At 72.2% G+C, this 49,244-nt stretch carries 44 protein-coding genes, 1 rRNA gene and 4 pseudogenes (1 of these 49 cut by a window edge); 32 read left to right on the forward strand and 17 right to left on the reverse strand.

The genetic code is table 11. The features are described from left to right. Nucleotides 1-374: the 5' portion of an SAM-dependent methyltransferase gene (locus tag AB0A94_RS10570; protein ID WP_361741860.1), read on the reverse strand. 670 nt of this gene lie to the left of the window's left edge; the window shows 374 of its 1,044 coding nt (coding positions 1-374); the start codon lies at nt 372-374; its stop codon lies beyond the left edge, outside the window. 168 nt (nt 375-542) lie between these two features. On the opposite strand from AB0A94_RS10570, the gene AB0A94_RS10575 reads away from it, so the two are divergent. The 3 genes and pseudogenes from AB0A94_RS10575 (at nt 543) to AB0A94_RS10585 (ending at nt 3,160) form a co-directional block, all read left to right on the forward strand. After that, nucleotides 543-1,745 carry a sensor histidine kinase gene (locus tag AB0A94_RS10575; RefSeq protein ID WP_361741863.1) on the forward strand — a complete coding sequence of 401 codons (1,203 nt, stop codon included), beginning with the start codon at nt 543-545 and terminating at the stop codon, nt 1,743-1,745. Nucleotides 1,746-1,819: 74 nt separating this feature from the next. Further along, nucleotides 1,820-2,491, forward strand: coding sequence for a response regulator transcription factor (locus tag AB0A94_RS10580; protein ID WP_361741866.1), 672 nt, complete (start codon nt 1,820-1,822; stop codon nt 2,489-2,491). Nucleotides 2,492-2,522: 31 nt separating this feature from the next. Next, nucleotides 2,523-3,160: pseudogene (locus AB0A94_RS10585) on the forward strand (ATP-binding protein). An 18-nt stretch (nt 3,161-3,178) separates the two neighbouring features. On the opposite strand, the gene AB0A94_RS10590 reads toward AB0A94_RS10585, so the two are convergent. Together AB0A94_RS10590 and AB0A94_RS10595 are read right to left on the reverse strand one after the other, a co-directional pair. Continuing rightward, nucleotides 3,179-4,285, reverse strand: coding sequence for a DUF5937 family protein (locus AB0A94_RS10590; protein WP_361741868.1), 1,107 nt, complete (start codon nt 4,283-4,285; stop codon nt 3,179-3,181). 225 nt (nt 4,286-4,510) lie between these two features. After that, a complete protein-coding gene (locus tag AB0A94_RS10595; protein ID WP_361741871.1) occupies nt 4,511-5,731 on the reverse strand; it encodes a beta-eliminating lyase-related protein in 1,221 nt (406 codons plus the stop codon). A 232-nt stretch (nt 5,732-5,963) separates the two neighbouring features. On the opposite strand from AB0A94_RS10595, the gene AB0A94_RS10600 reads away from it, so the two are divergent. From AB0A94_RS10600 to AB0A94_RS10645, 10 genes are all read left to right on the forward strand, one after another. Next, on the forward strand, nt 5,964-6,896 hold the full coding sequence (locus tag AB0A94_RS10600; protein ID WP_361741873.1) for a DUF2520 domain-containing protein: 933 nt from the start codon (nt 5,964-5,966) through the stop codon (nt 6,894-6,896). Next, nucleotides 6,893-7,909: a pantoate--beta-alanine ligase gene (gene panC, locus AB0A94_RS10605; RefSeq protein WP_361741876.1), complete on the forward strand. Its 1,017-nt coding sequence runs from the start codon at nt 6,893-6,895 to the stop codon at nt 7,907-7,909. The genes AB0A94_RS10600 and panC overlap by 4 nt, the downstream gene beginning before the upstream one ends. Next, complete coding sequence (locus tag AB0A94_RS10610) at nt 7,906-9,612, forward strand: L-aspartate oxidase (RefSeq protein WP_361741879.1); 1,707 nt, start codon at nt 7,906-7,908, stop codon at nt 9,610-9,612. Before panC ends, AB0A94_RS10610 begins: the two co-directional genes overlap by 4 nt. Nucleotides 9,613-9,617: 5 nt before the next feature. After that, nucleotides 9,618-10,592: a carboxylating nicotinate-nucleotide diphosphorylase gene (nadC, locus tag AB0A94_RS10615; protein WP_361742003.1), complete on the forward strand. Its 975-nt coding sequence runs from the start codon at nt 9,618-9,620 to the stop codon at nt 10,590-10,592. An 8-nt stretch (nt 10,593-10,600) separates the two neighbouring features. Further along, nucleotides 10,601-11,398, forward strand: a complete 798-nt coding sequence (locus AB0A94_RS10620; protein WP_361741882.1) for a type III pantothenate kinase — start codon at nt 10,601-10,603, stop codon at nt 11,396-11,398. 568 nt (nt 11,399-11,966) lie between these two features. Beyond that, on the forward strand, nt 11,967-12,569 hold the full coding sequence (locus AB0A94_RS10625) for a hypothetical protein (protein ID WP_361741885.1): 603 nt from the start codon (nt 11,967-11,969) through the stop codon (nt 12,567-12,569). A gap of 27 nt (nt 12,570-12,596) precedes the next feature. Next, nucleotides 12,597-12,773, forward strand: a complete 177-nt coding sequence (locus tag AB0A94_RS10630; RefSeq protein ID WP_361741888.1) for a hypothetical protein — start codon at nt 12,597-12,599, stop codon at nt 12,771-12,773. A 119-nt stretch (nt 12,774-12,892) separates the two neighbouring features. Beyond that, nucleotides 12,893-13,306: a BlaI/MecI/CopY family transcriptional regulator gene (locus tag AB0A94_RS10635; RefSeq protein ID WP_217130704.1), complete on the forward strand. Its 414-nt coding sequence runs from the start codon at nt 12,893-12,895 to the stop codon at nt 13,304-13,306. A 9-nt stretch (nt 13,307-13,315) separates the two neighbouring features. Beyond that, a complete protein-coding gene (locus tag AB0A94_RS10640; RefSeq protein ID WP_217130703.1) occupies nt 13,316-13,849 on the forward strand; it encodes an amino-acid N-acetyltransferase in 534 nt (177 codons plus the stop codon). A gap of 199 nt (nt 13,850-14,048) precedes the next feature. Beyond that, on the forward strand, nt 14,049-14,384 hold the full coding sequence (locus tag AB0A94_RS10645) for an Lsr2 family protein (RefSeq protein ID WP_004928054.1): 336 nt from the start codon (nt 14,049-14,051) through the stop codon (nt 14,382-14,384). On the opposite strand, the gene AB0A94_RS10650 is transcribed toward AB0A94_RS10645, so the two are convergent. Further along, nucleotides 14,363-15,034, reverse strand: coding sequence for an SCO3374 family protein (locus AB0A94_RS10650; protein ID WP_361741893.1), 672 nt, complete (start codon nt 15,032-15,034; stop codon nt 14,363-14,365). The genes AB0A94_RS10645 and AB0A94_RS10650 overlap by 22 nt on opposite strands. A gap of 479 nt (nt 15,035-15,513) precedes the next feature. Here AB0A94_RS10650 and AB0A94_RS10655 point away from each other — a divergent pair, with 479 nt between their 5' ends. Continuing rightward, nucleotides 15,514-18,039 (forward strand): ATP-dependent Clp protease ATP-binding subunit, encoded by a 2,526-nt coding sequence (locus AB0A94_RS10655; protein WP_361741896.1) that lies wholly within the window; start codon nt 15,514-15,516, stop codon nt 18,037-18,039. A gap of 87 nt (nt 18,040-18,126) precedes the next feature. Here AB0A94_RS10655 and AB0A94_RS10660 read toward each other — a convergent pair whose 3' ends face one another. Beyond that, nucleotides 18,127-18,765: an HAD family acid phosphatase gene (locus AB0A94_RS10660; protein ID WP_217130700.1), complete on the reverse strand. Its 639-nt coding sequence runs from the start codon at nt 18,763-18,765 to the stop codon at nt 18,127-18,129. Between the two features lie 441 nt (nt 18,766-19,206). Here AB0A94_RS10660 and AB0A94_RS10665 point away from each other — a divergent pair, with 441 nt between their 5' ends. Beyond that, nucleotides 19,207-19,905 carry a M23 family metallopeptidase gene (locus AB0A94_RS10665; RefSeq protein ID WP_361741899.1) on the forward strand — a complete coding sequence of 233 codons (699 nt, stop codon included), beginning with the start codon at nt 19,207-19,209 and terminating at the stop codon, nt 19,903-19,905. Between the two features lie 19 nt (nt 19,906-19,924). Here the strand turns inward: AB0A94_RS10665 and AB0A94_RS10670 are convergent, their stop codons facing one another. Then, nucleotides 19,925-20,509 carry a helix-turn-helix domain-containing protein gene (locus AB0A94_RS10670; RefSeq protein WP_361741902.1) on the reverse strand — a complete coding sequence of 195 codons (585 nt, stop codon included), beginning with the start codon at nt 20,507-20,509 and terminating at the stop codon, nt 19,925-19,927. A 149-nt stretch (nt 20,510-20,658) separates the two neighbouring features. Here AB0A94_RS10670 and AB0A94_RS10675 point away from each other — a divergent pair, with 149 nt between their 5' ends. From AB0A94_RS10675 to AB0A94_RS10685, 3 genes and pseudogenes are all read left to right on the forward strand, one after another. Further along, nucleotides 20,659-22,245: an MDR family MFS transporter gene (locus AB0A94_RS10675; RefSeq protein ID WP_361741905.1), complete on the forward strand. Its 1,587-nt coding sequence runs from the start codon at nt 20,659-20,661 to the stop codon at nt 22,243-22,245. A 161-nt stretch (nt 22,246-22,406) separates the two neighbouring features. Next, entirely contained in the window at nt 22,407-22,844 is a 438-nt protein-coding gene (locus AB0A94_RS10680; protein WP_361741908.1) for a helix-turn-helix transcriptional regulator, read from the forward strand. A 60-nt stretch (nt 22,845-22,904) separates the two neighbouring features. Next, nucleotides 22,905-23,343: pseudogene (locus AB0A94_RS10685) on the forward strand (VOC family protein). Nucleotides 23,344-23,377: 34 nt separating this feature from the next. Here AB0A94_RS10685 and cseC read toward each other — a convergent pair. From cseC to AB0A94_RS10710, 5 genes are all read right to left on the reverse strand, one after another. Further along, nucleotides 23,378-24,724: a two-component system sensor histidine kinase CseC gene (gene cseC, locus AB0A94_RS10690; RefSeq protein ID WP_361741911.1), complete on the reverse strand. Its 1,347-nt coding sequence runs from the start codon at nt 24,722-24,724 to the stop codon at nt 23,378-23,380. 9 nt (nt 24,725-24,733) lie between these two features. Further along, nucleotides 24,734-25,432, reverse strand: coding sequence for a two-component system response regulator CseB (cseB, locus tag AB0A94_RS10695; protein ID WP_361741914.1), 699 nt, complete (start codon nt 25,430-25,432; stop codon nt 24,734-24,736). A gap of 141 nt (nt 25,433-25,573) precedes the next feature. After that, nucleotides 25,574-26,227, reverse strand: coding sequence for a hypothetical protein (locus AB0A94_RS10700; RefSeq protein WP_361741917.1), 654 nt, complete (start codon nt 26,225-26,227; stop codon nt 25,574-25,576). After that, nucleotides 26,215-26,766 carry a SigE family RNA polymerase sigma factor gene (locus AB0A94_RS10705; RefSeq protein WP_361741920.1) on the reverse strand — a complete coding sequence of 184 codons (552 nt, stop codon included), beginning with the start codon at nt 26,764-26,766 and terminating at the stop codon, nt 26,215-26,217. The genes AB0A94_RS10700 and AB0A94_RS10705 overlap by 13 nt, the downstream gene beginning before the upstream one ends. 339 nt (nt 26,767-27,105) lie before the next feature. Then, complete coding sequence (locus AB0A94_RS10710; RefSeq protein WP_361741923.1) at nt 27,106-28,041, reverse strand: A/G-specific adenine glycosylase; 936 nt, start codon at nt 28,039-28,041, stop codon at nt 27,106-27,108. Between the two features lie 420 nt (nt 28,042-28,461). Between AB0A94_RS10710 and AB0A94_RS10715 the strand changes: the two are divergent. Then, nucleotides 28,462-28,563, forward strand: a pseudogene (locus AB0A94_RS10715) (DNA-binding response regulator); the annotation flags it as partial. 25 nt (nt 28,564-28,588) lie between these two features. Here the strand turns inward: AB0A94_RS10715 and AB0A94_RS10720 are convergent. After that, a pseudogene (locus AB0A94_RS10720) lies at nt 28,589-28,780 on the reverse strand (hypothetical protein); the annotation flags it as partial. 186 nt (nt 28,781-28,966) lie between these two features. On the opposite strand from AB0A94_RS10720, the gene AB0A94_RS10725 reads away from it, so the two are divergent. Then, entirely contained in the window at nt 28,967-29,842 is an 876-nt protein-coding gene (locus AB0A94_RS10725; protein ID WP_361741926.1) for a hypothetical protein, read from the forward strand. A 175-nt stretch (nt 29,843-30,017) separates the two neighbouring features. Here AB0A94_RS10725 and disA read toward each other — a convergent pair whose 3' ends face one another. Next, nucleotides 30,018-31,142: a DNA integrity scanning diadenylate cyclase DisA gene (gene disA, locus AB0A94_RS10730; protein WP_217137210.1), complete on the reverse strand. Its 1,125-nt coding sequence runs from the start codon at nt 31,140-31,142 to the stop codon at nt 30,018-30,020. A gap of 81 nt (nt 31,143-31,223) precedes the next feature. After that, a complete protein-coding gene (gene radA / locus AB0A94_RS10735; RefSeq protein ID WP_361741929.1) occupies nt 31,224-32,633 on the reverse strand; it encodes a DNA repair protein RadA in 1,410 nt (469 codons plus the stop codon). Between the two features lie 272 nt (nt 32,634-32,905). Here radA and AB0A94_RS10740 point away from each other — a divergent pair, with 272 nt between their 5' ends. Further along, nucleotides 32,906-34,633, forward strand: a complete 1,728-nt coding sequence (locus AB0A94_RS10740; protein ID WP_361741932.1) for a hypothetical protein — start codon at nt 32,906-32,908, stop codon at nt 34,631-34,633. A gap of 34 nt (nt 34,634-34,667) precedes the next feature. On the opposite strand, the gene AB0A94_RS10745 is transcribed toward AB0A94_RS10740, so the two are convergent. Next, nucleotides 34,668-35,540 (reverse strand): hypothetical protein, encoded by an 873-nt coding sequence (locus AB0A94_RS10745; protein ID WP_361741935.1) that lies wholly within the window; start codon nt 35,538-35,540, stop codon nt 34,668-34,670. Between the two features lie 95 nt (nt 35,541-35,635). Between AB0A94_RS10745 and AB0A94_RS10750 the strand changes: the two genes are divergently transcribed. The 4 genes from AB0A94_RS10750 to ilvD all read left to right on the forward strand — a co-directional run bounded on the left by AB0A94_RS10750 (nt 35,636) and on the right by ilvD (nt 40,249). Next, nucleotides 35,636-36,577, forward strand: coding sequence for a Ppx/GppA phosphatase family protein (locus AB0A94_RS10750; protein ID WP_361741938.1), 942 nt, complete (start codon nt 35,636-35,638; stop codon nt 36,575-36,577). A 72-nt stretch (nt 36,578-36,649) separates the two neighbouring features. After that, nucleotides 36,650-37,489, forward strand: a complete 840-nt coding sequence (locus tag AB0A94_RS10755; protein ID WP_361741941.1) for a sugar phosphate isomerase/epimerase — start codon at nt 36,650-36,652, stop codon at nt 37,487-37,489. Beyond that, nucleotides 37,486-38,235: a TetR family transcriptional regulator gene (locus AB0A94_RS10760; protein WP_361741944.1), complete on the forward strand. Its 750-nt coding sequence runs from the start codon at nt 37,486-37,488 to the stop codon at nt 38,233-38,235. Before AB0A94_RS10755 ends, AB0A94_RS10760 begins: the two co-directional genes overlap by 4 nt. A gap of 160 nt (nt 38,236-38,395) precedes the next feature. Then, nucleotides 38,396-40,249, forward strand: coding sequence for a dihydroxy-acid dehydratase (ilvD, locus tag AB0A94_RS10765; protein WP_361741947.1), 1,854 nt, complete (start codon nt 38,396-38,398; stop codon nt 40,247-40,249). A 219-nt stretch (nt 40,250-40,468) separates the two neighbouring features. Here ilvD and AB0A94_RS10770 read toward each other — a convergent pair whose 3' ends face one another. Further along, nucleotides 40,469-42,607: a serine/threonine-protein kinase gene (locus AB0A94_RS10770; RefSeq protein WP_361741950.1), complete on the reverse strand. Its 2,139-nt coding sequence runs from the start codon at nt 42,605-42,607 to the stop codon at nt 40,469-40,471. Between the two features lie 184 nt (nt 42,608-42,791). Between AB0A94_RS10770 and AB0A94_RS10775 the strand changes: the two genes are divergently transcribed. The 6 genes from AB0A94_RS10775 to proC all read left to right on the forward strand — a co-directional run bounded on the left by AB0A94_RS10775 (nt 42,792) and on the right by proC (nt 47,180). Continuing rightward, a complete protein-coding gene (locus AB0A94_RS10775; protein ID WP_361741953.1) occupies nt 42,792-43,112 on the forward strand; it encodes an SH3 domain-containing protein in 321 nt (106 codons plus the stop codon). A 106-nt stretch (nt 43,113-43,218) separates the two neighbouring features. Further along, nucleotides 43,219-43,713, forward strand: a complete 495-nt coding sequence (locus tag AB0A94_RS10780; RefSeq protein WP_361741956.1) for an EamA/RhaT family transporter — start codon at nt 43,219-43,221, stop codon at nt 43,711-43,713. Between the two features lie 72 nt (nt 43,714-43,785). Next, nucleotides 43,786-44,580 (forward strand): class I SAM-dependent methyltransferase, encoded by a 795-nt coding sequence (locus AB0A94_RS10785; RefSeq protein WP_361741959.1) that lies wholly within the window; start codon nt 43,786-43,788, stop codon nt 44,578-44,580. A 33-nt stretch (nt 44,581-44,613) separates the two neighbouring features. Then, entirely contained in the window at nt 44,614-45,405 is a 792-nt protein-coding gene (locus AB0A94_RS10790; protein WP_361741962.1) for an ABC transporter ATP-binding protein, read from the forward strand. Beyond that, entirely contained in the window at nt 45,402-46,172 is a 771-nt protein-coding gene (locus AB0A94_RS10795; protein ID WP_361741965.1) for an ABC transporter permease, read from the forward strand. Before AB0A94_RS10790 ends, AB0A94_RS10795 begins: the two co-directional genes overlap by 4 nt. A gap of 195 nt (nt 46,173-46,367) precedes the next feature. Beyond that, nucleotides 46,368-47,180, forward strand: coding sequence for a pyrroline-5-carboxylate reductase (gene proC, locus AB0A94_RS10800; protein ID WP_361741968.1), 813 nt, complete (start codon nt 46,368-46,370; stop codon nt 47,178-47,180). Between the two features lie 104 nt (nt 47,181-47,284). Here the strand turns inward: proC and trpS are convergent, their stop codons facing one another. Then, entirely contained in the window at nt 47,285-48,325 is a 1,041-nt protein-coding gene (trpS, locus tag AB0A94_RS10805) for a tryptophan--tRNA ligase (protein ID WP_361741971.1), read from the reverse strand. Between the two features lie 826 nt (nt 48,326-49,151). Here trpS and AB0A94_RS10810 point away from each other — a divergent pair. Continuing rightward, a 16S ribosomal RNA gene (locus tag AB0A94_RS10810) occupies nt 49,152-49,244 on the forward strand; the annotation flags it as partial.

Genomic DNA, 49,244 nt, shown 5'->3' on the forward strand with positions numbered 1-49,244 from the left:
TCCGGGGGCTCGGCCCGCCACTCGATCCGGTGATCCAGCCCGGCGGGCCGGCCGGCGAGCTCGACGGCGTACGCGCGTACGCGCGGCGCCACGTCGGCGGGCAGCGCGGCGAGGACACCGGTGACCAGTTCGCCCCGCCCGGCCGCCATGTCCACGAAGTCGAGCACCGCCGGCCGCCCCAGCGCCTCGTCGACCCGGCACAACAGCCGCGCCACCGCGCCGGCGAACAGCGGCGAGGCGTGCACGGACGTACGGAAGTGCCCGGCCGGGCCCGCGCCGGGCCCGCGGTAGAAGCCGCCAGGACCGTACAGGGCGTCCTGGGCCGCCGCCCGCCAGCCCCGCCCGCCGCCGCCCTCCGCAGCCTCTGCCGTCACCGGTTCCACACCCCCGCCGTCACCGCCGTCACCGCCGTCACCGTCGTCACCGGCCCAGGTTAAGTGCGCGGACGTGCCGGGCCTCCACCTTGCGGAGTACACGTGCCGACCGGGGATCGGCCCTCCGGTTGACCCCTGCACGCATTTCGCTTCCCTACGCTGGGTTACGTGCAGCGCCTCTACGACTTCCTCCGCAGACACCCGACATGGGTCGACGGCTTCTGGGCCGTGGTCCTGTTCGGGATTTCCGTCCTCGGCGGGGCGACCATGGAGGAGGCCCGGGGGACGGAACTGCCCGCGCTCACCGTGCCGGTCGCGCTGCTGCTGTCGCTGGTCGTCGCGCTGCGCCGCCGGATGCCCGAGCGGATGCTGGTCCTCGCCCTCGTCGTGGGCGCGGGGCAGCTGATCACGGACGTGGCGACGCTGCCCGCCGACTTCGCCCTGCTGGTGATCGTCTACACGGTCGCGGCGGTCGGCGCCCGCTGGGCCTCCCGCCTCGCGCTGGCCGCCGGCCTGTGCGCGGCCCCGCTGGCGCAGCTGCGTTGGCCCACCGAGGACGTGGGCGTGGCGACCAACATCGCCGTGATGGTCCTCCAGGCCGTGCCCTTCGCCCTCGCCTGGGTGCTCGGCGACTCCATCCGCACCCGCCGCGCGTACTTCGCGCAGCTGGAGGAGCGGGCCGCCCGGCTGGAGAAGGAGCGCGAGGCGCAGGCCAAGGTCGCGGTCGCCGCCGAACGCGCCCGGATAGCCCGCGAGCTGCATGACGTCGTCGCCCACAACGTGTCGGTGATGGTGGTGCAGGCCGACGGCGCCGCCTACGTCCTCGACGCCGCCCCCGACCAGGCGAAGAAGGCCCTGGAGACGATCTCCTCCACCGGCCGCCAGGCCCTCGCCGAGATGCGCCGCCTGCTGGGCGTGCTGCGCACCGGCGAGCACCAGGAGGCCGGGGAGTACGTGCCGCAGCCCGACGTGCAGCAGATCGAGGACCTCGTCGAGCAGTGCCGGGGGTCGGGACTGCCGGTGGACTTCAAGGTCGAGGGCACTCCGCGCCCGCTGCCCAGCGGTGTCGAGCTCACCGCGTACCGCATCGTGCAGGAGGCGCTCACCAACACCCGCAAGCACGGCGGGCCCAACGCGGGCGCCAGCGTGCGCCTGGTGTACTTCGACGACGGTCTCGGCCTCCTCGTGGAGGACGACGGCAAGGGCGCCCCGCACGAGCTGTACGAGGAGGGCGGCTTCGACGGCCAGGGCCACGGCCTGATCGGCATGCGCGAGCGGGTCGGCATGGTCGGCGGCACCCTGGACGCGGGCCCGCGTCCCGGCGGAGGATTCCGCATCAGTGTGCTGCTGCCGCTCAAACCCGCGCATTGACGCCCGCGCACGCCCCCTGTTGACACCTGTCACACCCTCTGCGACGACCTGACGACCGAATGGAAGAGGCCCCGATGACGATCCGCGTGATGCTCGTCGACGACCAGGTGCTGCTGCGCACCGGGTTCCGGATGGTGCTCGCCGCCCAGCCGGACATGGACGTCGTGGCGGAGGCGGGCAACGGCGTCGAGGCCCTGGAGGTGCTGCGGTCCACCGCCGTCGACGTGGTGCTGATGGACGTCCGCATGCCCAAGCTCGACGGTGTGGAGACGACCCGCCGGATCTGCGCGGACACCGACCCGCCGAAGGTGCTGATCCTCACCACCTTCGACCTCGACGAGTACGCCTTCTCCGGGCTCAAGGCGGGCGCGTCCGGCTTCATGCTCAAGGACGTGCCGCCGAGCGAGCTGCTCGCCGCGATCCGCGCGGTGCACAGCGGCGACGCCGTGGTCGCCCCCTCCACCACCCGCCGGCTCCTGGACCGGTTCGCGCCGATGCTGCCCAGCACGGGCAAGCAGCCCGAGCACAAGGAGCTGGAACGCCTCACCGAGCGCGAGCGGGAGGTCATGGTGCTGGTCGCGCAGGGCCTGTCCAACGGCGAGATCGCGGCCCGGCTGGTGCTCTCCGAGGCGACCGTGAAGACCCACGTGGGCCGCATCCTGACCAAGCTGGGCCTGCGCGACCGGGTGCAGGTGGTGGTCCTCGCCTACGAGACGGGTCTGGTACGGGCCGGCGGACACGGCTGAACGGACGGCCGCGCGCCGGTAGGGTGCGCGCATGCTGCTGTGGATCAACGGCCCTTTCGGGGGCGGCGATCCGTCCGACGGGTGCCCGCACACGAGATACGGCGCCGCCTGCCGGGCAGCGTCATCTGTGACCCGGAGCACCCCGGGTTCGGCCTGCACCGCATGCTGCCGCCCGGACTGCGCGGCGACTTCCAGGACCTGCGGGCCTGGCGGCAGGGCGTCGTCGAGGTGCTCGACCTCGCGCTGACCGGGCACGACGGCGTGGTGATCGCCCCCATGACCGTCACCGACTCCGGGCACTTCGCGGAGACCGTCGGCCGGCTGCGTGAACTCGGGCACGACGTACGCCACTTCACCCTCCTCGCCGAGCGCGCGACGGTGCTGCGGCGGCTGCGCGAGCGCGGCTTCGGCCACCTCGTGCGGTACGCGCGGGGGAGGGAGGCGCCGCGCCGGGAGAGCTGGGCGGTGCGGCGGCTCGACCACTGCCTGGAGCGGTTGAGCGAACCGGAGTTCGCCGAACACCTGTGGACCGACCGCACCACGGTGCCGAAGACGGCGGACCGCATCGCCGTCCTGGCCGGGCTGAAGCTGCTCCCCCACCACGAGGGCCGGCTGCGGACCCGGCTGCGGCAGGCGGGGGTGGGCATCCGCCACATCCGCTTCGACTGACCGGCGCCGTACGCGCCCTCAGCGCAGGATCCCCTCCAGGAAGTCGCTGCCGAGCCGGGCCACGACCGCCACGTCCAGCTGGTGCAGCACGTAACGCCCACGGCGGCGCGTGGTGACCAGGCCGGCCTTCTTCAGCACGCCCAGGTGCCGGGATATCTCCGGCGCCGTCATGCCGTGCACCTGGACCAGCTCGCCGGTGGTGTACGCGCTGCGGGCGAGGTTGCGGCACATGCGCATGCGGACCGGGTGGGACAGCGCGGTCATCCGCAGGGCCAGCTGCTCGACCGTCGGCGGGGCGGCCGGCTCGGCGGAGCCGACCGGGTAGTGCAGCACCGGCTGCCAGCCGTACCGGTGCAGCACCATCAGGTGCGGCCAGCCGAGGCTGGTCGGGATCAGCAGCAGCCCGCCGTCACCCGTGGCCGTCCGGCCGTCGCCCAGCTTGTCCACGCTGATCCGCCCGCCGGTCCCGTCGAGCGTCACCGCGGGGGACACCGAGGCCAGCGCCTCGGCCAGCCCCTTGTGCCGGAGCAGGTCGGTCTTGTGGCGGGTGTCCGCGGCGAGCTGATGCCGCAGCCGGGACCACGCCTCGGCGAAGAACGCCTCGTCGCAGTCCTGGAGGAACTGCCGCAGCCAGGCCCTGATCCGCGGCGGGTCGGCGAGCAGCCGCTCGGTGAACTCCGTCTGGCGCGGCCCCCGCGCGGCGGCCAGCTCCAGCGAGCGGCGCCGCAGCCCCTCGTCGGTGAGCGGGCCCGCGCCGGGAGCACCGTAGGGGAGCGCGCAGGTGAACTCCAGTGCGGCGCCCACGAACTGCTCGTCGGACAGCTTGTCCAGCAGGTCCAGCTCCTCGACGAGCGTCCCGCCCGGGAGCGTCACGCGGCCCGGTATGCCGGCGCTCGGCAGGAACAGGTCCGAGAACGTCGTCCGCCACAGGAAGTCCGCCTCGCACATCCGGTCCGCGAGGTGCGGGTCCAGCCGCGCGGTCACGCCCGTCACCCAGCCCTGGAGCCCCGGGTGGTGCGACGGCTCGGACAGCGCGTGCAGCGCCATGCCGAGCTCGGCCAGGGGGGAGGGCACGACGGCGACCCTCTCCGGACGCAGCCCCGTGATGTCGATGCTCACGCTCATGCCCACATGGTGCACCCCGCCCGCGCCGGGCCTGAACGGAGTTCTCTTCGCCCCGCCGCCCCTTCCCGTCCCGTCCCTGGGGGCTGCGCCCCCGGACCCCTTCGGCCCTGAACGGGCCTCGTCCTCGAACGCCGGACGGGCTGATCCCAGCCCCTCCGGCGTTCGAGGAGCGGGGTCCGGGGCGGAGCCCCGGGACGGGAAGGGGCGGCGGGGGCGAGTAAGCCCTCAGACCTGCAGCAGTCGCCGCGCGAACTCCACCGCCGCCGCGCGTACGTCCCCGGCCGTCCACTCCAGCCCCGCGGAACGCACGTACACCTCCGTGAAGGACAGCCCCGGCCCCTTCGAGTCCCAGTGGTTGGCGAAGAGCACGGTCCCCGTCTCCTCGGCCGCCCGGATCACCGTCTCGACGACGACATCGGCGTCGTACGGCAGCCACACCTGGAAGTCGTGGGTGTGCGGCACCTCGGGGTGCACGCGGAACCAGGGCAACCCCCCTGCTTCCAGGCCCTCGCGCAGCGCGGCGGCCACCACGCGCGCGTGCCGGACGTACTCCGGCAGCCGGGGCAGCTCCCGGTCCAGGCCGATCAGCGCCGACAGGGCGGTCGGGAACTGCTGGAACACGTTGCCCCCGTACCGGTGCCGCCAGGCCCGCGCCTCCTCGATCAGGCTCGCGGGACCGGCGAGGGCCGCGCCGCCGAACCCGCCGAGGGACTTGTAGAAGGACACGTAGACGCTGTCCGCGAGGCCTGCGATCTCCTCCAGCGGCCGACCGAAGTGCTCGGTGCACTCCCACAGCCGGGCCCCGTCGAAGTGCACGACCGCGTCGCGTTCCCGCGCGGCGTCCACGACCTGCGTCAGCTCCTCCCACGTGGGCAGCACGAAGCCGGCGTCCCTGAGCGGCAGCTCCAGCATCAGCGCCCCGAAGGGCTCCTCGAAGTCGCGGACCTCTTCGGCGCTGGGCAGCCGGGGCTCGCTCGTCATCCGTACCGGCCGCAACCCGCTGAGCTGGCTGAACGCGTTCCGCTCGTGCACCTCAGGGTGGCTGAGCGGGTGCAGCGCGACCGCGGGGTCGCCGGTGCGGCCCGCCCAGCAGCGCAGGGCCACCTGCTGGGCCATCGTGCCGGTCGGGAAGAACGCGGCGGCCTCGGTGCCGAGCAGACCGGCGACCCGCTTCTCCAGGGCCTCGACGACACCGTTGCCGTAGATGTCGGACATCTCGTCGAGGTCGTACACATCCCCCGCGGCCTCCAGCAGGGCCAGCCGCTCCCGGAGCGGGGCGACGAAGCCGAGGCGCGCGAGCACGCGCGGGGCTCCGCGCCAGGCGGCGATCCGCCGTTCGCGCAACGTCGGCCGCGACTCGCCGTCCGCCTCCGGGCCGGGCTCCCTCCCGTCCCGCACCGTCGTGGTGTCATTCGTGCCGTCCGTATCGCTCATGCGCGCGATCATCCCGTGCCCCCGTCCGCGCGGGCACCCCCGTTTCCGTGCGCGCAGGTCCGTACGCGCGGAGGCCCACGCCGCACGCGCGCGGGCCGCACCATTTCCGCACGCGCGTGTGCCACGACGGCGCACGGAAACCCACAGCCTGTGGACAACCGACCGCCCCCGGAACCGATCGCGTTAACATGACGAGAAATCGTCCGGTACCCCGAGCGGACTGGAACGGGAAGGCCGCCGTCGCGTGAACACAACCCCACAGCCAGATCCCCGAGGCCGCCCCGCGCGGCTCACCGTCGGCGTCGTCGGCGCCGGACGCGTGGGCCCCGTCCTGGCCGCGTCCCTCCAGCTCGCCGGGCACCGCCCGGTGGCCGTCTCCGCCGTCTCCGACGCCTCCCGCAGGCGCGCCGAGCGGATGCTCCCCGACGTGCCGGTGGTGCCGCCCGCCGAGGTCCTCCAGCGGGCCGAGCTGGTCCTGCTGACCGTCCCGGACGACGCCCTGCCCGAGCTGGTCGCCGGACTCGCCGACACCGGCGCGGTGCGGCCGGGCCAGCTGCTGGTGCACACCTCCGGGCGGTACGGCGCGAAGGTCCTCGACCCCGCCCTGCGAGCCGGCGCCCTGCCGCTCGCCCTGCACCCCGCGATGACGTTCGCCGGCACCCCCGTCGACGTGCAGCGCCTCGCCGGGTGCTCCTTCGGCGTCACCGCCCCCGAGGAGCTGCGGCTGGCCGCCGAGGCCCTCGTCGTCGAGATGGGCGGCGAGCCGGAATGGATCGCCGAGGAGAACCGCCCGCTCTACCACGCGGCCCTCGCCCTGGGCGCCAACCACCTGGTCACCCTGGTCGCCCAGTCCCTGGAGCTGCTGCGCGCCGCCGGTGTCACCGCGCCCGACCGGATGCTCGGCCCGCTGCTCGGCGCCGCCCTGGACAACGCCCTGCGCTCCGGTGACGCGGCCCTCACCGGCCCGGTCGCGCGCGGTGACGCGGGCACGGTCGCCGCGCACGTCACCGAGTTGCGCCGGCACGCTCCGGGGGCCGTCGCCGGCTACCTGGCGATGGCCCGCGCGACCGCCGACCGCGCCCTCGCCCACGGCCTGCTGAAGCCCGAACTTGCCGAAGACCTGCTGGGCGTGCTCGCCGACGGAGCGGAGCTGCCCGAGAACCGGGGAGACCGATGAAGCCCGACTTCGAACTCGTACCCACCTTCGACGAGCTGGACCACGTCCTGGGGCACTTCGCCGTGCCGGGCCGCACCGCCGTCGTGATGACCATGGGCGCCCTGCACGAGGGCCACGCGACGCTGATCCGCGCCGCCCGTGAACACGTCGGCCGCGGCGGTTTCGTGATCGTCACCGTCTTCGTCAACCCGCTCCAGTTCGGCGCGGGCGAGGACCTCGACCGTTACCCGCGCACCCTCGACGCCGACCTCAAGACCGCCGAGGAGGCGGGCGCGGACATCGTGTTCGCGCCGTCGGCCGACGAGATGTACCCGGGCGGCAGGCCCGAGGTCACCCTCCGCGCGGGGGCCATGGGCGAACGCCTGGAGGGCGCCGCGCGCCCCGGCCACTTCGACGGCATGCTCACCGTCGTCGCCAAGCTGCTCCACCTCACCCGCCCCGACGTCGCCCTGTACGGCCAGAAGGACGCCCAGCAGCTCGCCCTGATCCGCCGCATGGTGCGGGACCTGAACTTCGGCGTCGAGATCGTCGGCGTGCCCACCGTCCGCGAGGAGGACGGGCTCGCCCTGTCCAGCCGCAACCGCTACCTCTCGGCCGCCGAGCGGCGCACCGCGCTCGCCCTGTCCCAGGCCCTGTTCGCGGGCCGCGACCGGCACGCGGCCCAGCAGGCGCTGCGCGCGCGGGCCAGCGAGGTGCCCTCCACGCGCGCGCGTGCCGAGGCGCTCAGCGCCATGGGGGAGTCCCGCGCGGCGGCCGACGCGCACGCCGTCGCCACGACCGCCGGCGGCCCGGCGGCCGTCCGCGCCGCCGCCCGCCTGGTCCTCGACGAGGCCGCCCGCCTCACGCCGCCCCTCGTCCTGGACTACCTGGCCCTGGTCGATCCCTCCGACTTCACCGAGATCGGCGACGACTTCACCGGCGAGGCCGTCCTCGCCGTGGCCGCCCGCGTGGGCACCACCCGCCTGATCGACAACATCCCCCTGACCTTCGGAACCTTCGGAGCCGCCTCGTGACCAGCACAGGCATACGACTGCACGCGCCCGCGTCCGGGTGGTCCATCGACGCGGACGTCGTGGTCGTCGGCTCCGGCGTCGCCGGCCTCACCGCCGCCCTGCGCTGCGAGGCCGCAGGACTGACGACGGTGGTCGTCACCAAGGCCCGCCTCGACGACGGCTCCACCCGCTGGGCCCAGGGCGGCATCGCCGCGGCCCTGGGCGAGGGCGACACCCCCGAGCAGCACCTGGACGACACCCTGGTCGCCGGCGCGGGCCTGTGCGACGAGGAAGCGGTCCGGATCCTCGTCACCGAGGGCCCCGACGCCGTACGCCGCCTCATCGAGACGGGCGCGCACTTCGACGAGTCCACCGAGGGCGGCCTCGCCCTCACCCGCGAGGGCGGCCACCACCGCCGCCGCATCGCCCACGCGGGCGGCGACGCCACCGGCGCGGAGATCTCCCGCGCCCTCGTCGAGGCGGTCCGCGCACGCGGGACGCGCACCATCGAGAACGCGCTCGTCCTCGACCTCCTCACCGACGCCGACGGCCGCACCGCCGGCGTCACCCTGCACGTCATGGGGGAGGGCCAGCACGACGGCGTGGGGGCGGTCCACGCGCCCGCCGTGATCCTGGCGACCGGCGGCATGGGCCAGGTCTTCTCGGCGACCACGAACCCCGCCGTCTCCACGGGCGACGGCGTGGCCCTCGCCCTGCGCGCGGGCGCCGAGGTGAGCGACCTCGAATTCGTCCAGTTCCACCCCACGGTCCTCTTCCTCGGCCCGGACGCGGAAGGCCAGCAGCCGCTCGTCTCCGAGGCGGTGCGCGGCGAGGGCGCCCACCTGGTGGACGCCGACGGCGTGCGCTTCATGCGGGGACAGCACGAACTGGCCGAACTCGCCCCGCGCGACATCGTCGCCAAGGGCATCATGCGCCGCATGCGGGAGCGGGACGCCGAGCACATGTACCTCGACGCCCGCCACTTCGGCGCCGAGATGTGGGAGCACCGCTTCCCCACGATCCTCGCGGCCTGCCGCGCGCACGGCATCGACCCGGTCACCGAGCCCGTGCCGGTCGCCCCGGCCGCCCACTACGCCTCCGGCGGCGTCCGCACCGACTCCCACGGCCGCACCACCGTGCCCGGCCTGTACGCGTGCGGCGAGGTCGCCTGCACCGGCGTGCACGGCGCCAACCGCCTCGCCTCCAACTCCCTCCTCGAGGGCCTGGTCTACGCCGAGCGCATCGCCGCCGACATCGCGCGCACCGGAACCCTCCACCCGCGTGTGCCGCAACCGCTCCCCGCCACGGAGCGCCCCGCGTACCCCCTCCTCCCCCCGGAGGCCCGCTTCACCATCCAGCGGATCATGACCCGGGGAGCGGGCGTCCTGCGCTCCGAGGCGTCGCTCTCCGAGGCCGCCGACCGTCTCCACCACCTGCACGCCGAAGCGCGCGACGCCCTCGACGAGAACGGCAAGACCGCCGAGCCCGGAGTCGACACCTGGGAGGCCACCAACCTCCTGTGCGTGGCCCGCGTCCTGGTCGCCGCCGCGCTGCGGCGTGAGGAGACCCGCGGCTGCCACTGGCGCGAGGACCGTCCCGAGCGCGACGACACGACCTGGCGCCGCCACATCGTCGTACGGCTGAATCCGGACCGATCGCTGGCGGCGCACACCACCGACACCACAGACTTCCCCCCGACCCTCCCCCAGGCCCAGGAGCAGTGACAGCAGTGACCACCCCCGACCTTCCCCTCGTTTCCTCCGGCGGCTGTGGCGACGGCTGCGCCTGCGGCGCCGACGAGGAGACCTACCTGGAGTGCGGCCTCGACCCCGCGCTCGCCCAGCTCCTGGCCGACGCGGGCCTCGACCCCGTCGAGGTCGAGGACATCGCCAACGTGGCCCTCCAGGAGGACCTGGCCCACGGCGTGGACGTGACCACGGTCGCGACCATCCCGGAGGACGCCGTCGCCACCGCCGACTTCACCGCGCGGGAGGCGGGCACCGTGGCCGGTCTCCGGATCGCCGAGGCGGTCATGTCGGTCGTCTGCACGGAGGAGTTCGAGGTCGAACGCCACGCGGAGGACGGCGACCGCGTCGAGGCGGGCCAGACCCTGCTCTCCGTCACGACCCGCACCCGCGACCTCCTCACCGCGGAACGCAGTGCCCTGAACCTCCTGTGCCGCCTGTCGGGCATCGCGACCGCCACGCGCGCGTGGGCGGACGTCCTCGAAGGCACCAAGGCGAGGGTCCGCGACACCCGCAAGACCACTCCCGGCCTGCGCAGCCTGGAGAAGTTCGCCGTGCGCTGCGGCGGCGGCGTCAACCACCGCATGTCCCTCTCGGACGCGGCCCTGGTCAAGGACAACCACGTGGTGGCCGCCGGCGGTGTCGCCGAGGCCTTCAACGCGGTCCGCGAACGCTTCCCCGACGTGCCGATCGAGGTCGAGGTCGACACCCTGCACCAGCTCCGCGAGGTCCTGGACGCCGGCGCCGACCTGATCCTGCTGGACAACTTCACGCCCGGCGAGTGCGAGGAGGCGGTGGCCCTCGTCGACGGCCGCGCCGCCCTGGAGGCCTCCGGCCGCCTCACCCTCGCCAACGCGAAGGCGTACGCGGACACGGGCGTCGACTACCTGGCGGTGGGGGCCCTCACCCACTCCTCGCCGATCCTCGACATCGGCCTCGACCTGCGAGCGGCGGAGTAGGACCGGCCATGCTGCTGACGATCGACGTGGGCAACACGCACACCGTCCTGGGCCTCTTCGACGGCGACGACATCGTCGAACACTGGCGCATCTCCACGGACGCGCGCCGCACGGCCGACGAGCTGGCGGTCCTCCTCCAGGGCCTGATGGGCATGCACCCGCTGCTGGGCGACGAGCTGGGCGACGGCATCGACGGCATCGCGATCTGCGCGACGGTCCCGTCGGTCCTGCACGAACTCCGCGAGGTGACCCGCCGCTACTACGGCGACGTCCCCGCGGTCCTCGTGGAACCGGGCGTGAAGACCGGGGTCCCCATCCTCACCGACAACCCCAAGGAGGTCGGCGCGGACCGCATCATCAACGCGGTCGCGGCGGTCGACCTCTACGGCGGTCCGGCGATCGTCGTCGACTTCGGCACGGCGACGACGTTCGACGCGGTCAGCGCGCGCGGGGAGTACGTCGGTGGCGTCATCGCCCCCGGCATCGAGATCTCCGTCGAGGCACTCGGCGTCCGCGGCGCCCAGCTGCGGAAGATCGAGGTGGCGCGTCCCCGCAGCGTGATCGGCAAGAACACGGTCGAGGCGATGCAGTCCGGCATCATCTACGGATTCGCCGGCCAGGTCGATGGTGTGGTCAACCGGATGGCCCGTGAGCTGGCGGACGATCCCGAGGACGTGACGGTCATCGCGACGGGCGGGCTGGCGCCGATGGTGCTGGGCGAGAGCTCGGTCATCGACGAACACGAGCCGTGGCTGACGCTGGTCGGGCTGCGCCTGGTGTACGAACGCAACGTGTCACGTCTGTAACGCGCGCGGCGTCCACGCGGCCCGGCGCTTTGCGGGTGCACCGCGTCGGGGTGGGCCGGGGGTGTTCGCGCGGCCCGGCGCTCGCGGGGTGCCTCCCCCACTCTCGGCTTCTCCCCCACTCTCGGCTTCGCTCGAGCGGGAGGGACCCCCATGAGCGGGAGGTACCCCCATCGCCCACCCTCCCCCACTCTCGGCTGCGCTCGGGCGGGGGGACCCCCATCGCCCCGGGGGCACCTCCCAGGCCTTCAAGGCACTGGGGAGGCACGACTGCCCGCGGAAGCGACAGGAGCGGGCGGAAGCGGCAGCCGCGTACGGCGGGAAGGGGGCGGGGGCGGGTGCCCGCAGTGGCCGGCGCGTCCGCGCCCTCAGCCCCACCGGACAACGTGATCCGCACCGGTCCGAGGGCGGACACCCCGACACGGCCCCGACCCACCCACCGGCCGTAGGCGCTACGCCCGCCCCACCGGACCGGACGCTGCGCGCCAGGCATCCCGCCCACCCGGGTGGCAATCGGCGCCACACCAGCGCCACACGTCGTGTTTGTCCGATTAGCGCGTATCGTCGGGGCATGCCCACGCCCTACGGACCCCGCGGCGGCATGGCGTTCGGCGCCGAGGAGCTGCGCGTGCTCCGCCGCGCTCTCGCCCTCGCCCTGTACCCCACCTCCACTCCCGCCCCGGCCGACGACCTCCAGGACTGCCTCCGCCTCGCCGCGGACCTCGACGAGGCAACGCGGGAAAGTGCCCGGCTGCGCGCCTTCCTCCTGGCCGATCTCGGCCGCTACCGCGCCGCCCTCCCCGGCACCGCCGCCGGCTACCTCGCGCTCCTGGAGGAGGCGCTGGGCGCCGGATACCGCCCCCACGCCGACGACCTGGCCGCCCTCCGGGCCCTGCACGGCAACCCCACCGCCGCCGCCCTCCTGCACCACTGCCGGCGCACCCTCCTCCTGGCCCTCCCCGGAGGCCGCGCGGCCACCGAGGACCCGCGGAAGAAGCCGGACCCGTCCCGGAAGCCACCCGCCACCCGGCCGAACCCCACTCCCGCGCCTGCGCCCGCCCCCACGCCCGTGCCCGCCCCCCACCCCGAGCGCCCCATCCCCACCCCCGGCGAGGTCTTCCCCCGCCGCAAACCCGCTCCGCCCCCGCCGGACCGGCACCTGGCCGTCGGCTGACGGCCCCCGCTGTCCTACCCTGGACCCATGGACTACGTCTCCGCGCTCCTCCCCCCGGCCGTCATGGCCGTCTTCTTCTTCGGCGTGATCCGGGTGATCGTGAAGACCCAGGGCGGCGCCAACAAGACCAAGGAGGACGCCGCGGTCGACGCGGCCCTCGCGCGGGCGCAGGGCTCCCGGCCCGCCCCCGAGAGCGAAGCCTGACCCCAGCCACCCCCTCCCGGCGTACGACCCCAGGTCGTACGCCCTTTTTGTTCAGGTTTGTCGCCGATCGCGCCCGTTCGACACGCCATTGTCATGATCCGCCACTATTGTTCTGAGTTGTGCCTCGCCCATTGGGAGAACTCGAAGACGCGGTCATGACGCGGGTGTGGAAGTGGAACCGCCCGGTGACCGTTCGGGAAGTCCTGGAAGATCTTCAGAAGGAACGGTCCATCGCGTACACCACGGTGATGACCGTTTTGGACAATCTCCATCAGAAGGGCTGGGTGCGCCGAGAGGCGGAAGGCAGGGCCTATCGATATGAGGCGGTCTCCACTCGCGCCGCCTACGCTGCCGCGCTGATGAACGAAGCGTGGTCGCAGAGTGACAACGCCGCCGCCGCTCTCGTCGCGTTCTTCGGCATGATGAGCGAGGAACAGCGTCAGGCTCTCACCGACGCGGTCCGCATCGTCCAGCTCCCGGAAACCCCCGCCGACGAGAACCCCGGCTCCACAGAGGGCCGGAGCGGACGATAGCGTCCGCACATGTCCGCAGACAGCCCTGAAGTCCCCGCAAAAGCCATCACGGTCCGACGGGCCCGCACCAGCGACGTCCCCGCCGTGCGCCGGCTCCTTGACGCCTACGTCCGCGGGCGCATCCTGCTCGACAAAGCAACGGTGACGCTTTACGAGGACATCCAGGAGTTCTGGGTCGCGGAACGGGACGACAACGCGGAGGTGGTCGGCTGCGGCGCCCTGCACGTGATGTGGGAAGACCTCGCGGAAGTCCGCACTCTCGCCGTGAAGCCGGGCCTGAAGGGCGCGGGCGTCGGGCACCGGTTGCTGGAGAAGTTGCTGGAGACCGCCCGCTGGCTCGGCGTTCGGCGGGTATTCTGCCTGACCTTCGAAGTGGACTTCTTCGGCAAGCACGGCTTCGTGGAGATCGGTGAGACGCCCGTCGACACCGATGTGTACGCGGAGTTGCTGCGCTCCTATGACGAGGGCGTCGCGGAGTTCCTCGGCCTCGAACGCGTGAAACCGAACACCTTGGGCAACAGTCGGATGCTTCTGCATCTGTGATCTGTGAGCGGTGCCCTATGTCCGAAACGCGCACGTTTCCGCGCCGGATGCGGGCGGCAGGTCTCTGCCAGGGGTTTGTGTTTTTACGGCAAAAGCGGTTTGCTTTCCGGAGTACTGCAGTACTGCATATAACAAGGGGCGGCGATACGGCAGACGCCGGCACACCCCGGCCCTCAAGTTATCGATGAAAGGAAATCCGGTGGCACAGAAGGTTCAGGTCCTTCTTGTCGACGACCTCGACGGCGGCGAGGCGGACGAGACCGTGACGTTCGCGTTGGACGGCAAGACGTACGAGATCGATCTCACCACCGCCAATGCGGACAAGCTCCGTGGCCTTCTCGACCCTTACGTGAAGGGCGGTCGCCGTACCGGAGGCCGTGCTTCGGGCGGTCGCGGAAAGGCGCGTGCTTCTTCCGGCGGCAGCCAGGACACCGCGGCCATCCGCGCGTGGGCGAAGGAGAACGGTTACGAGGTCAACGACCGCGGCCGTGTCCCCGCGTCCATCCGCGAGGCCTACGAGAAGGCCAACGGCTGACCGTCGGCCCGTACGGCGGTGACCGCATCCGAGCGCCGCAGCCGGACCCGGTGGATCTGCGTCGCCACCGTGTCCACCAGCCGCACGAGATCCGGGGGGCCGTCACCGTCCCCCCGCGCACCACTCCTCGTGCCCATCGCCGACAGCGTCGGCAGCGAGGCCTCGGCCTCGTGTCCCGGCTCGGGGGGCCGCAGCCACATGGCGGCCCCCTGCGATCCACCACGGCCCAGGGGGAGCGGCCGGGTGGTGGGACCGGCACCCGCACCGGCAAGGGCATCCGCACCGGCACCCGCACCCGCATCCGCACCGACGCCAGGGGGCCAGGGGGCGTCCATGAGCCCTCCCGCGCCGATCGCCACCAGGTCCAGCTCCAGCGCGCCCCAGTCCAGCCACTCCAGCAGCCCCGGCAACTCCTCCTCGCTGCCCGCTGCCACCAGCAGCAGCATCCGGCCGTTCCGCAGGGCCACCGGGAACCCCCGCCAGAGCCCTCCCGAGCGTTCCAGGCGCTCCAGCGCCGCGCACCCCGCCTCCGCGGGCACGTCCAGGACGTCGAAGCGCACCCCCACCGCCAGCCGCACCGGCACCCCGGGCACCGTGGGCCACCCCAGCGCGTTCTCGTACCAGAGCCGCACCTCGTCGTCGCTCGGCATGAGCGACCGGCGGGGGGACGGCACTGCGGGAGCGACGGACCGAACCATGCCCGACGCAACGCCCCGACGCCCTCCGGGTTACGCTGGGTGTCCATGTGTATGCGAGGGGTGTCGAACAAGGGGGCGCGCGGGGGTGCGGGGAGGCGCAAGGTTGTTCGCCCGTAGCGGAGGGAACCCGTGCACGCGGCATGGACTGTCCGTAGCAGCGGGTAAGACATCCCTAGTGGGAGGGGGCGACACGCAGGGCGGGACGTCTCCCGTTCGCCATGGGCGTACTGGCGAAGGGGGTAACTGCCTGGCCTGCGGGAACATCGTCTCGCACCATCGGGTTGGAGCAGATGTCGGCGTGAGCGGGGTCAGGAGGCCATCGACGGTGTCGGCAGTTGGAATGAGCGGTCCCCGCTTGCGGGACTAAGCTGCGGAAGGACAGGGAGGGGAAGTTCCCCCCACTGCCTGACCGCTCTGAGGAGCGATTAACGATGTTCGAGAGGTTCACCGACCGCGCGCGGCGGGTTGTCGTCCTGGCTCAGGAAGAAGCCCGGATGCTCAACCACAACTACATCGGCACCGAGCACATCCTCCTGGGCCTGATCCACGAGGGTGAGGGTGTCGCCGCCAAGGCCCTTGAGAGCCTCGGGATTTCGCTCGAGGCGGTCCGCCAGCAGGTGGAGGAGATCATCGGGCAGGGCCAGCAGGCCCCGTCGGGTCACATCCCCTTCACCCCCCGTGCCAAGAAGGTCCTGGAGCTGTCGCTCCGCGAGGCCCTTCAGCTGGGCCACAACTACATCGGCACGGAGCACATCCTGCTCGGCCTGATCCGTGAGGGCGAGGGCGTCGCCGCCCAGGTCCTGGTCAAGCTGGGTGCAGACCTCAACCGCGTGCGGCAGCAGGTGATCCAGCTGCTCTCCGGTTACCAGGGCAAGGAGACCGCCACCGCCGGCGGTCCTGCCGAGGGCACGCCCTCCACGTCCCTGGTCCTCGACCAGTTCGGCCGGAACCTCACCCAGGCCGCTCGTGAGTCCAAGCTCGACCCGGTCATCGGGCGCGAGAAGGAGATCGAGCGGGTCATGCAGGTGCTGTCCCGCCGTACCAAGAACAACCCGGTGCTGATCGGTGAGCCCGGCGTCGGCAAGACCGCCGTCGTCGAGGGCCTCGCCCAGGCCATCGTCAAGGGCGAGGTGCCCGAGACCCTCAAGGACAAGCACCTCTACACCCTGGACCTCGGTGCCCTGGTCGCCGGCTCCCGTTACCGCGGTGACTTCGAGGAGCGCCTGAAGAAGGTGCTCAAGGAGATCCGCACCCGCGGCGACATCATCCTGTTCATCGACGAGCTGCACACGCTGGTCGGTGCGGGTGCCGCCGAGGGCGCCATCGACGCCGCGAGCATCCTCAAGCCGATGCTGGCCCGCGGTGAGCTGCAGACCATCGGTGCGACCACGCTGGACGAGTACCGCAAGCACCTGGAGAAGGACGCGGCCCTCGAGCGCCGCTTCCAGCCCATCCAGGTCGCCGAGCCCTCGCTCCCGCACACCATCGAGATCCTCAAGGGTCTGCGCGACCGTTATGAGGCGCACCACCGCGTCTCCATCACGGACGAGGCCCTGGTGCAGGCGGCGACGCTCGCCGACCGCTACATCTCGGACCGCTTCCTGCCGGACAAGGCGATCGACCTGATCGACGAGGCCGGCTCCCGGATGCGCATCCGCCGGATGACCGCGCCGCCGGACCTGCGCGAGTTCGACGAGAAGATCGCCGGCGTCCGCCGCGACAAGGAGTCCGCGATCGACTCGCAGGACTTCGAGAAGGCCGCCTCCCTGCGCGACAAGGAGAAGCAGCTCCTCGCCGCCAAGGCGAAGCGGGAGAAGGAGTGGAAGGCCGGCGACATGGACGTCGTCGCCGAGGTCGACGGCGAGCTGATCGCCGAGGTCCTCGCCACGGCCACGGGCATCCCGGTCTTCAAGCTGACCGAGGAGGAGTCGTCCCGCCTGCTGCGCATGGAGGACGAGCTCCACAAGCGGGTCATCGGCCAGAACGACGCCGTCAAGGCGCTGTCGAAGGCGATCCGCCGCACCCGTGCGGGTCTGAAGGACCCGAAGCGTCCCGGTGGCTCGTTCATCTTCGCCGGTCCGTCCGGTGTCGGTAAGACCGAGCTGTCCAAGGCGCTGGCGGAGTTCCTCTTCGGTGACGAGGACGCGCTGATCTCCCTCGACATGTCGGAGTTCAGCGAGAAGCACACGGTCTCCCGTCTCTTCGGTTCGCCCCCCGGCTACGTGGGCTACGAGGAGGGCGGCCAGCTGACGGAGAAGGTGCGCCGCAAGCCGTTCTCGGTCGTCCTCTTCGACGAGGTCGAGAAGGCCCACCCGGACATCTTCAACTCGCTGCTGCAGATCCTGGAGGACGGTCGCCTGACCGACTCCCAGGGCCGGGTCGTGGACTTCAAGAACACGGTCATCATCATGACGACCAACCTCGGCACCCGGGACATCTCCAAGGGCTTCAACCTGGGCTTCGCCGCCGCGGGCGACACGAAGACCAACTACGAGCGCATGAAGAACAAGGTCTCGGACGAGCTCAAGCAGCACTTCCGGCCCGAGTTCCTCAACCGCGTCGACGACGTGGTGGTCTTCCCGCAGCTCACGCAGAGCGACATCCTGCGGATCGTCGACCTGATGATCGGCAAGGTGGACGAGCGTCTGAAGGACCGGGACATGGGCATCGAGCTCTCCCAGTCCGCCAAGGAGCTGCTGTCCAAGAAGGGCTACGACCCCGTGCTGGGCGCCCGGCCGCTGCGCCGGACCATCCAGCGGGAGATCGAGGACTCGCTGTCGGAGAAGATCCTCTTCGGCGAGCTGCGTCCCGGTCACATCGTGGTCGTGGACACCGAGGGCGAGGGCGAGTCCCAGACCTTCACCTTCCGCGGTGAGGAGAAGTCGGCCCTGCCCGACGTCCCGCCGATCGAGCAGGCGGCCGGCGGTGCCGGCCCGAACCTGAGCAAGGACGCGTAGCCGCCGCGCTCGGCCTGAACGCAAGAAAGGGGTCTGCCCCGGGACGCACGTCCCGGGGCAGACCCCTTTTCCGCGGCTGCGGCCGGTTCAGGAGAGCTGACCGTCGTAGTCCGGCAGCTTGAACGTCCTCTCGGCGTGGCCGCCCGACAGGTCGGTGGCGCTGTTGCCGATGTTGGCGATGATCGTGTAGCCCTTGGCCTCGATGTTGACGCGCTGCGCGGTCTTGTAGTCGGCGACGTTCTTGAACAGGTCGAAGAACCCGCGGACGTACAGGCCGGCGGACTCGTAGCCGGCCTGGTCGAGGTTCCACTCGGTGGGCGCGTGGATGATGCCCGGGCGGGCGGTCACGAAGAACACCGCGACGCCGTGCTCCTGGGCGTACTCCGCGGCCTCCAGGACCGGCTCGTTGGCGGGCTGCGGGAAGCTGAACCCGAAGTCGGTCTCCAGCGCGGTGTTGTCGACGTCGAGGACGATCGCCTGCTTCTCGCCCGGCGCGGTGTCACCGATCCGCTGCTTCAGGTAGGGCAGGGCCTGGTCCATGACCGCCCGGCAGTCCCGCTGCCAGGTGTCGTAGTCGACGTCCGCCGCCGCGGTGGCGGCTGCCACCGGGGAAACGGCCGGTGAGGCAGGGGTCGTGGCTTCGGCCGGTGCGGCCAGGGCCACCAGGGCGGCCGCGGAGACGGCGGTGACCGATGCGCGGATCGGCCAGGAGCGTCGGCTTCTCATCTCGTGGGGGTCCTCTCACGTCCGTGACGCTGCCAACGTGTCGTGTGCATGTTCGTCTGCGAGGGTGACGCGAGGTGAACCGTAGGGTTACCGGACGGTAGGCGCCTAGAGGTCTGCGCCACATTCGCGGAATGGCCGAAGCCGGTCGTCGGTGACATGCCGCACAGGCGCTTTGTCCGGTACTAGGCGGAATAGTGGCAAAAGACGTCCCACAAAACAGACATTTACTCTATCTTTCCGATCGATCGGCTCTAAATGGCGGGTTTTGCCCGGTAAGGGTGATGAGTCAAGAGACGTGCATCTCAGTGCGGATCTACGAGTTTCTGTCGTAGGTCACACCTTTGCGCGGTTATGTCCGGAGGGGCTACCAATGAGTCACCACCGAGGCGCGGATCCGTCCGCCGGGTGGTTTTCCTCTGTCCCCCTCCTGATGAGGTGTGTATGTCCCAGCGCGTCACGTCCCGTTCCTCCCGCACCGCGTCCCTGATCCGCACCCGCGCGGCCGTGCTGGCCGCCGGACTGGGGGCCTCGGTCGTGATGGGAGCCGGGGTCGCGGCCGCCGCCGACACCACGGCCGCGTCCGGCGTCGCCAGTGCCGTCGAGGCGCAGGCCGCCGCCCAGGCCCAGGCCGCGAAGGCCCAGGCCGCTCAGGCCGAGAAGGCCGCCGAGGCGAAGGCCGCCCAGGCCGAGAAGGCCGCCCGGGCCGCCGCCAAGAAGCAGGCGTCCTGGATCGACCCGGTGAAGAGCTACAAGCTGTCCGCGAGCTTCGCCCAGAACGGCGGCATGTGGGCGTCCAAGCACTCCGGTCAGGACTACGCCGTCCCCACCGGCACCCCGGTGATGGCCGTGCACGGCGGCACCGTCGTCAAGGCCGGCCCCAACGGCGCCGGTGACGGCCCCGCCTACGGCAACGCGATCGTCGTCAAGCACGGCAACGGCACGTACTCCCAGTACGCCCACCTGTCGCAGGTGAACGTGAAGATTGGCCAGATCGTCAAGACCGGCCAGAAGATCGCCCTGTCCGGCAACACCGGCAACTCCAGCGGTCCGCACCTGCACTTCGAGATCCGCACCACCCCGAACTACGGCTCCGCCGTGGACCCGGCGAAGTTCCTGCGCGCCAAGGGCGTGACGGTCTGATCCGCCGCGCACACGGCGCCTAGCCGCCCCCGGAACCCCGGTGGGCCTGGGTGATCAGATCGATGGCGACCTCGAGGACGGCCTTGCGCTTCTCCTCGGGGTCGCTTTCGACGTCCTGCAGGACGTGCATCCCCGCGTGCATGGTGAACAGGGCGCTGACGCAGCGCACCTGGTCGACCAGGTCGGCGTCCGGGTCCATGAGGATGTCGCGCAGCCCGAGCATGCGGGTCTTGAACATCTCGCCGATGCTCAGCTCGCGGATCGTCGCCTGGTTCTCCTGCATGAAGCGGAAGAGCGGGGCCGCGCCCGCCAGCGCCTCGCTGTACCGGCGGATGATCTCCTGCTTGGTCTCCAGCGAGTGCGGCTGTCGCCGCCCCCACTCGATCAGGTCCTCGATCGGCCGCGAGAGGTCCTCGAAGATGCCGACGAGGATCTCTTCCTTCGTCTTGAAGTGGTAGTACAGCGCCGCCTTGGTGACGTCCAGGCGCTCGGCGATCTCGCGCAGCGAGGTCTTCTCGTAGCCCTGCTCGGCGAAGAGTTCGAGCGCCACGTCCTGAATGCGCTGGCGGGTGTTCCCGCGGCGCCGCTGTCTGGTGCCGTCCATGGTGCCGCCCATCCTCCTGCTCGACCTCTCTTGGCGAAAACTTACTTGACGCCCGGCTAGTTGCGCGACTAGCTTCCCGGTGTAGTGAACTAGCCGGTCGGCAAGTAAGTAGTGGTGGTCACGCGACCGTGGCCGGGGGAGAAGGAATCATGGCGGACACACCAGCGGCGGGGGCCGTGGAGACGGACACCGGCAAGCAGCCGAGGAGCGTGCGGGTGGTCCTGCTCGCACTCATGATCGCGATGATGCTCGCGATGCTCGACAACATGATCATAGGTACGGCGATGCCGACGATCGTGGGCGAGCTGGGCGGACTGGAGCACCTGTCCTGGGTGGTCACCGCCTACACCCTGGCCACCGCGGCCGCCACCCCGGTCTGGGGCAAGCTCGGTGACATGTACGGGCGCAAGACCACGTTCATGACGTCCATCGTGATCTTCCTGATCGGCTCCGCGCTCAGCGGCATGGCCCAGGACATGGGCCAGCTGATCGGCTTCCGCGCGGTGCAGGGCCTGGGTGCCGGCGGTCTGATGGTCGGCGTCATGGCGATCATCGGCGACCTGATCCCGCCCCGCGAGCGCGGCAGGTACCAGGGCATGATGGCCGCCGTGATGGCGCTGGCGATGATCGGCGGACCCCTGGTCGGCGGCACCATCACCGACCACTGGGGCTGGCGCTGGGCCTTCTACATCAACCTGCCGCTCGGCGTGATCGCGCTGGCCGCCGTGGGTGCCGTACTGCACCTGCCGAAGAAGCGGGCCGAGGCCGGTATCGACTACCTCGGTGTCGCGCTGCTGACCGTCGGCATCACCGCCGTCGTGCTGGTCACCACCTGGGGCGGCACGGAGTACGCCTGGACCTCCGCGCGGATCATGGAGCTGATCGGCCTCGGTGTCGCGTCCCTCGTGGGCTTCGTGTTCTGGCAGACCAGGGCCGCCGAGCCGGTGATGCCGCTGCACATCTTCCGCAGCCGCAACTTCACGCTGATGTCCGTCATCGGCTTCGTCGCCGGCTTCGTGATGTTCGGCGCGACCCTCTTCCTGCCGCTGTACCAGCAGGCCGTGCAGGGCGCCTCCGCCACCAACTCCGGCCTGCTGCTCCTGCCGATGCTCGGCGCGATGCTCGTCACCTCGATGGTCGCGGGCCGGGTGACCACCGACACCGGCCGGTACAAGGTCTTCCCCGTCCTCGGCAGCGCGCTGATGGCCGTCGGCCTGTACCTGCTGTCCACGATGGACACCGGAACCTCCCGCCTCACCTCCGGTGTCTTCATGGCCGTGGTCGGCCTCGGCATGGGCTGCCTGATGCAGATCACCATGCTGGTCGCGCAGAACAGCGTCGAGATGAAGGACATGGGCGTGGCGTCCTCCTCCACCACCCTGTTCCGCACCCTCGGTGCCTCCTTCGGTGTCGCGATCATGGGTGCGCTGTTCAACAACCGGGTCCAGGACGTCATGGCCGAGCGGGCCGGCGCGCTGGGCTCCGGGGTGACCGAGCAGTCCGCCCAGCTGGACGCCGCACGCCTGGAGAAGCTGCCGGACGCGGTCCGCGAGGCCTACCAGTACGCGGTGTCCTCGGGCACCCACTCGGCGTTCCTCCTGGGCGCGGTGGTCGCGGTGCTCTCGCTGGCGGCGGCGGTGTTCGTGAAGGAGGTCCCGCTGAAGGGAGCGGGCCCCGTGAAGGGGAACACCGACGACGGCGCCCCGGCACCGGCGGCGGTGACCGAGCCCGTCTGACCCTCCCGGCCGGCACCGAGGCCCCCGGCGGCACGCCCTGTGACCACCGGGGGCCTTCCCCGTGCGCAGGTCCGGCCCCGTCGTCGGCCGGTGCCCGGGCCACGGCCACCGGGCCCCGGGTAACGGCGTCGATGTCAGTGCCCCGTGCCACCATCGGTCGCATGGACAAGGCGCGGCAGCTGGGGCCGGCCAAGGACGCGATGGACCGGGACCGGGCCGACCCGGACCTCGACCTGGCCGCGATCGCCGCGCACGCCGGATATTCGCGCTACCACTTCATACGCGCCTTCAGGGAGACCTACGGCGAGACACCGGGCCAGTACCTCACGCACCGCCGCATCGAGTGCGCCGAGGACCTGCTGCGCACCGCGCACCTGTCGGTGACGGAGATCTGCCACCTGGTCGGCTTCAGCAGCCCGGGCACGTTCTCTGCGCGGTTCAAGACCCGCACCGGCCTCACCCCCAGCGAGTACCGCACCCGGCACGTGGGCCGCGGTGCCGCCCTGATCCCGGGCTGCTACGCCATGCACTGGCTCGGCGGACACCGGCCCGGTCCGGGCAGGGCCGCGGGGCAGCGCAATTCCGGAGAAGCGGACTGACGGCGGCGCCGCCTACGGTGACAGGGCACCGGAGGAGCGGCGGCGAAACGGGAGTACGCCATGATCAGGGGGCTCACCAGCACCGTCTGGGTCCTCGACCAGGACCGGGCGAAGGAGTTCTGCACCGAGAAGCTGGGCCTGGAGGTCCGCACCGACATGACCCTGGGCGAGGGCGGCATGCGCTGGCTCACCGTCGGCTCGCCGAAGCAGCCCGACGTCGAACTGACCCTGATGGTCCCCGGCGCGGGCGTGGACCCCGAGTCCGCCGAGATGATCAAGAAGCGGGTGGCCAGGGGAGCGCCCGGCCCCGGCGTGCTGACCACCGACGACATCCACGGTGACTACGCCGAGCTCAAGGCCCGCGGGGTCGATCATCTAGGAGCCGCAGGAGCGCCCGTACGGCACCGGGGCACTGTTCCGCGACGACCCGGGCAACCGGTTCTCCTTCACCCAGCCCCGCGAGGGCGGTCTCGACACGGACAAGGACTGGTCCTGCTGAACCGCTCCCGCTACTGGGCCGGCAACCGCTCCCGCTACTGGGCCAGCATGGGATAGCTCCCGGTGTTCGTCGGCGCGTGCTCGGGCAGCCACAGCACGGCGACCGCGCCCTCGGCCGGCGCGTCGTCCGGCGCCCCCGCCGGCCGTACGTTGCGGAAGGTCAGCCGCGCGCCCAGCACCCGGGCCTGACCCGCCGCGATGGTCAGGCCCAGCCCGTGGCCGCAGCCGGCCCGGTCGGCGCTGCCGGTGCGGAAGCGGCTCGGCCCCTCGGCGAGCAGGCTCTCGGGGAAGCCGGGCCCGTGGTCGCGGACCCGGACGACCCGGCCCTCGACGCTCACCTCGATGGGCGGCCTGCCGTGCCGGGCGGCGTTGGCGAGCAGGTTGAACAGCACCCGCTCCAGGCGCCGCGGGTCGGTGGTGACCTCCGACTCGTGCACCACCCGCACCGTGACGTCCGGGTCCTTCGCCCTGACCCGCCGGACGACGAACTCGCCCAGCAGGATGTCCTGCAGTTCGGCCCGCTCGGAGGCGCTGTCCAGCCGGGCCACCTCCAGGACGTCCTCGACGAGGGTGCGCATCGCCTTGGCCCGGTCCAGCACCAGCTCGGTCGGCCGGCCCGGCGGCAGCAGCTCGGCGGCGGTGAGCAGACCGGTCACGGGGGTGCGCAGCTCGTGCGCGATGTCGGCGGTGACCCGGCGCTCGGCCTCCAGCCGCTGCCGCAGCGCGTCCGCCATGGCGTCCACCGCGCTGGCCAGGTCGTCGGTCTCGTCGCGCACCACCCCGCCGATGGCCTCGCGCACCCGGACGTCCGTCTCGCCCTTGGCGACCCGGTTGGCGGCCGCGGCCGCCTTCCGCAGCCGCCGCGACAGATGCCCGCCGATGAACACCCCGAGCGCGCTGCCGCCCAGCACGACCGCGCTGGAGCCGATCACCAGGGCCTGGTCGAGGTCCTTGAGGATGTTCGAGCTGCGGTCCGTGAAACCGGAGTGCAGGGACATCACGTGTCCGTTCTTCAGCGGCACCGCCGCCCAGATGTCCGGCGCCCCGCCCGGCCGCTCGGCCACGTAGGTCGCCCGCCGGCCGGCCTCGGCCTTCTCCCGCAGCCCCTCCGGCAGCTCCGGGTCGTCGATCTTGGTGTTGGGGAAGTTCAGCCGCCCCGACAGCTCGTAGTTGCGCTGGGCGATCATGATGCGCTCGTCCGCCAGGTCGCGCGCGTTGTCCAGCATCGACACCCGGGCCGCGTTGTGCACGACCAGGCTCAGCGCGATCGCCACCAGCGCCCCGACCAGCGCGATGGCGGCACTGAGCTTCCACCGCAGACCCGTGCCTATGCCCGCCCGGTCCACGCACGCCGCCACCAGGCGCCGGAAGTACCCCCGCATCGTCTTCTCTCAGGCCTTCAGTTTGTAGCCGAAGCCGCGGACCGTCTCGATGCGGTCCTGGCCGATCTTCGTGCGCAGCCGCTGCACATGGACGTCGACGACCCGGGTGTCACCGCCCCAGCCGTACTCCCACACCCGTTCGAGCAGCTTGTCGCGGGAGAGCACGGTGCCCGGCGCCGCGGAGAACTCCAGCAGCAGCCGCATCTCGGTCGGCGTCAGCGCCACCGGCTTCCCCGCCCGGCGCACCTCCATGCCCCCGGTGTCGACCTCCAGTTCGCCGAAGGCCAGCACACCCCCGTCGCCCGGCCCCGCCGCGTCCTCCCGGCCGCCGTTCGCGCGCCCGAAGCGGCGCAGCACCGCGCGGATCCGGGCCACGAGCACGGCACTGTCGAACGGCTTGGTCACGTAGTCGTCGGCGCCCGCCTCCAGGCCCAGCACCACGTCGATGGAGTCGGCCCGCGCCGACAGCATGATCACCGGCACCGTCGACTCGTCCCGGATGCGCCGGCACAGGCTGACCCCGTCGAGCCCGGGAACCATCACGTCGAGCAGCGCGATGTCGGGGCGGTCCGTGCGGAACGCCTCCAGGCCCGACAGCCCGTCGGGCATCGCGGTGACCGCGAAGCCGTCCCGCTCCAGGGTGAGCTGGGTGGCCTCGCGGATGACGTCGTCGTCCTCGACGAACAGGACGTGGGTCTGGTCTGCCATCCCGGTGCTCTCAGTCCTCGTGTGATCTCGGATCGGTGCGCGCGTGTTTTTCTCGTCCACCCCACGGACGCGGGGGCCGCGCCGCGGGTTCACCCGTCCATCGGTCCGGGCGGCCCCGCCGGTCACGCCGTGGGCCATGTCTCAGCCGGCGGGCACCGGCGTCGGCTCCGTGCCGGCCACCTGTCCGTAGTCGTTGTGGGTGCGGTACTCCTCGGCGAACCGGCCCGGGCCCCAGCGGTACGTGATCACGTTCTCCCCGGACGGGCTCGACACCGGGTCGCCCCGGTCGTACACCTGCTTGGTCACCACCAGGTCCCCGCGGTCGATCTCCGCGTACACCGGGGGCTCCTCGGCCGAGAACACGTTCACATACGCGCCGCCCTGCTCGCGGTACACGTACGAGCCGACGCCCACCGCGTCCCCGCAGGTCAACACGTTGACGACGACGTCGTCCACGGCTCCTCGGGTGAGGTTGCCGTAGCTCACGTCGACGGGGTACTCGTCGGCGACGCACGGCTTCAGCTCCCGCTTGACCTCCGCCGAGACCGCCGGGTCGGCCTTGACCAGCCGGACCGCGTCCACCCGGTCGGGGGTCTGCGAGGGCTGCGCCGACGCCGCGGCGGGGGCGCTCGCCACGGAGTCCGCGTGCGCCGGGCCCTCGTCCCGCGCACCGGTGCCGCCCGTGCCGCAGCCGGCGGCGAACAGGACGGCGGCGGCGAGCACGGCCGTCGCCGTACTCGCCGCCCGGGCGGTGCTCCGGGCCCGTGTGGGCCCCGCGCCGGTCAGGCCGCGCAACGCTCCCGCTCCTCACGCTCCAGCGCGCGTGCGTCCAGATCGCGTGCCTCCAGCTCCTCGCGGAGCCGGGCGAGCGCCCGGTGCAACGTGCTCTTGACCGTTCCGGCCGACATGCCGAGGGCGGCGGCCGTCTCGTCCGTGGACATCTGCTCCCAGTGTCGCAGCACCACGACACTGCGCTGCTTCGGGGCGAGGATCTTCATGACGTCCATCAACAGGGCGCGGTCGGCGTGCTGCTCGGTGGAGTCGTCCACACAGGCGTCCGGGAGCTGCTCGGTGGGCACCTCCTCCAGCTTGCGGGCCCGCCACCACTCCGTCCGCGTGTTGATCATGACCCGGCGCAGATAGGCGTCGGCCAGCCGCTTGTCCTCGATGGTCTCCCAGCGGCCGTACGTCCGGGCCAGCGCGGTCTGCAGCAGGTCCTGCGCGTCGACGGGGTCCGGGACCAGACGGCGGGCGCTGCGCAGCAGTGCGTCCTGCCGGGTGCGGACGTACTCCTCGAAGGCGAGCACCTCGCCCCGCACCGTGTCCTGCGCCATGGTGAACCGCCTCCCGCTCCCCGTGCCGGCCCGCCCGCGCGGGCCGGTTGTCCTGCCTGTGTTCCGTGGTCCCGTGCCCTTGTCGAGCACGTGATCGAAGGTACGGAGGCGTTGTCACGGCGCTGTCCGAAGCAGCCTGCGGGAAGCCCTCGGCTGTCCGTCGGTTGTGTAACGGAAGGAGGAACGGGGTAAAGCGGGCGACCGGTTGAGGGCGTTGTGCGGAGATATGGCCGACCGTACCGGTGTGGTGTGTGTGGGCCGGCTGTATCCGACGTCGGAGGTATGTGTGGACCGGCTGTATCCGACGTCGGAGGTGTGGGGACCGGTTGTACGCGAACGTCAGGTCATCGGCAGCCGGTACAGACCGCCCGGCAGCGGCTCCACCAGACCGTCGGCGACCAGACCGTCCAGCGCACGGGCGCGCTGCACCGGCTCGTGCCACACCCGGTCCAGCGCGGCCTGCGGCACCGGACCGTGCGCCTCCCGCAGCACGGCCAGCAGCCGCCCGCGGACCTGGCGGTCCGTGCCCGCGTACGTCTGGCCCCGGCGCGGCGGGCCGTCGTGGGCGGGCTTGCCCGCCAACCGCCAGGCGCACTGCGCGGCGATCGGGCAGCGCTGGCACGACTCGTTCTTCGCCGTGCACACCAGCGCGCCCAGCTCCATGGAGGCGGCGGCCCACCGCGCGGCGGTCGCGGCATCCTCCGGCAGCAGGGCCCGGGCCAGCCGGCGCTCGGCGGCGGTGGTGGCGTTCGGCGGGTACTGCGCACCGGTGACCGCGCGGGCGAACACCCGGCGCACGTTGGTGTCCAGCACCGCGTGCCGCTGCCCGTACGCGAACGACGCCACCGCCGCGGCCGTGTACTCCCCGATGCCGGGCAGCGCCAGCAGCTGGGCGTGGTCGGCCGGTACGTCGCCGCCGTGCCGTTCGGTTATGGCGACGGCGGCGCCGTGCAGCCGGAGCGCGCGGCGCGGGTAGCCGAGCCGGCCCCAGGCGCGGACCGCCTCGCCGGGCGCCTCCGCGGCGAGGTCGGCGGGGCGCGGCCAACGGGCCAGCCACTGCTCGTAGACGGGCAGGACCCGGTTGACCGGGGTCTGCTGCAGCATGAACTCGCTGACCATCACCCCCCACGCACCGGCCTCCGGGCGCCGCCACGGAAGATCCCGGGCGTGCTCGTCGAACCAGTCGATGACGGGGGAGTGCAGCGGCTCACCGGGAGCACGCTCGGACGCGGAATCGGCGGCGGTGCCGTACGGGGGCTTAGTGGGAGCAGTCATGGCCCTTCGATCCTCCCACGTCGGTGCCCGCTCGCGGTGGGAGCGCCACGGCCATGGCCTCCCGCAGGGTGACGTCGTACCCGACGCTCGGCAGCGGTGCCCCACCCGCGTCCGCTCGTGGCGCCGGGAGCGTGGAACGTGCCCGTCCCGCCGGGTTCGGCCGGGGCGGCCCCCTCCCGCCGGCGGTCACCTTCGGGCTGACGGCCACGACCCTCACCTCCGGCACGGCGGGAAGGACCGGCCGAAGCTGTTCCGGTACGACCGGACGACGGCCCGCCGCGGACCGGCGAAGGGGTGAGCGGCGTCGAAGGGGTGCCGGGAGGCGAAGGGCGAAGACCTGGGCCAGGATCGCCCGGCAGCGGAGGGAGGGGAGCGGCCGGCACCTTCTCCGCACGCGTCCACACCGCCCGTGCCCCCGGCGGCTTCCTGCTGAAGTCAGGCGACCGGTACGAACTCACCGCGGACGTAAGGGCAGTGACGAGCGATGCTGCCTTCCTGCCGCCCGAGGCGGCCCGGTACGTCACGAGGTACCCGGCGGAGCCGACGGCGACGGGTCGGCGCCGGTGACCGCACGGCGCGGACGCTCCTCCGTCGCACCGGACTTGAGCACCTGACCGCTGCACGCGTACGCCACAGTCGTGGCCAGAGGTGCAAGGGCCGCGATCGCGAACGCCCGGCTGTTCGCTCGCCGCGCCCGCCACCAGCCGACCACGAACGGCGCGACGGACACCGGCAGTCCACGAAGCCCGTGGTCACGGACGGTAGGCGAGACGTCGATGCGGTCACGCTCCGCGATCGCCGCGTGCCGCCCCTGACGAAAGGCATGGGGCGACAGGGTTCTTACCGGAATGATGATCCGGAAAAGTTGTGCTCGGAGCGGCGGGTGGGACCAGCGAACGCGCCGATCTCTCGTACAGTTTGCGCCGTGGGATCTCTGCGCAATCCGGTCGGGCCGCTTCCCTCCACCATCTACTGGCGGCGGAGGGCCGTACTGCTGTCCGTGCTGGCCCTGTTGGCGTTGTTGATCACCTGGGTGGTGGTCTCCGGCGGCGGGGACGGCGGCGACCGTGACAACGGGGCCAACGGCAAGAATCCCGCGCCCTCCATCACTCCGGGACCGTCGAGTTCGGGGCCGGCGATCAGTCAGGCGCCGGGTGGACGCGACGAGTCGGGGGACGGAGGTTCCGACGGTTCGGGCGGTTCGGGAGGTTCCGGTGGTACCGGTGGCTCGTCGTCCGGGTCCGGTGACGACGGGGACAACGGTGATCCCGCGGACTCCGGTGGCGCCGAGGGATCGGACGGCGGTGCCGGGGGCGGCGCGGGCGGTGGTTCCGGGGGCGGTACGTCGGCGGGGGTCGGCGCGGGTGACGCGCTGCCGGCCGGATCGGGGTCCTCGCTGCCCAACTGCACCGCGAACGCGGTGAAGTTCAGTCTGCGCAGTTCCCGCAACGCCTATGAGCCGGGGCAGACGCCCACGTTCCTGCTCACCGCGCGGAACACCTCCGGTGGCGACTGCAAGGTCGATCTCGGGCCGGACAACGCGGTGTTGACGATCACTCCGGCGAGCGGCGACGACGCGTACTGGGCGTCGGACGACTGCCCGAAGGGAGCACGGAGCCTGGTGTTCCGGGTGCCGGCGGAGGACAGCATCACCTACACCGTGAAGTGGGACCGCAAGGCGAGTGCGCCGGAGTGCGCGACGCCCAAGGCCGGGACGGCCGGCGCGGGGACCTACCTGGTGGAGGCGAAGGCACCGGGCTTCGAGAAGGTGCGCACGTCGTTCGTGCTGAAGGCGGACTGACTCAGCTGCGGGCCACCCGTGCCTCCCCAGTGCCTCAAGGGCCTGGGAGGTACCCCCAGGCGGCACGGGTGGGCGGTGGGGGTGCCTCCCGCTCGAGCGCGGCCGAGAGCGGGGGAGGCACCCCGCGAACGCGGGCAAGCGGACCCGCCCCCGCCCCGCAGCGGCCAGGGGCTCCCTAGACGTACCGCTCGAGGATCGAGCTCTCCGCCAGCCGCGACAGTCCCTCGCGCACGCTCCGCGCCCGCGCCTCGCCGACCCCGTCCACCGTCTGCAGATCGTCCACGCTCGCGGCGAGCAGCTTCTGCAGCCCCCCGAAGTGCTCCACCAGCCGGTCGATGATCGCGCCCGGCAGCCGCGGCACCTTCGCCAGCAGCCGGAAGCCGCGCGGGGACACCGCGGAGTCCAGGGTCTCGGGCGAGCCGGTGTACCCCAGTGCGCGGGCCACCGTCGGCAGCTCCAGCAACTCCGCGTGCGTGAGCACGTTCAGCTCGTGCAGCGCCTCGTCGACCGTGCGGGAGCGCTTGGCGGTGGGCTCGGGCACGTAGTCCCGCACGACCAGCTCGCGCTCCGGTTCCACGCCCGCGATCAACTCGTCCAGCTGAAGGGCGAGGAGACGGCCGTCGGTGCCCAGTTCAACCACGTATTCGGCGATTTCGGTGGCGATGCGGCGCACCATCTCCAGCCGCTGCGCGACCGCCGAGACGTCCCGGACGGTCACCAGGTCCTCGATCTCCAGCGCCGACAGCGTGCCCGCGACCTCGTCGAGACGGAGCTTGTAGCGCTCCAGGGTGGCCAGCGCCTGGTTGGCGCGGGACAGGATCGCCGCCGAGTCCTCCAGGACCCGGCGGTGGCCGTCGACGTACAGCGCGATCAGGCGCATCGACTGGGAGACGGAGACGACCGGGAAACCGACCTGCTTGGAGACGCGGTCGGCGGTGCGGTGCCGGGTGCCGGTCTCCTCGGTGGGGATGGTCGGGTCCGGCACCAGCTGGACGCCCGCCCGCAGGATCTTGGACAGGTCGGACGACAGCACGATGCCGCCGTCCAGCTTGCACAGCTCGCGCAGCCGGGTCGCGGTGAACTCGACGTCCAGCACGAAGCCGCCGCTGCACAGTGCCTCGACGGTCTTGTCGGAACCGAGCACGATGAGACCGCCGGTGTTGCCGCGGAGCACGCGCTCCAGGCCGTCACGCAGGGCGGTGCCGGGCGCCACGGCGCTCAGCGAGGCGCGCATCAGGCCATCGGAACCGGCACTCCCACCGGACTTTCCGGGAGCCGCCGCCCGGTCGTTGGCTGCCACTGCACTCCTCCGGTCGCGGGTTCTGGGGCGCCGTCGCTCCGCACACTCGGTTCGTACGGACGGGCGAGACCTGGGCAAAGTCTACCGGCGGTCCTCCGTCTCCCGTGGGGCCTCTCGGCGACGGGAGCGCGGAAGGACCCGCAGCGCGTCCCCTATGTCCGCCACTTCCAGCACCTTCATGCCCGGCGGGACCTTGCCCGGATCGCCCGGTACCAGGGCGTGCGTGAAGCCCAGACGGTGTGCCTCGGCGAGCCTGCGCTGGACGCCCGTGACCCGTCTCACCTCGCCGGCGAGGCCGACCTCGCCGATCGCGACCAGGTTCTTCGGCAGCGGGGTGTCGCTCGCCGCCGACGCCAGCGCGAGCGCGACGGCCAGGTCCGCGGCCGGTTCCGAGAGCTTCACCCCGCCCACCGTCGCGGAGTAGATGTCACGTTTGCCCAAAGCGCTGATCCGGCCGCGCTGTTCCAGCACCGCCAGCATCATCGACACGCGTGAGGTCTCCAGGCCGGACGTGGTGCGCCGGGGTGAGGGGATCTGCGAGTCGACCGTGAGCGCCTGCACTTCGGCGACCAGGGGGCGGCGGCCCTCCAGGGTGACGGTCAGGCAGGTGCCCGGGACCGGTTCGTCACGACGGGTCAGGAAAAGTCCGCTGGGGTCCGCCAGGCCCGTGATGCCCTCGTCGTGCAGCTCGAAGCAGCCCACCTCGTCCGTCGTGCCGTAGCGGTTCTTGACGCCGCGCACCAGCCGCAGGCGCGCGTGCCGGTCGCCCTCGAAGTGCAGGACGACGTCCACCAGGTGCTCCAGCAGGCGCGGCCCGGCGATCGCGCCGTCCTTGGTGACGTGGCCCACGAGGAGCGTGGACATCCCGCGCTCCTTGGAGGCCCGGATCAGCGCGCCGGCCACCTCGCGGACCTGGGCCATGCCGCCCGGGGCGCCGTCGATCTCGGGGGACGCCACCGTCTGTACCGAGTCCATGATCAGCAGGGACGGCTTCACCGCGTCCAAGTGGCCGAGCACGGCGGACAGATCCGTCTCGGCGGCGAGGTACAGGTGGTCGTCGATGGCGTGGATGCGGTCGGCGCGCAGCCGGACCTGGCTCGCCGACTCCTCCCCGGTGACGTACAGCGTGCGGTGCTCGTCGCTCGCCGACTTGGCCGCCACGTCCAGCAGCAGTGTGGACTTGCCCACGCCCGGCTCACCCGCGACCAGCACCACCGCGCCGGGCACCAGGCCGCCGCCGAGCACCCGGTCCAGCTCGGGCACGCCGGTGGAGCGGGCGGTGGCCTGACGGCCGTCGACCTGGCCGATGGGCAGGGCGGAGGTGGTGACCCGCCCGGGCGCCGTCGTACGGACCGCGGGCGCGCCGTACTCCTCGATCGTCCCCCAGGCCTGGCACTCGGGGCAGCGACCGAGCCACTTGGCCGTCTGCCAGCCGCACTCGGTGCAGCGGTAGGACGGTCGGTCCTTGGTGGTCTTGGTACGGGCAGCCATGCGAAAACGGTAACGGCACCCACTGACAACGGGACGCTCGCGCCCCCGCCCGTCGCACGGGGCCGGGCGTTCCCGGCCCGTCCGGGGGCCCCGGGGGAGTCCGAGGACGAGGCCGTTCCGGCCGAAGCGGGGTCCGGGGGCGGCGGCCCCGGAGAGCCGGCGAACGGGAAGCGAAAGGTTCCTGTCCCCGATAGAGGGATCGTTTCACCCGTACGGATTAAAAGTGCGCAGGGCTCCGGAGGGCGCCGCCCCGCGCCGCCTACGGTCGCCGGATGACGAGCAGCGGCCCGGAGACCTCGACCCGCACGACCGGAACACACCGGACGCACCGGGAAGTGCGCGACCGCGGGGCCGCGCGCACGCTGGCCCAGCGGCCGGCCACCCGCTACGAGTCCGAGCTGGACGGCCTGTTCACCTACTGCCTGTCCGTGCTGTGCGACCACGACGCGGCGACCGCCGCCCTGGCCGACGCCCTCGTGCTCGCGGAACGCCGCGGGCGGCACGCTCCCGAGGAGCTCGGGAGCCGCAGGGCCTGGCTGTACGCCCTGGCCCGCTGGGCGTGTCTGCGCGAGCTGGCCGAGGCCAGGCGGAAACACCGGGTCACCCACGCCGTGAGCCGCGCCGGCCGGCGGGCGGCCGGGGCCGCCACCGTCCCGGCCGTCCCCGAGGACGTCCGGGAGCAACGCCGCCGCGAACTGGCCGAGCTGGCCTGGCCGGAGGCCGCCGGCACCACGCCCGAGCAGCGCGAGGCGCTCGAACTCTCCGTGCGCCACCACCTCGCCGCCCACGAGGTCGCCGCCGTGCTCGGCATGCAGCCGACCGCCGCGCGCGAACTGCTCGCCGCCGCGGCCTGTGAGGTGGAACGCACCCGCGCGGCGCTCGCCGTCGTCGAGACCGGCGCCTGTCCGGGCGTGGCGCATCTCACCGGCGACCGGCAGTTCGTGCTCAGCGCGACCCTGCGCCGCGAGCTCGTCCGGCACGTCGACGACTGCCCTCGCTGCCGCCGCACCGCCGGGCGGGCCGTTCCCGGCCGCTGGCCCGGCACCAGCGTCACGCCGGACGCGCTCCCCGTCCTCCCGGCGCCCGGAGCGGCCCTGCACGCCGCCATGGCGCACCACCCGCGCGGGCGCGGCGGCGCGCCCCGCTTCGACCGGCGCGGTTTCCCGATGGACCCCAAGGACCGCGTCGCCCGGCGGGACCGGCTGCGCGCGCGTGCCGTCACGACGACGGTCGTCGCCACCGTCGTCGCCGCGCCGGTGCTCGCCCTGTGGGCCGCCTACCGGGGCACCCCGGTGGGCGAGGCCCAGGACGGTCGCACGGCCTTCGCGCGGGAGGACGGCGGCCCCCTCGACCTCGAGGGCGAGGGAGCGGGCGGTTACGAGAGCACCGGCAACGCGAGCACACGGCCCGGCACCGGATTCGGCGAGGACGGCGAGCCGGACGTGTCCGTGGAGGTCGTGAGCGTCGCCGGAGCCGGGCACGAGGGCGCCGCCGCGCTGGGCGTCACGGCCGGCCACAGCGGCGACACCACGCTGATCACCCTGACCGCGACGGGTGCCGAACCGGTCCGCTGGTCCGTGTCGACGGGGGCGTCCTGGCTCTATCCGAGCCGGTCGTCGGGCACGCTCGCGCCCGGCGAGTCGGTGACGGTCAGGGTGTACGTCGACCAGCTGCGCGAGCCCTCCGGCCGCTGGAGCGCGACCGTGGCGATCTCACCCGCCGGTTCCGTCGTGACCATCGACGGCCACGGCCCCGCACCCGCCATCCCGGGCGGCGGCTCGCCCTCCGGCCGCCCCGGCGGCCCGGGCACCGCGCACCCCGGCACACCGAGCGGCCCGCCCCCGTCGTCGCCGGAGCCGGCGCCCACGACACCGGCGCCCTCGCAGCCCGCTCCGGAGGACCCGCCGTCCTCACCGGGCCCGGACCCCACGGCGGGCGGCCCCACCCCCTCCGACCCGGTGACGACCGGCCCGGAGGACCCGGCGCCGCCCACCGGGTGAGACGCCCCGGCTCGGTCACGTCCTCCCGGGGAGGTCAGGCGGGGTCCGCCGGATGCGGGGCCAGCAGGGGCAGCTGCGCGGCCAGCCGTTCCTCGCACAGCTCGACCAGACGGTCGTAGCCCGCCTTGCCCATCAGCTCGGTCAGCTCCGCGCGGTAGGAGACGTACACCGGGTCCCCGGCGCCGTGCGCCGAGGTGGCCGAGGTGCACCACCAGTGCAGGTCGTGGCCGCCCGGGCCCCAGCCCCGGCGGTCGTACTCACCGATCGACACCTGCAGCACGCGCGTGTCGTCGGGCCGGTCGATCCAGTCGTAGGTCCGCCGGACGGGCAGCTGCCAGCACACGTCCGGCTTGGTCTCCAGCGGCTCCCGGCCCTCCTTCAGGGCGAGGATGTGCAGCGAGCAGCCCATGCCGCCCGCGAAGCCCGGCCGGTTCTGGAAGATGCACGACCCCTGGAACGGACGGGTCTGGCGGTCGCCGTCCTCGTCCTCGGAGACCCAGCCGTTCTTCGTGCCCTCCGCGTGGTGCTGCCAGATGTCCGGTGTGAGCCTCGCCACGTGCCCGGCGACCCGCTTCTCGTCGTCCTCGTCCGAGAAGTGCGCGCCCAGGGTGCAGCAGCCGTCGTCCGCGCGGCCCGCCTGGATGCCCTGGCAGCCGCTGCCGAAGATGCAGTTCCAGCGAGAGGTCAGCCAGGTCAGATCGCAGCGGAAGACCTGCTCGTCGTCGGCCGGATCGGGAAACTCCACCCATGCGCGGGCGAAGTCGAGTCCCTTCTCGTCGTCCGCCGGCGCCGTTCCCGGCGCCCGCGGTGCTGTCACCCGCGAAGAACCCTCGGCCAGTCCGGCCTTCTTGCTCTTCTCGGCCTTCTTGTCCGTCTTGTCGTCCTTCGCCTTTTTCGTCTTTGGCACCCGTCCAGGGTAAGTCGCCCGCGCCCCCCGCCGGGACCGGCTCGACCACCGCAGGCAGGGCATCACACCGCGCGGCGGGCAGTAGCGTTCGGTGCATGAGACTCGGGGTCCTCGACGTGGGTTCGAACACGGTGCACCTGCTGGTGGTGGACGCGCACCCCGGCGCGCGCCCGCTGCCCGCGCACTCGCACAAGGCGGAACTGCGCCTCGCCCAGCTCCTCGACGCCAACGGGGCCATCGGCCCCGACGGGGTCGACCGGCTGGTCGCGGTCGTCCACGACGCGCTCCGGGCGGCCGAGGACAAGGGCGTCGAGGAACTGCTGCCGTTCGCGACCTCCGCGGTGCGCGACGCGTACAACGCCGACGACGTGCTCACGCGCGTGCGCGAGGAGACCGGGGTCGAGCTGCAGGTGCTCAGCGGCGAGGAGGAGGCCCGGCTCACCTTCCTCGCCGCCCGCCGCTGGTTCGGCTGGTCGGCCGGGAAACTGCTCGTCATCGACATCGGCGGCGGCTCCCTGGAGATCGCCTACGGCATGGACGAGGAGCCCGATGCCACGGCCTCCCTGCCGCTCGGCGCCGGCCGCCTCACCGCCGCCCGGCTGCCCGGCGACCCGCCCGAACCGGACGACGTGCGCGCGTTGCGCCGCCACGTCCGCACCGAGATAGCCCGCACGGTCGGGGAGTTCAGCCGCTTCGGCGCCCCCGACCACGTGGTGGCCACCTCGAAGACCTTCAGGCAGCTGGCCCGCATCGCCGGCGCCCCCGGCTCCGCCGAGGGCCTGTACGTCCAGCGCGAGCTGAAGCGGGAGTCCCTGGAGGCCTGGGTGCCCAGGCTCGCCGCCATGGCCGCCGCGGAGCGCGCCGAACTGCCCGGCGTCTCCGAGGCCCGCGCGGGCCAGCTGGTCGCCGGGGCCCTGGTCGCGGAGGGCGCCATGGACCTGTTCGGCGTGGAACGCCTGGAGATCTGCCCCTGGGCCCTGCGGGAGGGCGTGATACTCCGCAGACTGGATCACCTGGGCCAGGGAGAGCGGTCCTGAGCCCATGACAAACACCACAACGGCGAACGGGCACCCCGCACCCACCCGGCCCCACCCCGTAATCTGAGGCTCGTGGCAGAAGCAAGGGACGTAGTCCGCATCCCGGATGCGAAGGTCGCCCTGTCGACGGCCTCCGTCTACCCGGAGTCGACGGCGACGGCCTTCGAGATGGCCGCACGCCTCGGGTACGACGGCGTCGAGGTCATGGTGTGGACCGATCCGGTCAGCCAGGACATCGAGGCGCTGCGCAGACTCAGCGACTACCACCGCATCCCCATCCTGGCCGTCCACGCGCCCTGCCTGCTCATCACGCAGCGCGTGTGGTCCACCGACCCCTGGACCAAGCTCCAGCGGGCCCAGGCCGCCGCCGAGAAGCTCGGCGCCGGCACGGTCGTCGTCCATCCCCCCTTCCGCTGGCAGCGGCAGTACGCCCGCGACTTCGTGGAGGGCGTCTGGCGGATGGCCGGCGAGACGGACGTGCGGTTCGCGGTGGAGAACATGTACCCCTGGCGCTACCGCGACCGCGAGATGCTCGCGTACGCCCCCGACTGGGACGTCACCAAAGAGGACTACCGGCACTTCACGATCGACCTCAGTCACGCCTCGACCGCCCGCACCGACGCCCTGCAGATGATCGACCGCATGGGCGACCGCCTCGGCCACGTCCACCTCGCCGACGGCCGGGGCTCCGCCAAGGACGAGCACCTGGTGCCCGGCCGCGGCGACCAGCCCTGCGCCGAGGTGCTGGAGGGCCTCGCGTCGCGCGGCTTCGACGGCCATGTCGTCATCGAGGTCAACACCCGCCGGGCCATGTCGAGCGCGGAGCGCGAGGCCGACCTGGCCGAGGCGCTGGCGTTCACCCGCCGGCACCTGTCCTCCGCCGCCTCCGCGATCGAGGTGCCGCGGCGATGACCGGCCGCACCGCGAGCGACGGCCCGGACGTCTCCGCGCGGGACGACGACGCCGCGCACGGCGACGACGCCTCCGCGCGGAGCAACGGCACACCCGCGCGGAGCGACGGCACCTCCACGCGGAGCGACGGCACCTCCACGCGGAGCGACGGCACCGCCCGGCGCCGCGGCCGTCCGCCCCGTACGGAATCGGCCGGCACCCGGGACCGCATCCTCGACGCGGCCCGCGAGGAGTTCTCCGCGCGGGGGTACGAGAAGACGTCCGTCCGGGGCATCGCCAAGTCGGCCGGGGTCGACTCCGCGCTGGTGCACCACTACTTCGGCACCAAGGAGCAGGTGTTCGAGGCCGCCGTGGAGGTCGCCTTCGCGCCGGTGCTCACCGCGCGGGACACGGTTCTCGACGGACCGCTCGACGAGGTGGGCGAACGGATGACACGGATGATCATCGGTCTCTGGGAGAGCCCGGTCACCCGGGCCCCGCTGCTCGCGATCGTCCGCTCCGCCGTGAACAACGAGATCGCGGCCGGTGTCTTCCGCCGCCTGATCGCCAGCCAGCTGCTGCGCCGGATCGCCGGACAGCTCGGCGTCCCGGACGCGGAGCTGCGCGCCGAGCTCGCCGCCGCGCAACTGGTCGGCGTCGCGATGATCCGGTACGTGATCAAGGTGGAGCCGCTGGCCTCGGCGGACGCCGAGCAGATCGTCGAGCGGGTGGCACCGGTGGTGCAGGGGCACCTCACCGGAGGCTGACGCTCCGCCGGACCGGGACACCACGCCCCGCGTGCGCCGAGACGTTCGTCCACCGTGTGCGCCGAGACATTCGTCCCGCATTCCGGACACCTCGTCCCGCCCTCTGGATGACCGGCGTACGCTCGACGACAGTCATAACTCTCCGAAGGAGCGAGCGACGATGCCCGAGCTGAGGTCCCGCACAGTCACCCACGGCCGCAACATGGCGGGCGCCCGCGCCCTTATGCGCGCCTCCGGTGTACCGGGCGCGGACATCGGCCGCAAGCCGATCATCGCGGTCGCCAACAGCTTCACGGAGTTCGTCCCCGGCCACACCCACCTCGCCCCGGTCGGCCGGATCGTCAGCGAGGCGGTGACCGCGGCCGGCGGCATCCCGCGCGAGTTCAACACCATCGCCGTCGACGACGGCATCGCGATGGGTCACGGCGGCATGCTGTACTCCCTCCCCTCCCGCGACCTGATCGCGGACAGCGTGGAGTACATGGTCGAGGCACACCGCGCGGACGCCCTGATCTGCATCTCCAACTGCGACAAGATCACCCCGGGCATGCTCAACGCGGCCCTGCGGCTGAACATCCCCACGGTCTTCGTCTCCGGCGGCCCGATGGAGTCCGGCCGCGCCACCCTGGTCGACGGCACGGTCCGCACGCTGGACCTGGTCGACGCCATGGTCGAGGCGGCCAACGACAAGGTCTCCGACGCGGACGTCCTGCGCATCGAGGAGAACGCCTGCCCGACCTGCGGCTCCTGTTCCGGCATGTTCACCGCCAACTCGATGAACTGCCTCACCGAGGCCATCGGCCTCTCCCTGCCCGGCAACGGCTCGGTCCTGGCCACCCACACCGCCCGCAAGGCGCTCTACGAGAACGCCGCGCGGACGGTCATGGACCTCACCCGCCGCTACTACGAGCAGGACGACGACTCGGTCCTGCCCCGCAACATCGCCACCCCCGCGGCCTTCGAGAACGCCATGGCGCTCGACATCGCGATGGGCGGCTCCACCAACACGATCCTGCACCTGCTGGCCGCCGCCCAGGAGGCGGAGGTCCCCTTCGGCCTCACCGAGATGGACGCCCTCTCGCGCCGCGTCCCCTGCCTGGCCAAGGTCGCTCCGAACGTCGCCAAGGACCGCACGTACTACATGGAGGACGTGCACCGCGCGGGCGGCATCCCCGCCCTCCTCGGCGAGCTGCACCGCGCGGGCCTGCTCAACGAGGACGTCCACGCCGTCCACAGCCCGTCCCTGGCCGACTGGCTGAAGACCTGGGACGTCCGCGGCGGCTCCCCCTCCCCGGAGGCGGTGGAACTCTGGCACGCGGCCCCCGGCTGCGTCCGCTCCGCCGAGGCCTTCTCCCAGTCCGAGCGCTGGGACTCCCTGGACGAGGACGCCGAGGGCGGCTGCATCCGCTCCGCCGAGCACGCCTACTCCAAGGACGGCGGCCTCGCCGTGCTGCGCGGCAACCTCGCCGTCGACGGCTGCGTCGTAAAGACGGCCGGCGTCGACGAGTCCATCTGGACCTTCGAGGGCCCGGCGGTGGTCTGCGAGTCGCAGGACGAGGCCGTCGAGAAGATCCTCACCAAGCAGGTCAAGGAGGGCGACGTCGTCGTCATCCGCTACGAGGGCCCCAAGGGCGGCCCCGGCATGCAGGAGATGCTCTACCCGACGTCGTACCTGAAGAGCCGCGGTCTCGGAAAGGCCTGCGCCCTGATCACCGACGGCCGCTTCTCCGGCGGCACGTCCGGCCTGTCCATCGGCCACGCCTCCCCGGAGGCGGCCTCGGGCGGCACCATCGCCCTGGTCGAGGACGGCGACCGCATCCGCATCGACATCCCGAGCCGCTCGATCGAGCTGCTGGTCGACGAGGCGGAACTGGCCCGCCGCGAGCAGGCCCTGAACGGCCGGTACGCCCCGAAGAACCGCGACCGCAAGGTCTCCGCCGCCCTGAAGGCGTACGCGGCGATGGCGACCAGCGCGGACAAGGGCGCGGTGCGGGACGTCAGCAAGCTGGGCTGACCCGCGTCCGCGAAGGGCCGCCTCCGCCGCGCGGGAGCGGCCCTTCCGGCTACCAGGCGCCCGGATCCCGCCCGTCCACGGCGAACACGGTCCCGTCGGGCGCGGACGCGGAGACGTGCCCGTGCGCGATCACCGGCCCGGCGGCCCCTGGGCCGGCCTTCCCGTTCCGGGGCGCCGCCCGTCCGGGCAGCCGCCCGTCCGGGCAGCCGCCCGTCCGGTTCACCAGTCGGCCGGGTCGCGCCCCGACACGGCGAACACGGTCCCGTCGGGCGCACCGGCGTAGACGTGACCGCCCGCGAGCACCGGCGTGGGCAGCGAGGCGGGGACCCGGTCGGATTCGGGGCCGAGCCGCGGCCGGGTCTGCCCGAGGAGCTTCCCCTCGCGGGCGTCGACGCCCAGCAGCCGCCCGTCGGGCGCGGTGACGTACACGTGCCGCCCGTCGGAGACGGGCACCGAGCCCCGGCTCACGCCCGTCTCCAGCCGCCACAGCTGCTTCCCCGCGGCCATGTCGACGGCCACCAGCGAGCCGCCCGCGCCCATGAGGTACAAGGTGTCCCCGCGCATCCCGGCCTGCGCCTGCTCGACCGGCACGGGCAGCGTCACCCGGCGGGTCTCCCCGGTGCCGGGCGTGTAGCGGAGCAGGACCTTCACGTCCCCGTGGGTGGCGCCCTCGACGCGGAGGTACACGGCACCGTCCGCCGCTCCCACGGGCGTCAGCGTCCCCTCCAGCTCCGCGTCCCACCGCACGTCACCCGTCGCCGGATCCACCGCGGTGACCCGGGTCCCGCTCCCGTCCCCGGACGGACTCGCCGCGTACGCCGACGGCCCGCCCGCCTCCTCCGACTCCCCGGCGAACGAGGAGAAGTACGGCACGGCCTGCCCCGGAATCCGGCGGGACCACCTGGTCTCGCCCGTGGCACTGTCCACGCCCGTGACCATCCCGTCGGAGCGGGTCAGCAGGAGCATGTCGCCGACCGTCCGCATTCCGTCGTACTCGGGCGGGTCCTCCTGCCACACCGGCTCGCCCGTGGCCGGATCGAGCGCCTCCAGGTCGCCGATCAGATCGAGGGAGGGCTGGACGAGGCCGCTCGACACGACCGGCGGTTCGCTCCGCGTCGTCCCCACGACGTCGTGCCGCCACAGGGTGCGGCCGTCGGCCGGGTCGAGGGCGAAGACCAGGCCGGGAAGCGCGCACAGCAGCTTCTCCGCCCCGTACGAGCACTGGGGCATGCCGCCGCCCTCCGCGCCGGGCGCCGCCTCCCACACCCCGAAGCCGCCCGGCGCGCTCTGCGCGGCCGTGGTGTTCCGCGCCGGTTCCGCGCCGCCGAACACCTGCACCGAGGCGAGCCCGCCGAGCACGGCGAGGCAGAGCACCCCCGCCACCAGAACCGTCCGCCTGCCGAGCCGCCGCGCGGGCCGCTCCGCGGGCGCGTCCGCCAAGGACTCCGGCGCGGCCTCCTCCGGTGTCTCCCGTGCCTCCCGAGCTTCGGGTGTCCGCGGCGCCGGTACGAACACCTGCGTGTCGTACGTCGCCGCCACCGACCGCAGCTCCCGCATCAGCTCGTCCGGCGTGGGCCGGTCGGCGGGTTCCTTGGCGAGACACCGCAGCACCAGCGGGGCGAGCGACTCCGGTACGCCGGTCAGGTCGGGCTCGTCGTGCACGACCTGGTAGGCGACGACGTACGGGCTGTCGGAGTCGAACGGACCGCGCCCCGTCGTCGCGTGCACCATGAGCGACCCGAGGGCGAACACGTCGGCCGCGGGGCCCACCTCCCGGGGCCGCCGGAACTGCTCGGGCGCCATGAACGGCGGCGTACCGATCAACTTCCCGGTCTCGGTGCGCAGTTCGCTGTCCTTCGGTCGGGAGATGCCGAAGTCGATGACTTTCGGCCCGTCCTCGGCGAGCAGCACGTTGCTCGGCTTCAGATCCCGGTGCACGACCCCGACCCGGTGGATGTCGCGCAGCGCCTCCGCGAGCCCGGCCATCAGCCGACGCGACTGGTCCGGGTCCATGGGCCCGTTCCGCTTCACCTGTTCGGAGAGTGTCGGACCGGGGATGTACAAGGTGGCCATCCAGGGCCGCCCGCCCTCCGGATCGGCGTCGACGACCGGCGCGGTGAAAGCCCCGCTCACCCGCCGCGCCGCGGCCACCTCCTGCCGGAACCGCCCTCTGAACTCGGGGTCCATGGCATACCGGGCGTGCACGACCTTCACCGCGACCCGCATCCCCGAGGTGCTCCGGGCCAGATGCACGACGCCCATGCCGCCCGAGCCCAGACAGGACTCCAGACGGTAGTGACCGGCGTACTCCGGAAGTTCCGCTTCCGCGCCCGCTCCGGCGTTTCGCTGCGACGCCATGGAACCACCCCCCGTGCTGTTCATCCGCGCGCGCGACGCTCGGAGCCTAGTCGATGGTGCGCGGGGGACCGAGGCGGCGTGCCAGCCTCCGTGTGCGAGTTGCGAACTGGTGTTTCATGGCTTGATCCAGGGGTATCAACGTGGCCCCACGACAGTCGTGGGGTGCAACGGGGGAGGTTTTCTCATGTCGGTCGACCAGACCCAGGACATCGCGGGCGGGGACGAGAAGGCGACGGCGGAGACGATGGCGGCCACGGCCACACGCTCCTACGCGGTCGCTCCGGGCTACCGGCTGAACGTCCGCAGCGGCCCCGGCACCGACTACTCCGTCGTCCGGGTCCTGCCCGAGGGCGCCGAGGTCCGGATCAACTGCCAGACACCGGGCACCTGGGTGTCGGGCCCGTACGGCACCTCGAACATCTGGGACAACATCGGCAGCGGCCAGTACGTCTCCGACGCGTACGTCCGCACCGGCAGCGACGGGTACGTGGCTCCCCGCTGCTAGGAACCGCCGTCGCGGGGTGCCGGAAGAACCGGCCGGTTCCCGAAGGGGACCGGCCGGTGGGGTGGGGGCTCCCGCGGTCACGTGGGGGAGGAGACACAATCGACCTGTGAGCGCAGCAGAGAACGACACGAACGGCACCCCCGCCGGCCCGCAGCCCGAGCCCATCCGCTTCTTCGGCACGACCTGGGTCGACCACTCCGGCGGCTACACCGCCCGGCGCATCGGCGTCGCCGTCGGCTCCCTCGCCGCCGCGGCGGCCGCCTGCCTCGTGCTGCGCATCGCCTACGACGGGCTCCGGATCGCCGACGTCGGCAGCTTCGTCTCGCTGCTCATGGTCGTGATGTTCGCGATCTGCAGCTCGCTCGCCTTCCGCCACACCTGGTCCGCCTTCACCACCCGCCCCGACCCCGACCGCCAGGCGTCCCTGCGCGGCCTGCTGGCCATCGGCTTCGTCGGCTCGCTCCTCGCCTACTTCTTCCGCACCTTCACCGAGGCCCCGGGCGAGAAGCTCCACCGCGCGGAGTACGACAAGGCCCGCGAGGACTACGAGAAGCGCACCACCCGCCGCTCGGGCAACCCGTCGAAGAAGCGCCGCCGCTAGCACCTGCCCGACGGCCGTCGGGCACCCCGAAAACCACCCGCGGTGCCGAGGCCGCCCGGCCACCATGGCCGTATGACGACACCGAGGACCGACCGGACCACCCGCACCACCCGAGCCCACTCCTTCAACGCGGCCGCCGCCCAGTACGCCGCCAACCGCCCCTCCTACCCGCCCGCCCTCTTCGACGCGATAGAGGAGCTGACCGGCCGCCCCCTCGCCGGCGCCCGGGTCGTGGACGTCGGCGCCGGTACGGGGATAGCGACCGCCCGCCTGCGCGAGCGCGGCGCCGACGTGATCGCCGTCGAGCCCGGTGACGGCATGGCGGCCGAGTTCCGCCGCACCCTCCCCGACGTGCCGGTCGTCCGGGGCAACGGCAACGCCCTCCCCCTCGCCGACCACCGCGCCGACCTCCTCACCTACGCCCAGGCCTGGCACTGGACCGACCCCGCCCGCGCCGTCCCGGAGGCGGTACGGGTCCTGCGGCCGGGCGGCGCGCTGGCCCTGTGGTGGAACACCGACGCGCTCGACGTGCCCTGGATCGCGGAGGAAGCCGAACGCACCGCGCGCCACTTCGGCGTGAACCTCGCCGCTGAGCGGCGCAACACCAACGCCCGCGCCGCCGACCCCGCCGGCCTCCTGCACTTCACCCGTCGGGAGATCCGCTGGAGCCGTCGCGTCCCGATCGAGACCCACCTGGCCAACCTCGCCAGCCACTCGGTCCTGCTCGTGCACGGCGAAGAACGCACCGCCGCCTTCCTCACCGAGCAGCGCGAACACCTCACCGCCGCCTTCCCGGACGGCACCGTCGAGGAGACCTACGACGTCGTCCTCCTCCTCGCCACCACACCCCCCACCCCGACTGCTTGACGCCGTGCGCGGGCCGGGAGGAGTATTCATCACATGATGAATTACTCCTCCCGGTCACCGGAGGAACCGGCCGTCCACGCCCAGGACCTCACCGTCGTCCGAGGCCCCCGCACCGTCCTGCGCGGCCTCGACTTCACCGTCCCGCGCGGTCAGATCACCGGCCTCCTCGGCCCCTCCGGCTGCGGCAAGTCGACCCTGATGCGGGCCGTTGTCGGCACCCAGGCCAAGGTCACCGGCACCCTGGACGTCCTCGGCAGCCCCGCCGGCCACCCCACCCTGCGCACCCGCATCGGCTACGTCACCCAGGCGCCCTCGGTCTACGACGACCTGACCGTCCGCCAGAACCTCGACTACTTCGCCGCGATCCTCGACCCCGGCCGAGCAGCCGCCGACCGCCGCCACGAGAACGTCACCCGGGCCATCGCCGACGTCGACCTCACCACCCACGCCGACGCCCTCGCCGGCAACCTCTCCGGCGGCCAGCGCAGCCGTGTCTCCCTCGCCGTGGCCCTCCTGGGCACCCCCGAACTCCTGGTCCTCGACGAACCGACCGTCGGCCTCGATCCCGTCCTGCGCCGCGACCTGTGGCAGCTCTTCCACGCCCTCGCTGCCGAACGCGGCGCGACCCTGCTGATCTCCTCCCACGTCATGGACGAGGCAGAACGCTGCCACCGCCTCCTGCTCATGCGCGCCGGCGAGATCCTCGCCGACGACACCCCCGACGCCCTGCGCACCCGCACCGGCTCCGACACCGTCGAGGACGCCTTCCTCCGCCTGGTCGACGAGGCGACCGCGGCAGGCCGTACGAAGGAGACGACCCGATGAGCACGACCACTCCCGCCCCGGCGCGCGCCCTCAACACCTCCCGCACCACCGCCACCGCCGCCCGGGTCCTGCGCCAGCTCCGCCACGACCCGCGCACCATCGCGCTGATGGTCCTCATCCCCTGCGTGATGCTGTTCCTGCTCCGCTACGTCTTCGACGGCAGCGCGCGCACCTTCGACAGCATCGGCGCGTCACTCCTCGGGATCTTCCCGCTGATCACGATGTTCCTGGTCACCTCGATCGCGACCCTGCGCGAACGCACCTCCGGCACCCTCGAACGCCTCCTCGCCATGCCCTTCGGCAAGGGCGACCTGATCGCCGGTTACGCCCTCGCCTTCGGCACCCTCGCGATCATCCAGTCCGCCCTCGCCACGGGCCTCGCCGTCTGGTTCCTCGGCCTCGACGTCACCGGCAGCCCCTGGCTGCTCCTGCTGATCGCCCTGCTCGACGCGCTCCTCGGCACGGCCCTCGGCCTCTTCGTCTCGGCCTTCGCGGCCTCTGAGTTCCAGGCGGTGCAGTTCATGCCGGCAGTGATCTTCCCTCAGCTCCTCCTCTGCGGCCTCTTCACGCCCCGCGACAACATGCACCCGGTCCTGGAGGCCCTCTCCGACGTCCTCCCCATGTCCTACGCCGTCGACGGCATGAACGAGGTCCTGAAGCACACCGACATGACGGCAGCCTTCGTCCGCGACACCACGATCGTCGCGGGCTGCGCCCTGTTGGTCCTCGGCCTCGGTGCCGCCACTCTGAGGCGCAGGACGCAATAGCCACCCCTCCCAGCCCGCGGGCGGTCGTGCCGCCGGGGCGGCACGGGTGGGCGCGGACGGCCCCCCAGCGGGGCGAGCGCCATCCACCCCCGGCCTCCTGACCGACATCCCGCCCACTGGACGCCCCACCCCCACCCGCCCCCGGGATGCGAGGATGCCCACAGGACGACGCACCCCCGGAGGGCACCCCCAGCCATGACCCAGAAAGTCGCAGTCCTCGGCACCGGCAAGATCGGCGAAGCCCTGCTCAGCGGAGTGATCCGCGCCGGCTGGGCCCCCACCGACCTCCTCGTCACCGCTCGCCGCCAGGAACGAGCCGACGAACTCCGCACCCGCTACGGAGTCACCCCGGTCTCCAACCAGGAAGCCGCCAAGACCGCCGACACCCTGATCCTCACGGTCAAACCGCAGGACATGGGCGCCCTCCTCGACGAACTCGCCCCGCACGTCCCCGCCGACCGCCTGGTCATCAGCGGCGCGGCGGGCATCCCCACCTCCTTCTTCGAGGAACGCCTCGCCACCGGCACCCCGGTCGTCCGCGTCATGACCAACACCCCCGCCCTCGTCGACGAGGCCATGTCGGTCATCTCCGCCGGGAGCCACGCCACCGCCGACCACCTCGCCCACGCCGAGGAGATCTTCGGCGCCGTCGGCAAGACCCTCCGCGTCCCCGAGTCCCAGCAGGACGCCTGCACCGCCCTCTCCGGCTCCGGCCCGGCGTACTTCTTCTACCTGGTCGAGGCCATGACCGACGCCGGCATCCTGCTCGGTCTGCCCCGCGACAAGGCCCACGACCTGATCGTCCAGTCCGCGATCGGCGCCGCGACGATGCTCCGCGACAGCGGCGAGCACCCGGTGAAGCTGCGCGAGAACGTGACCTCCCCCGCCGGCACCACCATCAACGCCATCCGCGAACTCGAGAACCACGGCGTACGGGCCGCCCTCATCGCCGCCCTCGAAGCCGCCCGCGACCGCAGCCGCGAACTCGCGAGCGGCACCAAGGACTGACGACGGCACCGCCACCGCGGGGTAACCGCCCGGCAGGGGGTAATCACCCCGCGGCGTCCACGACCGCCTCGGCCGTCACGACCCGCGCGAAACCGCCCCCGCGCCTACCGGGCCGCGTTCAGCACGGACGCTGACGCTCCGGTATTCGAGCCCGCCGGCAACAAGCCGATCGCTCGATAAGCGGCATCCACAGTCGGCCGAGCCATGCCCCGCGCCCGCTCCGCACCATCCCGCAGCACCCCCTCCACATAGCCGGGATCCGCGCACAACTCCTTGTGCCTCTCCCGCACCGGCCTCAAGACCTCGACCACAGCCTCCGCGGCATCCCTCTTCAAATCCCCGTACGACTCATATACACCGGCCAACGCCTCCGGGTTCCCACCCGAGCACGCGGCGAGGATCTCCAGCAGATTCGCCACCCCCGGCCGGGCCTCCCTGTCGTACACGACGTCCCGCCCGCTGTCGGTCACCGCCCGCATGACCTTCTTCCGCGCCACGTCCGGCTCGTCCAGCAGATAGACGATCCCCGGCCCCGTGTCGTCACTCTTGCCCATTTTCGACAGGGGGTCCTGCAGATTCATCACCCGCGCCGCCACCAGCGGATTCGTCGCCCGCGGCACCACGAACGTGTGCCCGTACCGCTGGTTGAACCGCACCGCGAGATCCCGCGCCAGCTCCACGTGCTGCGTCTGGTCGTGCCCGACCGGCACCTCGTCCGTCCCGTACGCCAGGATGTCGGCCGCCATCAGCACCGGGTACGTCAGCAGCGACAGCCGCACGCTGCCACCCCGCCGCTGCTCCCGCGCCGCCTTCTCCTTGTACTGGATCATCCGCCGCATCTCGCCGTCCGTGGCCACGCACTCCAGCAGATACGACAGCCGCGCGTGCTCGTCCACATGGCTCTGCACGAACACCGTGCACAGCGCCGGGTCCAGCCCGGACGCCAGCAGCAACGTCGCCGCCTGTCGGCTCAGCCTGCGCACCCGCGCGGGATCGTGGTGCACGGTCAGCGCGTGCAGATCGACGACGCAGAACAGCGCGTCCGCCTGGTGCTGGTCGACCGCGGCCCACTGCCGCATGGCCCCCAGGTAGTTCCCCAGCGTCAGATGCCCGGTCGGCTTGATCCCACTGAAGACCCGTGTCATCTCTTCTCTTCTCCGTCTCCGGTCCCCGGCCGGCCGCCCCTCGGAGTCCTGGAGGGAGAAACAGAAACGGCCGCCGAGGCGGCGGCCGTTGAGTGCGTACGTAGGGGCGGCCGCCGTCAGGCGGCCCACCAGAACTGGCTGTACGTACGCGTCGTCATACGGACCACAGTACGCCGGGGTGTGGGACGAGGCAGCGAGTTGACACACCCCGGTCGGATCCGTACTGTTCTCCGAGTTGTCCGACGTGAGCGCCGACTCCGGTCGGTCCCCGGACAGCCATTCCGCAAGTACCACCACTGTTCGAGACAGCAGTCTGTCTGCTGTCGCGTCCGTGCGTACGTATTCGCGAAATGAGGAATCCGCGCCCGAAAGGGAGCAGATCCCCGATTAGGTCGAGGGTCAGGAATCCGCTAAAGTCTCACTCGCCGGAACGGCCCAACGGCCGCGAAGACAACCCGCTCTGACCGGGAATCAGGCCCGAAAGGATCTGATAGAGTCGGAACCGCCGGAAAGGGAAACGCGGAAGCGGGAACCCGGAAAGCACCGAGGAAATCGGATCGGAAAGATCTGATAGAGTCGGAAACGCAAGACCGAAGGGAAGCGCCCGGAGGAAAGCCCGCGAGGGTGAGTACAAAGGAAGCGTCCGTTCCTTGAGAACTCAACAGCGTGCCAAAAGTCAACGCCAGATATGTTGATACCCCGACCTGATCGGTTCGATCGGGTTGAGGTTCCTTTGAAAAAACACAGCGAGGACGCTGAGTGCGAGGGGACTATTCCTCCTCCCGCACCGCTCTCGTGACGTGTTCGCCCCGATCACGGGGAAGCATTCACGGAGAGTTTGATCCTGGCTCAGGACGAACGCTGGCGGCGTGCTTAACACATGCAAGTCGAACGATGAACCACTTCGGTGGGGATTAGT

The sequence above is a fragment of the Streptomyces sp. NPDC044984 genome, assembly GCF_040646935.1.
Taxonomy (GTDB): domain Bacteria; phylum Actinomycetota; class Actinomycetes; order Streptomycetales; family Streptomycetaceae; genus Streptomyces.

What these genes read in the sequence shown, in the direction of transcription:
- AB0A94_RS10790 (WP_361741962.1), top strand. Translation starts at nt 44,614, where the DNA reads ATGATGAATTACTCCTCCCGGTCACCGGAGGAACCGGCCGTCCACGCC.
- cseC (WP_361741911.1), bottom strand. Translation starts at nt 24,724, where the DNA reads ATGCGGGGGTACTTCCGGCGCCTGGTGGCGGCGTGCGTGGACCGGGCG.
- AB0A94_RS10595 (WP_361741871.1), bottom strand. Translation starts at nt 5,731, where the DNA reads ATGATCGCGCGCATGAGCGATACGGACGGCACGAATGACACCACGACG.
- AB0A94_RS10710 (WP_361741923.1), bottom strand. Translation starts at nt 28,041, where the DNA reads ATGACTGCTCCCACTAAGCCCCCGTACGGCACCGCCGCCGATTCCGCG.
- AB0A94_RS10675 (WP_361741905.1), top strand. Translation starts at nt 20,659, where the DNA reads ATGGCGGACACACCAGCGGCGGGGGCCGTGGAGACGGACACCGGCAAG.
- AB0A94_RS10650 (WP_361741893.1), bottom strand. Translation starts at nt 15,034, where the DNA reads ATGCCGAGCGACGACGAGGTGCGGCTCTGGTACGAGAACGCGCTGGGG.
- AB0A94_RS10770 (WP_361741950.1), bottom strand. Translation starts at nt 42,607, where the DNA reads ATGGCGTCGCAGCGAAACGCCGGAGCGGGCGCGGAAGCGGAACTTCCG.
- AB0A94_RS10795 (WP_361741965.1), top strand. Translation starts at nt 45,402, where the DNA reads ATGAGCACGACCACTCCCGCCCCGGCGCGCGCCCTCAACACCTCCCGC.
- AB0A94_RS10680 (WP_361741908.1), top strand. Translation starts at nt 22,407, where the DNA reads ATGGACAAGGCGCGGCAGCTGGGGCCGGCCAAGGACGCGATGGACCGG.
- AB0A94_RS10670 (WP_361741902.1), bottom strand. Translation starts at nt 20,509, where the DNA reads ATGGACGGCACCAGACAGCGGCGCCGCGGGAACACCCGCCAGCGCATT.
- AB0A94_RS10665 (WP_361741899.1), top strand. Translation starts at nt 19,207, where the DNA reads ATGTCCCAGCGCGTCACGTCCCGTTCCTCCCGCACCGCGTCCCTGATC.
- radA (WP_361741929.1), bottom strand. Translation starts at nt 32,633, where the DNA reads ATGGCTGCCCGTACCAAGACCACCAAGGACCGACCGTCCTACCGCTGC.
- AB0A94_RS10590 (WP_361741868.1), bottom strand. Translation starts at nt 4,285, where the DNA reads ATGAGCGTGAGCATCGACATCACGGGGCTGCGTCCGGAGAGGGTCGCC.
- AB0A94_RS10625 (WP_361741885.1), top strand. Translation starts at nt 11,967, where the DNA reads ATGCCCACGCCCTACGGACCCCGCGGCGGCATGGCGTTCGGCGCCGAG.
- AB0A94_RS10660 (WP_217130700.1), bottom strand. Translation starts at nt 18,765, where the DNA reads ATGAGAAGCCGACGCTCCTGGCCGATCCGCGCATCGGTCACCGCCGTC.
- AB0A94_RS10760 (WP_361741944.1), top strand. Translation starts at nt 37,486, where the DNA reads ATGACCGGCCGCACCGCGAGCGACGGCCCGGACGTCTCCGCGCGGGAC.
- AB0A94_RS10705 (WP_361741920.1), bottom strand. Translation starts at nt 26,766, where the DNA reads ATGGCGCAGGACACGGTGCGGGGCGAGGTGCTCGCCTTCGAGGAGTAC.
- AB0A94_RS10655 (WP_361741896.1), top strand. Translation starts at nt 15,514, where the DNA reads ATGTTCGAGAGGTTCACCGACCGCGCGCGGCGGGTTGTCGTCCTGGCT.
- AB0A94_RS10620 (WP_361741882.1), top strand. Translation starts at nt 10,601, where the DNA reads ATGCTGCTGACGATCGACGTGGGCAACACGCACACCGTCCTGGGCCTC.
- proC (WP_361741968.1), top strand. Translation starts at nt 46,368, where the DNA reads ATGACCCAGAAAGTCGCAGTCCTCGGCACCGGCAAGATCGGCGAAGCC.
- cseB (WP_361741914.1), bottom strand. Translation starts at nt 25,432, where the DNA reads ATGGCAGACCAGACCCACGTCCTGTTCGTCGAGGACGACGACGTCATC.
- AB0A94_RS10785 (WP_361741959.1), top strand. Translation starts at nt 43,786, where the DNA reads ATGACGACACCGAGGACCGACCGGACCACCCGCACCACCCGAGCCCAC.
- AB0A94_RS10750 (WP_361741938.1), top strand. Translation starts at nt 35,636, where the DNA reads ATGAGACTCGGGGTCCTCGACGTGGGTTCGAACACGGTGCACCTGCTG.
- trpS (WP_361741971.1), bottom strand. Translation starts at nt 48,325, where the DNA reads ATGACACGGGTCTTCAGTGGGATCAAGCCGACCGGGCATCTGACGCTG.
- panC (WP_361741876.1), top strand. Translation starts at nt 6,893, where the DNA reads ATGAAGCCCGACTTCGAACTCGTACCCACCTTCGACGAGCTGGACCAC.
- AB0A94_RS10580 (WP_361741866.1), top strand. Translation starts at nt 1,820, where the DNA reads ATGACGATCCGCGTGATGCTCGTCGACGACCAGGTGCTGCTGCGCACC.
- ilvD (WP_361741947.1), top strand. Translation starts at nt 38,396, where the DNA reads ATGCCCGAGCTGAGGTCCCGCACAGTCACCCACGGCCGCAACATGGCG.
- AB0A94_RS10775 (WP_361741953.1), top strand. Translation starts at nt 42,792, where the DNA reads ATGTCGGTCGACCAGACCCAGGACATCGCGGGCGGGGACGAGAAGGCG.
- AB0A94_RS10640 (WP_217130703.1), top strand. Translation starts at nt 13,316, where the DNA reads ATGTCCGCAGACAGCCCTGAAGTCCCCGCAAAAGCCATCACGGTCCGA.
- AB0A94_RS10630 (WP_361741888.1), top strand. Translation starts at nt 12,597, where the DNA reads ATGGACTACGTCTCCGCGCTCCTCCCCCCGGCCGTCATGGCCGTCTTC.
- AB0A94_RS10740 (WP_361741932.1), top strand. Translation starts at nt 32,906, where the DNA reads ATGACGAGCAGCGGCCCGGAGACCTCGACCCGCACGACCGGAACACAC.